The organism is Neptuniibacter caesariensis (assembly GCF_000153345.1).
Classification (GTDB): Bacteria; Pseudomonadota; Gammaproteobacteria; order Pseudomonadales; family Balneatricaceae; genus Neptuniibacter; species Neptuniibacter caesariensis.
Genome location: NZ_CH724128.1, coordinates 88,516 through 132,420, shown reverse-complemented (window position 1 = coordinate 132,420; position 43,905 = coordinate 88,516). Strand labels below are relative to the sequence as shown.

The following is a 43,905-nucleotide window of genomic DNA, read 5'->3' as shown; positions in this document are numbered from 1 at the left end:
CGCAAGAGTAGAAGGGTGCTTGACTGCGAGACAGACACGTCGAGCAGGTACGAAAGTAGGTTCTAGTGATCCGGTGGTTCTGTATGGAAGGGCCATCGCTCAACGGATAAAAGGTACTCCGGGGATAACAGGCTGATACCGCCCAAGAGTTCACATCGACGGCGGTGTTTGGCACCTCGATGTCGGCTCATCACATCCTGGGGCTGAAGCCGGTCCCAAGGGTATGGCTGTTCGCCATTTAAAGTGGTACGCGAGCTGGGTTTAGAACGTCGTGAGACAGTTCGGTCCCTATCTGCCGTGGGCGTTTGAGATTTGAGAAGAGTTGCTCCTAGTACGAGAGGACCGGAGTGAACGAACCTCTGGTGTACCGGTTGTGATGCCAATTGCATTGCCGGGTAGCTACGTTCGGACGGGATAACCGCTGAAAGCATCTAAGCGGGAAGCCTCCTTCAAGATGAGATCTCACTGGGAACTTGATTCCCCTAAAGGGCCGTTTAAGACTAAGACGTTGATAGGCTGGGTGTGGAAGCGTTGTGAGGCGTTGAGCTAACCAGTACTAATTGCCCGTGAGGCTTGACCATATAACGCCAAAGGTGTTTGGAAGATAATTTGTGGTTTAGTTAGTAAGAACGATAGAGAGTAACGAATTAGCGCAGTACGAAAAGCTACAGTCATAGAGCTCTAAATCAAAGATAAGAAGAATCAGATCCGAGTTGTAACAGTTTTGCTTGGCGACCATAGAGTTGTGGAACCACCTGATCCCATACCGAACTCAGACGTGAAACGCAGCATCGCCGATGGTAGTGTGGGGCTTCCCCATGTGAGAGTAGGTCATCGCCAAGCATTTAATTACGAGAAACCCCTATCGCTGACGCGGTAGGGGTTTTTTCGTTATTGAAGCGATGATTTATTGTTACTACAAAGGCTCCATGTGTACCCAAGGGGCATACAAACAACCGATGCACCGAAGGTGCCAGGTTGAAGCGCCGAAGGCGTCGCGTAGCGAGTGGAAGCGTAGCTTTCAACTTATTGTAGGTCATCGCTCATACCCCAATGGGCCCCTAGAGCATTTAATCTGGAAAGCAGACAGGATCAGCTAAAAGCTGCGAATATTAGCTAAGAGCTGCCAGGTTCAGCATAAGGCGTTACGCTGATCCCGCCTTTATCCGCCTTTATCCGCCTTTATCCGCCTTTATCCGCCTTTATCCGCCTTTATCCGCTCTTACTGCTGCAAGCTGAGTGTATTAACGATATCTTCTTTAAGGTCAGCATAATCAAAGTCGCTGATGCCTAGAAAGTTAAGTACAGGCATGATTCTAATCAGGTCTTCTTTAGGATCAGGTATGCGCCAGAAATGACGGTAGGCATCGCTAATATCGCGGGCGAGCAGAAGCATGCAGAGTTTTAATCGCATCTCTTCTTTTTCATCGGCAGGTTCAGAAAAGGTTGCTTCATAGGAAGGTTGGCGACTGATTGCTTCAGCAGTTGATTCGCCAATGTGCCACTTTCTTGCAAGTTCAGCACTGAGCTGAAAATGGCTGACACCATAGAGGGCTAACTCTTTTTCATGTATCTCTATCAAGCTGGCGCCGTTCAGCTCCCGCAATTTATCCTTGAATTCAGGCTTTGCTTGCATGAGGAGTGGAATACCACTGTCATGGAGCATGCCCAGTGTGTATGTCTCGTCAGGATCAAGGTTAGTAAACTGGTTGGCGAGAGCGGCAGTAATGCGTGCAACTTCCGTTGCGGTATCCCAGAAACGCTCCATCGGCCCTACAGCGGATAGGCTATTCTTTAGTGCGGCTAATTGAACGATGTTAAAAACACGTTTGATACCCAGCAGTGATACAGCGCGCTCCACAGAAGTTACTTCTGCCCTGATTCCAAAGTAAGCAGAATTAACGGTAGCGATGACCGAGCTATATAGGGCAACATCTTGTTTGATTAGATTGCAGATCCCCTTGATGTCCGGATCCTGTAGCCGGAGTGCTTCGGTAATGCTTATCAGTACCTCAGGGCGTGCTGGTATGACATAACTTGTTGATTGTTCTGATACAGGAGGCATACAGTCAATTCCAAATAGCTGTTAATATACAAGTTACTTTATTCAATAATAGCTGGCAATTTGTAATTCTATTCAATAGCTTAGCTTAGACTAATTGCTTGATATCAATTTTCCTTTCATTATTAGGCTACAATTTTTTGTTTTAGGCTTGAGTGCTGTCGATGTTAAATATTGGTGCTTTTACTTTTAACTACGATCATCTTGAGGATCGGATACTCTTGGTTGGTAATTTAAGTAATGGCCAGCAGCGAGTAGATTTTTGGTTAACACGAAAATTGGTACTTCGCTTATTAGCTGCTTCCCAGGGGCTCCTTGAGAAGACCTCAGAACAATTGGCTGAAGCACCGCAACAGCATAGGGCTCAGCTTGCTCAATTCCATCATGACAATGCCCAACAAGACCTTGAAGTAGAAAAAGAGGTTGAGATTGTTAAGGCAGAAGGCAATAAATTGCTTAGTCGGCTGGATATTAGTCATCAGGATGGACGATATCGCATGCTGTTCTTCTCCGGTGGTGATCAGCCTTCGGCTGTAAGCATTGTTAATTATGCTGAGCTTCATCAGATTCTTCATCTCTTGCATCGTGGGGCGTTGGCTTTGGATTGGGGAGTCACCGCCAATCTTTTTGAAGCTGATTCTGCATCGCCCACACTTCAGTAATTATGAGTAAACCATTTGTTGCCCGTGGATCACGGGTTGAGCGTTGTGATGGATGCCTTTTGCCAAAACGTGTTTGTATCTGTAGTTATAAGCTCACTTATCAGGCTAAGGCGCGTTTCTATTTGTTAATGCATCACGATGAAGGATTTAAGCCTACGAATACGGGGCGTTTGATTGAGGACTGTATCGCTGGGACTGAGCGTTTTAAATGGTCCAGGACAGAACCTTCTGCCGAGTTGCTTAGTGCTTTGTCAGCCCCATCCATCGATCCGTATATTGTTTTTCCTGAAGGAGGGTCCTATAAGGACCGAATGGTTACGTTTGAGCCTAAAGAAGGCAAAGAGCCTGTGTTTATAGTTCTTGATGGAACCTGGCGGCAAGCGGGGAGAATGTTTCGTTTGAGTCGCTATCTGGATCATCTGCCTGTCATACAGCCTGAAGTCACTTCGACATCCCAGTATAAGCTTCGCAAGGCTCCCGTTGACGGTCAGCTATGTACAGCTGAGGTTGCTGCTGAGATGTTAAAGCTTACTGGGGATGAGGCAGGTTTTGATATTCTTTCAAGCTATTTTAGTGTGTTCAATGATCACTATAAGGCATCCAGAATGTCGCGTGCAATTGTTGAGGACACGGATGCTAAAGCGCTAATCCGTGCCTATCAGCAAGCGTTCTAATCTTTAGCTCTCTAGCCAGAAGGTGACAGGACCATCGTTGCACAGACTAACCTTCATATCTGCTCCGAACTTGCCATTGGCAATGGTTAGTCCGGACTTTAAGGCTTGCTCTGTAAAGTAGTCGTATAACTGTTCACCCAGTTCGGGGGATGCGCCTGATGAAAAGCTTGGGCGCAGGCCTTTTTGTGTATCCGCTACAAGGGTAAATTGAGATACGATTAGTAACTCGCCATTAACTTGCTGTACGTTCAGATTCATTTTCCCTTCCTGATCGGGGAAAATTCGATAGCCAAGAATTTTCTTCAGTAATTTATCGGCGCGTTGTTCGTTATCTTCTTTCTCTACACCCAGTAAGATCAGAATCCCTCGATCAATTTCTCCAACCGTTTCGGAATCAACTACAACGTTAGCGGAAGAAACCCGCTGTATCAGTGCTTTCATTGGCAGCCTCTTTGAAAAGTCAGCGCAGATTATGCCAGGGAAAGTGCAAAATTGTCTGTAGCGCGAATAAGATTGTCAGTGATTCCTTTTTCGAAAGCAGAGTGACCTGCATCTCTGACAATATGCAGTTCTGATTCGGGAAGCGCCTCATAAAGGGCCAGTGCCTGTTCTACAGGGCAAACCATGTCGTAGCGCCCATGCACTATTGTGGTTTTAATATGTGAAATTTTATCGCAGTTTTGTAGGATCTGGTCAGGTTCCAAGAATGCTTTATTGATAAAGAAGTGGGCTTCTATACGTGCCATCGCCAGGGCAAAGTGAGGATCCGCGAAATGGTCAACAATGTCGTTATTTGGATCAAGGGTGGAACATCGCCCTTCCCATATGGACCAGGCTTTAGCAGCAGACATCCTTGCAATCTCATTATCAGATGTCAGGCGCTTATAGTATGCCGACAGCATATCAGCCCTTTCTGTTTCAGGAATTACCTGCTCATATTCCTTCCAGTAATCAGGGAAGATTGCACTGGCACCACGCTGATAGAACCATTGAATATCCTGATCGCGGCAGAGGAAGATGCCTCTCAGTATCAAGCCTGATACATTATCAGGATAGGCTTGTGCGTAGAGTAGGCTCAGTGTTGAACCCCATGAGCCGCCGAAAAGTAGCCACTTGTCAATTCCGAGGTGTGTTCGGATTTTTTCTATATCCTCTATCAGATCCTGACTGGTATTTTCTGTTAGAGAAGAGTGCGGTGTTGATTTGCCGCAACCTCTTTGGTCAAAGAGAATAATCCGATATTTCTCTGGATCGAAGAAGCTCCGATGGGAGGGGGCACAGCCGCCACCCGGTCCGCCATGGATGAATAAAACGGGGATTCCTTGAGCATTCCCGCTCTCTTCTACATATAAGCTATGCTGTTCTGAAACAGGGAGGTGGAATTGCAGATATGGGTGGATCTCAGGGTATGGGGCGCGCATAGTTTCTCCGCTAGCCAGGCTGTGTATATCCATTATTCTCCCTAGTATAGAGAGCTGCCTTGGCGAGGGCTATGCCTGTTATCAATAAAAAAGGCAGCCTTTTGGCTGCCTTTTGTAAAGAGCTTTACTTGTTCTTAGCGCGCTTACGCTCATTCTCTTTAAGAAGCTTCTTACGCAAGCGAATGAAGTTAGGTGTTACTTCTACCAGTTCATCGTCTTCGATGAAGTCCAGTGCCTGTTCCAGTGTGAAGCGAACAGGTGGCGTTAGCTGAATGTTTTCATCTGAGCCAGACGCACGGACGTTAGTCAGTTGCTTACCTTTGGTTGGGTTAACCGCAAGGTCATTGTTACGGCTGTGAATACCCAGAATCATACCTTCATAGACTTCTACGTTAGGGTCGATAGCCAGACGGCCGCGATCCTGAAGGTTCCAAAGTGCATAACCTAGTGCTTTACCTGTTACCATCGATACCAATACACCATTGATACGGCTTACAACATCACCTTCCTTCACCGGACCGTAATGGTCGAAGATGGAGGTCATGATACCAGTGCCAGAGGTCATGGTCAGGAAGAGTGAACGGAAGCCGATCAGACCGCGAGAAGGGATCATGAACGTCAGGCGTACACGGCCTTTCCCATCTACTTCCATGTTTGTCATGTCGCCTTTACGTTTACCCAGCTCTTCAATAACTGAGCCCTGGTGTTCGTCTTCAACGTCGATCATTACCAGTTCGTAAGGCTCCTGGATTTCGCCATCAATCTCTTTCTGAATTACTTCAGGACGAGATACACCCAGCTCGAAGCCTTCACGACGCATTGTTTCGATCAGTACAGACAGGTGAAGTTCACCACGGCCTGATACTTTGAATTTCTCAGGGGTTTCGCCTTCTTCAACGCGCAGTGCAACGTTGTGGATAAGTTCGCGATCTAGGCGCTCTTTAATGTTGCGGCTGGTAACGAATTTTCCATCCTGGCCTGCGAAAGGAGAGTCATTCACCTGGAATGTCATGGATACAGTTGGTTCATCAACACTCAGTGCAGGCAGTGCCTCAACATTATCCGGATCACACAGGGTATCGGAGATGTTTAGGGCATCAATACCTGTTACACAGATAATATCGCCTGCTGTTGCGCTTTCTACATCAACTCGCTCAAGACCGTGGTAGCCCATGATCTTCAGCACTCGGCCACTACGAACAGCGCCTTCACGGTCGATAACTTTAACCTGAGTATTGGTGTTGATTGTGCCGCGTGTTACACGGCCTACACCGATAACGCCCAGGTAGCTGTTATAATCCAGTGCAGAAACCTGCATCTGAAGTGGGCCGTCTACGTCAACTTTTGGTGGCTCTACGTGCTCAACCACTGCTTCAAACAGCGGTGTCATGTCTTCAGCCATCTCTTCTGGGTCAAGACCCGCAATACCGTTTAGTGCAGATGCGTAAACGATAGGGAAATCCAGTTGCTCATCTGTTGCACCCAGGCTGTCGAACAGATCGAATACCTGATCGATAACCCAATCCGGGCGTGCGCCTGGACGGTCAATTTTGTTGATTACAACGATCGGGCGAAGGCCCTGATCAAAAGCTTTCTGAGTTACAAAGCGTGTTTGCGGCATCGGGCCGTCTACAGCGTCAACCAGCAAGCATACACAATCAACCATGGATAGAACGCGTTCTACTTCACCGCCAAAGTCAGCGTGTCCAGGAGTGTCAACGATATTGATACGGTAGTCATTCCATTTGATGGCAGTGTTCTTTGCCAGAATGGTAATGCCTCGTTCTTTCTCCTGGTCGTTGGAGTCCATGATGCGCTCTGTGCCTTCATCACGGCGGCCTAATGTGCCGGATTGCTGCAGAAGCTTATCAACCAGGGTTGTTTTACCATGGTCAACGTGCGCGATAATGGCGATGTTTCTTAGGTTTTCGATCACGTGTGTATACCTGCGAGATATTTTTGCGAATGCGGAATTATACGTGTTTGTAGAGAAAATACTGCATATTTTTTAACCAAATAGATGCTTTTATTTATTGCACGGTTTTGCCTGGTAAAAAGGGTGTTGATCTGAGTGGCTATATAGACGAATTAGGGCTATTTTTGAGAGGTTTTTGCAACAGCGTTGGAGTATGATTGTAGCGCTGTAGTGCACAAGACCGCGTGATTTACAGTCTTTTGCTCTATTTTGGTGCATTAATGAGTTGTTTTGCTCTATTTTGGTGCATCTGGTGCAGGTACAAATGCAGCAAGGCCTTATAAATACAGGGCGTTACCCATGAAAATGTCTTGGCACGCTAGTTGCTTATCTGTATCACCGATTATAAATTCTGATTTCTCAAGGCTGAATCAATTCAGCCTGAACAATTACAAAGTGGAGAAAGTCACATGTCAGAGAAGACTCTGAATCTGATCAAAGAAAGCAACGCTAAGTGGATCGACCTGCGTTTCACCGATTCTCACGGTAAAGAGCAGCACGTAACTATCCCTGTTTCCGACATGGGCGATGACTTCTTTGAAGAAGGTAAAATGTTTGATGGTTCATCCATCTCTGGTTGGAAAGGTATTAATGACTCCGACATGATTCTTATGCCGGACGACAGTGCATCTCTGCTGGATCCATTCTCTGAAGCAACAACTGTAATCGTTCGTTGTAACATCGTTGAGCCAGCAACAGGCCAGGGTTACGAGCGTGATCCACGTTCTGTAGCTAAGCGTGCTGAAGAGTACCTGAAATCTACAGGTATTGCTGACACTGCTATGTTTGGTCCTGAGCCAGAGTTCTTCGTATTTGACGAAGTTAAATGGCACGCAGACATCTCTGGTTGCGGTTACACAATCGCTTCTGAAGAAGCATCTTGGGCTTCTAGCCACAAGATCGAAGGTGGTAACACGGGTCACCGTCCACGCGTTAAAGGCGGTTACTTCCCAGTACCACCAATTGATTCTTTGCATGACCTGCGTGGCGCTATGTGTGACGCGATGGAAGCAATGGATCTTGAGATTGAAGTACACCACCACGAAGTAGCAACTGCTGGTCAGTGTGAAATTGGTGTTGGTGCTAACACTCTGACTGCTAAAGCGGACGAAGTTCAGGTTCTTAAGTACTGTGTACACAACGTTGCACACGCTTACGGCAAAACAGCTACATTCATGCCTAAGCCACTAGTTGGTGACAACGGTTCTGGTATGCACGTTCACATGTCTCTGTCTAAAGACGGTGTTAACCTGTTTGCTGGTGATGCATACGCAGGCATGTCTGAAACTGCTCTGTACTACATCGGCGGTATCATCAAGCACGCTAAAGCGCTTAACGCTCTGACTAACTCTTCTACTAACGCTTACAAGCGTCTGGTACCAGGTTTCGAAGCGCCAGTTATGCTTGCTTACTCAGCACGTAACCGTTCTGCTTCAATCCGTATCCCATACGTGACTAGCCCTAAAGCACGTCGTGTAGAAGCTCGTTTCCCTGATCCATCTGCTAACCCATACCTGTGCTTCTCTGCACTGATGATGGCTGGCCTTGACGGTATCAAGAACAAGATCCACCCTGGCGATGCTGCTGATAAAGACTTGTATGATCTGCCAGCTGAAGAAGCTGCTGAGATCCCACAGGTTGCTTCATCTCTGGAAGAAGCTCTGAACGCGCTGGAAGAAGATCGTGAGTTCCTGACTCAGGGTGGCGTATTCACTGACGACATGCTGGATGCATTCATCGAGCTGAAGCGTGAAGAAGTTGAGAAAGTTAACATGACTACTCACCCAGTTGAATTTGACCTGTACTACTCTGTATAAGTCCTGATTCCTCTGATGAAAAAGCCTCCCTTGTGGAGGCTTTTTTGTTTCTGTTAGAAAAGACCCGTGCACTAACTTTGGTGCTTCTTCCTAAGTAAATTTTTCCTAATGCACTGTTTTGGTGCGCAATTGTTCTTTACCCGCTACACTCAATGCTAGGTAGCCCAGTTATTGTGCTGTCTATGCGCATTTTAGGGCAGGGGGAAAACTTGGTTTGCTTCTTGCAGAAGTAAAGGCAAGTAACAGAGTGTAGGCCAATGCCAATAAAAGACTTTCATAAACAGATTCTTGAGAATCTATCTACAGCAGTCGTGCTACTGGATAGTAGCTTAACTGTCGAGTATGCAAACCCCGCAGCAGAAATGTTGCTGCAGGCAAGTCTGCGTCGCCTTTCTCAAGTGTCGGTATCAGAGTGGTTTTCACCCGAACAGAATGGAATTGATGACCTGCAATCCTGTTTTGAAACCGGCCATCCCTACACACGTCGAGAAGCACGCTTGGTGACTCAGGCGGGTAGTGCGTTAACGGTCGATTACTCGATTAATCCTGTTTTTTGGTCAACAGGAAGGCAGCTGCTTATTGAGATCGAAGCGCGTGATCGTTTGATGCGGATTGAGCGTGAGGAAGATCTTCTGACTCAGCATGATACAGCGCGGTCTTTGGTTAGGGGGATGGCGCATGAAATTAAGAATCCGTTAGGTGGTATTCGTGGCGCAGCGCAATTGCTGGAGCGAGAGCTACCTGATCTTGCTTTGCATGATTATACCCGTGTGATTATTGAGGAAGCGGACCGTCTCCGAAATTTAGTTGATCGTCTGCTGGGCCCTCGAACACTACCGAAGCTGGAGGATGTAAATATCCATGCCATTCTGGAAAGGGTTTGTCAGCTTATTGAAGCTGAAACCAAAGGTTCAGTGGTATTAGAAAGGGATTATGATCCGAGTATTCCAGAATTTACCGGTGATGCGGAGCAGTTGATTCAGGCCGTGCTGAATATTCTTCGCAACAGTATGCAGGCAATGCAGAGTGCAGGTACTGCTGAGCCAACGATAAAAATTAAAACCCGCGCCTTTCGTCAGATAACGCTTGGTGCTGAGAAACATCGCTTGGTTTGTAGTGTAGAGATCGTCGATAACGGACCGGGGATTCCTGATGAAATTCTTAGCAAAATTTTCTATCCGATGGTCAGCGGCCGCGCTGAAGGGACGGGGCTTGGCTTGTCCATTGCGCAGTCGATTATTAATCAGCATCAGGGGTTAATTGAATGCGATACCCGACCAGGGGAAACCAAATTTCAACTATTCATACCTTTGGAGATAAGTCATGAATCTGTCAGGTAAAATCTGGGTCGTCGACGATGATCGCTCTATCCGTTGGGTCCTGGAAAAAGCCTTATCCGCGGAGGGTTTGAATACAGAGGTGTTCGATAGCGCAGATGCGTTGTTGCTGAGGTTGGAGTGTGATGCGCCTGATGCAATTATCAGTGATATCCGTATGCCGGGTACCGATGGCCTTGAAATGCTAGAAAGCATTCAGGAGTCCCATCCAGGTTTGCCGATTATTATTATGACAGCCCACTCAGATCTTGATTCTGCGGTCGCTTCATACCAGGGTGGTGCCTTCGAATACCTGCCAAAACCTTTTGATGTAGATGAGGCCGTTGCCTTGGCTAAGCGGGCTTTGGCACATGCGATAGAGCAACGTGAACAGGTCGCAGAGCAGGTGATGGAGGAAAGCACCGAAATTATTGGTGAGGCGCCTGCCATGCAGGAAGTTTTTCGTGCAATAGGGCGTTTATCGCAATCCAATATTACGGTGCTCATTAATGGGGAGTCAGGTACGGGTAAAGAATTGGTTGCCCATGCACTGCATAAACACAGTCCACGAAGAGAAAAGCCTTTCATCCCTTTGAATATGGCGGCTATTCCTCATGATTTGATTGAATCTGAGTTGTTTGGTCATGAGAAAGGGGCTTTTACTGGCGCAGCGGCTGCGCGCAGAGGGCGTTTTGAGCAAGCTGATGGTGGTACGCTTTTTCTGGATGAGATCGGAGACATGCCCGCGGATGCGCAGACCCGACTGTTGCGAGTATTGGCGGATAGTGAGTTTTACCGTGTCGGCGGTCATACCGCTGTTAAAGTGGATGTACGAATTATTGCGGCAACCCATCAGGATCTTGAAAAGTTGGTTGCTGAAGGGCGTTTTCGTGAGGATTTGTTCCATCGTTTGAATGTTATTCGTGTGCATCTGCCTAAATTGGCAGAGCGGCGTGAAGATATTCCAAGATTGGCGCGACATTTCCTAAGTAAGTCTGCAGAAGAACTGGATGTAGAGCCTAAGATTCTGGGTACAGAGACCGAGCATTACATGTGTAATCTAGCCTGGCCGGGTAACGTGCGACAGCTAGAGAATACCTGTCGTTGGTTGACGGTGATGGCGACCAGTAGAGAGGTGCTGGTTGATGATCTTCCGCCTGAGCTGATGGATGATTCCGTAGGGGAGATTGAAGCTGGTAGTAACTGGGAGCAGGCTTTGCGTAACTGGGCGGATCAGCAGCTTTCGATCGGTCAGCGGTCACTCCTGGACCTTGCGGTGCCCGCTTTTGAAAAGATTATGATCGAAACGGCGCTCAAGCATACCGCGGGCAGACGTCGTGATGCAGCCGAACTCTTAGGCTGGGGGCGAAATACCCTGACTAGGAAGATTAAAGAGTTAGGTATGGATGATGATAAAAGTGATGAGGCCGATGTTGCCTGACTGAAACTTCACTAACCTGATCCTGTTTCCTATATAATTCCTGCAACATCTGTTGTGGGAATTTTTTTATGTTACATGTAGTGCTTTTTGAGCCTGAAATTCCACCGAATACCGGTAATATTATTCGTCTCTGCGCAAACACTGGTTTTCATCTGCACCTGGTTGAGCCGCTGGGATTTGAGCTTGATGATAAACGTTTACGCCGTGCGGGGCTGGATTATCATGAGTTTGCTGCGGTAAAGATTCATCCGGATCTCGAAACCTGTTTGAGTCAAATTGAGCCGCGCAAAGTTTGGGCGCTAACGACTAAGGGTCGGACCTCCCATGTTGAAGCGGATTTTCAAGCGGGGGACGTTTTGCTGTTAGGGCCCGAAACCAGAGGATTGCCTGAAGAGGTAAGAATGACCATACCCCAGGGTGAGTGGCTACGGATGCCGATGAAAGCGGATAGTCGAAGTTTGAATCTCTCCAATGCGTGCGCAATTGTTGTTTATGAGGCGTGGCGCCAACTGGATTTTGCTGGTGCAGCTGAGGTCTGAGCAGCTATAGTTAAGATAAAGCTTAAACGGTAATTTTATAATGCAGTATGCTTTGATTATTACTCAGGTGGATTCCTATTTGTCTGAACAAAATGGAGCCTTGTTCAGGTTGAATCTGGAAGACCATCTGGGTCGGAAGGTGTCTTTATTAGGTGCTGCTGATCAGCAGGTTAATATCCAGACTATCCGTAATCAATTGCTTCCCATCGTCATGTTGGCTGATCATATAGACCAGTTGAATGAAGAATCTTACTCTATCCCTCACTCTGCTTTAGTCAGCGTTGTGCCTTTGCCCTCGGGTTCGATCTCGTCGATTATTGAGGCGGGAAGGGCAGATGAAATTCTGCAGAGCCTTTCACTAAAAACATGTTAGAATCGTCTCCCTTTGATTAATTAATGAACAGTCTTGCAGGGATGTAATGGCGGTTTGGGTATGTGGTGTCGTTTGATTAAGCAGTTTTTCCTCTTTATTTTCCTCTTAAGTGCAAGTCAGGTTTACGCGCTGGAGCCTCATCCTGATGTTACGAAAATATGCCAGCAGGTAGGGAAAAAGCTGGCGAGTGTATCGGTCAAAGAGTGCTTGAGTAACACTTACTTTGCCCCTCGTTTCTATTCGGTCAATGGTAAGGCTATTCTGGAAGCGCATTTTCCCGCGAGCCCTGAAAATAAGGATGCCCCTCGAGTGCTATTCATCGGAGGGATTCATGGTGATGAATACTCCAGCGTTAGCGTTACATTTAAATGGCTTAATACCTTACGTAAGTACCACAGCGGAGCATTTGACTGGCATTTTCTACCTGTGCTGAATCCAGATGGCCTGCTTCAGAAGCGTTCAACGCGGGTTAATGCAAATAAAGTGGATTTGAATCGTAACTTCATTCCTGCTCCAGAATTCCCGGAGCCCTTGAAGCATTGGGAAACGCGTGCCAAAAAACGATTAAGATATTACCCGGGTCATGCTCCTTTGAGTGAGCCTGAGAGTCGGGTGATTTATGAATTGATTGAGCAATATAAACCAAGTGTGATTGTATCGGTTCATGCGCCCCATGGAATTCTGGATTTTGATGGGGGTATTCAACCTCCACGTAAACTTGGTCCGCTTCATCTACGCCAGTTAGGTACTTATCCGGGGTCGTTGGGTAACTATGGTTGGTTTGTTAAGAATATTCCGGTTGTGACGATCGAATTGCCCTACGCAGGGATTATGCCGAAAAAGAGAGATATCGATAAAATGTGGACGGATCTTGTGCGATGGCTTAAATATAAGTCTAAGCGAGGCAGTAGTAAGGTTGCTTCTGCGGAGCAAGATCAGTAATTCAGCTTATAAAAAAACGGAGCCTTGGCTCCGTTTTTTTTGCCTTCTAAGCGATTGCTTAGTGCTGAGCTTCTTCGCCAGCTTGCTGCTGGGCCATCTGCTGAGCGTAAAGCGCATCAAAGTTTACTGGTGCTAGCATCAGTGCTGGGAAGCTAGCTTTGGTAACCATGCTGTCAATTGCTTCACGAGCGTATGGGAACAGGATGCTTGGGCAGAATGCACCCAGAGTGTGGTGCATTTCAGCTTCACCAAGGCCCGCGATCGCGAAGATACCTGCTTGCTGCAGCTCTACCAGGAAAGCCGTTTTATCTTCGTTTTTAACGGTTACGGTTAGCGTCAGAACAACTTCAAAAGCGTTGTCGCCCAGCTGATTAGTCTGAGTATTCATCTCCAGGCCAACTTCTGGCTGCCAAGGGCTCATGAAAATCTCAGGTGCGTTTGGTGATTCAAAAGAAGAATCTTTGATATAAACGCGCTGTACAGAAAATTGTGGGCCCTGTTGTTCCTGGGATGCTGCGTTCTGTTCGTTCTCAGACATGATTTATCCTTATAAAAATTGTTTTAACTGGCGTTAAGCATTTCATCAAGTTTGCCCTGTCGTTCAAGTGCAAACATATCATCACAGCCGCCAATCGGTGTTTCGCCAATAAAAATCTGTGGCACGGTATGACCGCCACTTAACTTGGTCATCTCCTGCCTTTTGGCTGGATCGCCATCTACTTTGATCTCAGAGTAAGGTATTTGTTTGTGATCAAGTAGCATCTTGGCACGAATGCAAAATGGGCACCAGGCAGTGGTATAGATTGTAACGTCCTGCATCGTTGACCTTACTTAATAATTGGTAGGCTTTGGCCTTTCCATTCTGTCATGCCACCTGATAGGCGTACCGCATTTTCAAAGCCTGCAGCTTTGAGTTTACGAGTAGCGGAACCGGCTGCTTGTCCTAAATTGCAGACAACAATGATAGGGCGTTGCTTATACTTGGAAAGCTCATCCATACGACGGTCAAGATCAGACAAAGGAATATGCTTGGCGTTAGTGATGTGACCTGTTGCCCATTCTTTCTTCGGGCGAATGTCGATGATCACTGCGTTCTCTTTGTTGATCAAGCTGGTTGCTTGTGCAGGCGTAACGGCTTTACCCGCCTTGCTGCGTTCAAACATAAGAAACATCATCAGGGTGAGTACCCATGCAGCAACCATGAATGGGTGGTTGCTGATAAACTCGATATATTGATCCATTGTTAATCCAAATCTGGCCTTAGTTGAGGCTTATTCAATACAAACCGTCTGCAATAAGCGGCTTAGTATACCTTGCGTTTTTTTAAGGTATAAGGGGATAAATTAACGAAAATGTTGATTTACCCTGATTTCTTTCATAGTTGGGGTTCAATCGTAGCTATATCAAGGTATTCAAAGTAAAATTGTCGGCCATTTTAAATTGATTACGACTGAAATCCTGCAGATATGACACAAAAGCGCGCAACCAAAGCCCTGATCATCCTGGATGGTTACGGTGTTGAAAGTTCTGAGTCCTCAGCTATCCAGGCAGCAAACACGCCAGTATGGGATAAGTTACTAGCCGAGAATCCTAATTCCCGCATCCAGACATCAGGAATGGCAGTGGGCTTGCCTGATGGGCAGATGGGGAACTCTGAAGTTGGCCATATGAATATTGGCGCTGGGCGTGTCGTTTATCAAAACTTTACTCGCATCTCTAAGGCGATTGAGGACGGTGAGTTTTTTGACAACGCTGTTCTTGTCGATGCGATGGATAAAGCGATTTCCGTGGGTAAAGCGGTTCATATCGTAGGCCTGCTTTCTCCTGGTGGGGTTCACAGTCATGAAGAACATATCTTTGCACTCTTAGAGATGGCGGTTAAGCGCGGTGCAGAAAAACTGTACGTGCATGCCATTCTTGATGGGCGTGATATGCCGCCACGTTCCGCTGAACCCTCTTTGCTGCGAACTGAGGAAAAGTTAGCTGAACTAGGCGTTGGGGCAATCGCGACGGTAGCCGGGCGTTATTTCAGCATGGATCGTGATAACCGTTGGGATCGTGTGCAACAGGGGTATGATGCGATGACTTCGGGTCAGGCACCTTGTACGGCGACTTCGGCTGTTGGCGCGCTGCAAGATGCTTATGGTCGTGATGAAAACGACGAATTTGTCCAGGCGACAGTGATCACTGATACTGAAGGGAATCCTAAAGGCGTGGTAAGTGATGGTGATGCGCTGATTTGTGCAAATTTCCGCCCGGATCGTGCTCGTGAGATTACCCGTGCCTTTACTGAAAAAGCTGACTTTTCAGGCTTTGAGCGTGCTGCCACGCCAGAGTTGGCAAGTTATGTGATGATGACTCAGTATGCTGCTGATATTCAGGCTGACTGTGCATACCCTCCACAGGCGATCAGTAACGACCTGGGTGAATTCTTGTCTGGTATCGGAAAGACTCAACTACGTATTGCTGAAACTGAGAAGTATGCACATGTAACATTCTTCTTTAATGGTGGTCAGGAAGAGGTTTACCCAGGCGAAGATCGCATTCTGGTGCCATCACCCGATGTGGCGACGTATGACTTGCAGCCTGAAATGAGTGCGCCGGAAGTAACGGAAAAGCTGGTCGAAGCGATTCGTAGTGGTAAATATGATCTGATCGTGTGTAACTTCGCTAATGGCGATATGGTTGGCCACACCGGTAAGTTCGATGCTGCTGTGAAGGCTTGTGAAGTAGTTGATGACTGTGTGGAAAAAGTATTGGCTGCACTGAGAGAAGTTGATGGTGAGGCATTGATCACTGCAGATCACGGTAATGTTGAACTGATGGTTAACCCTGAGACAGGACAGCCTCATACATCTCATACTAACTGGCCAGTGGCTTTGATTTATGATGGCCCGCGTAATGGCGAACTAAATCTGGCGGATGGGGCCTTATGCGATCTTGCGCCAACGCTCCTGTCGCTGATGGGGCTTGAGGCACCGGAAGAAATGAGTGGTAAACCACTAGCATCTTTCTGAATCTAAAGGTAAAAAAGGGATAACATGTTATCCCTTTTTCATTTCCGGTTACTTATGCTTCGCACCTTCACCGCTGTTATCCTGACTTTGCTTTGTTGTACTGTCCCTGCTGTTGCTGCAGATAAGCAGGCAATGACTGAAAAGCAGCTTAAACAACTGTCTGCCCGGATTGGGAAACTTCAGAAGGGAATGCGCCAGCAAGAAGGCGAGTCTCGAAGTCTGAGTCAAACGCTCCGCAATAGCGAAGTTAAAATTGGCAAGCTTGCCCGGCAGATTCAGTCGTTGGATAAACAATTGAGCGGCCTGGGTAGTCATGCTGATAATCTTGAAGAAAAGCGTGATCAACTGAAAGCTGAATTGAAAAAGCGCGCAGATATCATAGAGAAGCAGATTGCTCAGCAATATCAGATGGGGAATCAGGCTCGGCTCCAACTTCTGTTAACTCAGCGGGATCCTGAAAATCTGGATCGAACCATCCGTTATTATGATTTTGTGAATGATGCGTTAAAGAAAGATATGGCGCAGTTCCGTGCAAAACTCAATGAATTAAGTGGCACAGAGCGAGAGCTTAGTGAAACTGAAAAGAAAATGGTGGTTAAGCGTGACGAGCTTAAACTAGAAGTTGCCTCTTTGCAGAGAACCCAAACTGAGCGGAAATTTACCCTAGCCCAACTAAAAAAAACGCTTTCATCGGATGAAAAGAAGTTAAAACAGCTTCAGTTGGACCAAAAACGATTGCGGGCCGTATTAGAAGAAATAGAAAAAAGTCTGAACTTTGCGACCCTGGTTAAGGACAATAAATCATTCAGGCAGCTAAAAGGTAAGCTTCCTTGGCCGTTAAAAGGAAGGATAAAGCAGAATTTTGGTACGGTGCGGAATAATATCCGTTATGATGGAATTTGGATTCAAGCTAAGGAAGCTGCGCCGGTAAAAGCTATTCACCATGGAAGAGTGGTGTTTTCCGACTGGCTGAGAGGTTATGGTTTAGTCTTAATCGTAGATCATGGCTCCGGTTATATGAGTCTCTATGGCTATAACCAGAGCCTACTACTGGAAACAGGAGACTGGGTTGCTGCGGGTGATGTTATCGCCACTGCTGGAAGCAGCGGCGGTAAAGAGCAGAACGGCCTTTATTTTGCTGTCAGATACAAAGGGAAGCCAAGCAATCCTAAGGGCTGGTTACGACGTTAATAGAAATAGGGAATAGGATATGAAGTCAGTTTTTCAGTCTGGCATGTGGAAAAACATAGCACTGGGTGTAGCGTTAAGTAGTGCGCTTTCTGTTCCGGTTATGGCTGAAGAGTCGCAGACAGAAGAGGCGACCCCTTCCGTTAAATCTCTACCTCTTGATGAGTTACGTCTTTTTACCGAAGTTTTTCAGCGTATCAAGTCAGCTTATGTAGAACCTGTTGACGATGCAGTCCTGCTTGAGGATGCGCTGCGTGGCATGATCGCGGGTCTAGACCCTCATTCTGCTTATTTGGAACCGAGTGAATTCGAAAACCTTCAGGCGCATACCAGTGGTGAATTTGGTGGCCTGGGTATCGAAGTTGGGCTTGAGGATGGCTTTGTTAGGGTCATCACTCCTATTGATGATACTCCGGCTCAACGGGCGGGAGTGAAGGCTGGGGACCTGATCACGAAGTTAGATGAGCATCCTGTACAGGGTATGGGCCTGAATGAAGCTGTCGAGCTTATGCGTGGCAAACCAGGCAGTAAAATAATCCTGACTATTGTTCGTGAAGGTGAAGAAAAGCCGCTTGAAATTGAAGTGGTCAGGGATGTCATTCAGGTGGCGAGTGTTAAGAGCCGTATGCTGGATGAAAACTATGGCTACCTAAGGGTCTCTCAGTTTCAGGTTGATTCAGGTAAGGAAGTGAATAAGCACCTGAAACGTTTGCTGGAAAATGATCTCCGTGGTGTTGTGCTTGATCTGCGCAATAACCCGGGAGGGGTTTTACAAGCCGCGGTGGATATCAGTGACGCCTTTATCAATGAAGGACTGATTGTGTACACGAAAGGTCGTTTGCAAGAATCTGAGCAGCGTTTTAGTGCGACGAATACAACGCTGGTGCCTGATTTGCCCATGGTTGTTCTGATCAATGGCGGTTCTGCTTCCGCTTCAGAAATTGTTGCCGGCGCATTACAGGACCAAAAACGCGCTATCATCATGGGTCAGGAAAGCTTTGGTAAAGGGTCTGTGCAGACAGTCTTACCGCTGACCAAAGAACGCGCCCTTAAACTGACGACTGCTCGATACTATACGCCGAATGGTCGTTCGATCCAGGCGCAGGGTATTAAGCCTGATATCGAGGTTCGGGATGCCGAAATTACTTTGCGTGATGATGGCCAGGAGTTTCTAAAGGAGAAAGACCTTTCCGGGCATCTGGATAATGGAGCAGGTAAGACTAAATCGAGTTCAGACAGGAAGTCTAATCTGGCAGAACGTGATTATCAGCTTTATGAGGCGCTCAACCTCCTTAAGGCGCTGGTTATAGTGAAAAAAGGCTAATGTCTATGAAAGGGTTCGGAATTGCAGCGTTGGTTTTCCTGTTTGCCTCCTTTGCTGTAAATGCTGCCCCAGTTGTCAGTCATCAGCCGGTTATGGCAATCGTGATCGATGATATTGGTGATAACCGCAAGAAAGGTTTAGCGGCTATTGAGCTGCCTGGAGCGATCACTTATGCTTTTTTGCCACACACGCCACACTCCTTCGAATTAGCAAAAACAGCGCACTTTCTAGGTAAAGAGGTGATTTTGCATGCGCCTATGGAGAATAAAGCCGGTTTGAGGCTTGGTCCAGGGGCATTAACACATCGACATAACACGGCTGAACTACAGCATATTCTGGGTGATGGTCTGGATTCGATTCCTTATGCGGTTGGGATGAATAACCATATGGGGAGCTTATTGACCGAAGACCGGGAAAAAATGCGCGATATCATGCGGGTTGTGAAGCAGCGCAATATGTTCTTTCTGGATAGCATGACGACTTCAAAAACAGTCGCCTGGAAAGTGGCCCATGAATACGGTATTCCCTATTTGGTGAGAGATGTTTTTCTCGATAATCGCCAGGAGTGGGGTTACATCCACAATCAATTTAAACAGGCGGTGAGCCTGGCTGTGACTCAAGGTCATGCGGTTGTGATAGGTCACCCCTATCCGGAAACTGTTGAGTATCTTTCCGAAGCATTGCCTATTCTAGAGCAGCTAGGTATCCGTTTAGTAACGGCTTCTGAGCTTCTGGCAATTCGTTCGCGCTCGCAACTGCTGATGGCTCAGCCGCAGGTCAGTGATTGCGATAAGGTCGAAGGGCACTGTCAGGCCTTACCTGTTGCGGCTAAACACTAGATAGAATTGATAGTCCATCGCCGATCAGTTTGATCCCTACCATGACGGTGAGCGTTTCAAAGGCGCGTTTTACCAGTTTGTTTCCTTGTGTAATTGCAAGGTGTGCCCCCAGATAAGAGCCAATTGTAGCTCCCACAAGTAATGCGGGCAGCCAGTCCCAGCGTGGAACTTGCTGTAATGCCACGGTTATAGCGCCGGTAGAATTCCAAAACAACCCAACCAGAATAAGTACATAGGTGACGGCAGTTTTATAATCCAGCCCAAACCAGCGGACCAGCCACAACGTAACAAAAAGCCCGGTGCCAGATGTCAGAGAGCCATTCAGTGCGCCAATAATAAAGAGGGCTAATCCCCCGATGATAAAACCTTGTCTGTCCCGGTTTCGGGGTTGATGCTCCATCCCTAACGACTTTTTGCGAAATGAGTATAAGCCCAGCCCTGAAGTCAGAACCCCCAGGCTGAAAATAGTCCAGCCCTCCGGAATTTTTAGAATGATGTCAGCGCCAACTACAACACCAGGTAATCCGCAGCAGAGGATGAAAGTACAAAAGCGAAGATCTAACTTACCTTCACGAAGGTGGCGAATGGTTGCGCCGACCCCTAAGGCTACGCTAGCGATTTTATGGGTAGCGAGCGCAGTGCTGAAGCTTAACCCTAAAAAAAGAAGCACAGGCAACTGTAGTAAGCCTGCACCACCACCGGCCATAGCCGAAAGGCCATTGGCAAAAAGTGATAAAAGGAAGAGTCCGGCTTGTTCGAGGATGAGATCCATAGTCTGCTGGTGGTTTAGATAGGGAAACTAGGGGAGCGGTTTAGCTCCCCGGGATGTTGCTAGTCGCGGAAAACGCCATTGGCGATTCTAGGCCATTGGTCGGTCCATTGCTCAGTGGGTTTCTTGCGAAACTCAGTACGAACGAATTGACGGATTCTGCCTTCGGCTGCGGCAAGCATTAGATTTGCGGAAGCGCCTGCTGTTGTTTCTGTCCGTAATCCCTCTTTCGCTTCGGCTTCACGGAGAATCTGTTTAAGCTGAGTTTCAAGGCGCTCAAAGAACTGATTGATACGTTGGCGTAGGCGATCAGTTTCGCCTGCTAGTGCATCCCCAGTTAGTATCCGTGCCATGCCAGGGTTACGCTCAACAAAGGCCAGAAGTAAAGTAAGTACTTGCTCGCATTGTTTGATGCCGTCAGATTCAACCTGAGTGATTGCGGTTACCCGGCTGAATATGGTTTCCTCAATAAACCCGATCAGCCCTTCAAACATGCGTGCTTTACTTGGGAAGTGACGGTAAAGCGCAGCTTCAGAAACACCGACCTGCTTTGCCAGGGCTGCAGTTGTTATACGTTGGCCCGGATTTACTTCAAGCATCTGCGCCAGGGCTTGCAAAATCTGCTCCCGGCGAGAAAGTTTTTCGTTTTCGCTCATGCAACTGTCCTTAAGCGCGATTGGTAATCAGAGTACCTACACCTTCATCGGTGAAGATTTCCAGTAGGCAGGAGTGTTCGACACGACCATCAATAATGTGGGCGCTTGTCACACCGCCTTTCACCGCGCTCAATGCACAATCGATTTTAGGGAGCATGCCACCATAGATGGTGCCATCTTCAATCAGATCGTCTACCTGTTTAGTCGTCAGGCCGGTTAGAATGTTGCCATCCTTATCCATCAGGCCTTCGATGTTTGTTAGCAGAATGAGTTTTTCTGCCTGGAGTACTTCAGCGACTTTACCGGCTACAAGGTCTGCGTTGATGTTATACGATGCACCATCTTCGCCAACACCGATCGGGGCAATAACTGGGATAATGTCGGAGTTAACCAGCATATCCAGTACTTTTACATTGACACTTGCGACCTCACCTACATGGCCGATATCGATGATTTCAGGTGCTTCCATCTCGGGTGTTTTGTGCTTAACACGTAGCTTTTTCGCGCGAAGCAGCTGGCCATCTTTACCGGTTAAACCAATTGCCTGACCGCCATTATTATTAATCAGACCTACAATTTGTTTATTGACCGCGCCACCAAGAACCATCTCTACCACGTCCATGGTTTTGGAGTCGGTTACACGCATGCCATTGATAAAGTGAGATTCGATTTTCAAATCGTTCAGTAGCTGACCAATCTGAGGGCCTCCGCCATGGACGACTATTGGGTTAATGCCGATCAGTTTCATCATCACAATATCGCGTGCAAAACTGTTTTGCAGCTTTTCATCGATCATGGCGTTACCGCCGTATTTGATGATAATGGTTTTACCAACAAAGCGCTGAATGTATGGCATTGCTTCACTCAATACATGCGCTGTTGTCATCGCTTCTTTACGTGTCAGAGGCATAGTCTTTCCTTAATCTTATTCTTACGGCAGCGCTGAGGCTGTCGTTTTAGGTATTACTCGTGAGGGATAACCAGGGTGTTATCAACCTCATGTAGCTTTTGCTCAAAATCATTACGAATACGTTCGAGTGCTTCGCTAGTTTCAGCTTCAAAGCGCAAAACCAATACAGGGGTAGTGTTCGAGGCGCGAACTAAGCCCCAGCCGTCTGGGTAATCAACACGAACACCGTCGATATGGTTGGCTTCGCCACCTGCAAATGTTTTGGCCTGAAGGGCTTCAACGATATCGAATTTGTTTTCGTCAGTAACAGTAATGTTTAACTCTGGTGTGCTGACGTCTTCAGGGTATTTAGCAAAGATCTCGTCTGAGGTTTGCTCCGTATTGGAAAGAATCTCCAATAAGCGAGCTGCGCTGTAGAGTGCATCATCAAAGCCGTACCAGCGTTCTTTGAAGAAAATGTGTCCGCTCATTTCGCCGCCTAGCAGTGCGCCGCTTTCTTTGATCTTCTGTTTGATTAAAGAGTGCCCTGTACGCCACATGGTTGCCTTGCCCCCAGCTTCGCGAATGACATTAGCCAGTAAGCGAGAGCATTTAACATCAAAGATAATTTCAGCTCCTGGGTTGCGGGACAGAATGTCTTCAGAGAAAAGCATCATTACCCGGTCAGGGTAGATAAGGTGGCCAGAGTTTGTGATAACGCCTACACGGTCGCCATCGCCATCAAAGGCCAGGCCCAAATCTGCGTCGGTCTCTTTCACCTTCGCGATCGCATCGATGAGGTTTTTCGGTTTGCCCGGGTCAGGGTGGTGATTTGGGAATGTGCCATCTACATCACAGTACAGCGGGATGATTTCACAGCCCAGTTGCTCGATTAACTTAGGTGCAAGCTCGCCGGGGATGCCGTTGCCACAGTCAACAACCACTTTTAGAGGTTTAGCAAGCTTTACATCTTCAAGGATGCGATTCAGGTATTGAGCTTTAATGTCCAGATCATTTTGTTGCCCAGTGCCATCGGAATAGTTCTGGGTAAGGATCCGTTCTTTCAGTGCCTGAATATCATCGCCAGACAGTGTGTGGCCTGCGATCATCATTTTGAAGCCATTGTAATCAGAAGGATTGTGGCTGCCGGTAATCATTACCCCGGTGCACTGTTCATTCTGGTGGGCAGAGAAATATAAAGTTGGTGTGGGTACATAACCCACATCAGTAACATCACAGCCTCCATCTGTCAGGCCTTCGCTGAAAATCTGCTTAAGCTTAGGGCTGGATAAACGACCGTCGGCGGCAACGTTAACCTGATTGACCCCTTGTGAGCGTGCTTCAGCTGCAAAAGCTCTTCCTAAGTGGTAAACCGTATCGTCTGTCAGGGCAGTGTCTACAATGCCGCGAACATCGTAAGCGCGGAAGATGGTGTGGTCCAGAGTGTTCAGTGGGTAACGCATGTTAATCCTTTAAAACAGCAAAAATTTGATATCGTTTTCTCAGACAATGGCGTATGGCTAGCGGGCCGTGCTTTTGTACTGAGCGGAAATTCTTTCAATCAAGCGATTTGCAAGCTGACGTTTTGATGCCTGGGGTAAGCTCTCGGTAGAGGAGGCAGAGATCAACGTTACTGCATTTTCATCGCTGTTAAAGCCGATGTCGCTCCGTGAAACATCATTGGCAATGATAAGATCAAGGTTTTTACGCTCAAGTTTGCTTCGGGCGTATTCAAGAACATCTTTTGTTTCAGCCGCAAAGCCTACCGTAAAGGGTTTAGGTGAACTGTTTGCTACAGTAGCGACAATATCAGGGTTTTTAACCAGGTGGAGTTCCATTATCTCCTCGGAACCTTTTTTTATTTTATGCTCGGCTATCGCGGTTGGGCGATAATCGGCAACGGCTGCTGCCGCGATAAAAATATCGCAAAGTCCAAGATCTAGCATAGATGCTTCAAGCATCTCTTCTGCGCTTTCTACTGATACACGTTCAACCCGTTCTGGAACGGGGATGTTAACAGGTCCACTTATCAGTTTAACCTTTGCCCCAGCTTCAACTGCGGCTTCAGCCAAGGCGTAGCCCATCTTTCCTGAGCTGTGGTTAGAGATATAACGGACAGGATCCATCGCTTCACGGGTAGGGCCTGCTGTAATAAACACCGTTTTGCCAGTCAGTGAGCCGCTTTGGAACTGCTCGGCAGTCAGGTTAGCGATCTCTTCAGGCTCAAGCATGCGCCCAGGGCCAGTATCACCACAAGCTTGCTCTCCAATACCAGGGCCAAACAGCTTAACGTCACGTTCTGTTATGGTTTTCACATTTGCCTGTGTGCCATCATCACGCCACATGGCTTGATTCATTGCTGGCGCCAGGCAGATTGGCGCATCAGTTGCCAGACATAGTGTGGTTAACAGATCATCGCCCTGTCCTGACGCGAGGCGGGAGATAAAATTTGCGCTTGCAGGTGCGACGAGAACCAGGTCGGCCCATTTTGCGAGCTCAATATGACCCATACCCGCTTCGGCCTCAGCATCCAGTAGATGAAGATGTACTGGGTTTCCAGATAATGCCTGAAGGGTTAAAGGGGTGATGAATTCAGTCGCTGAGGGGGTCATCACTACTCGGACATCGGCGCCTGCGCCTTTAAGGATGCGGGTGAGCTCTGCACTTTTATAAGCGGCAATGCCACCGGTAATGCCAAGAATGATCTGTTTGTTTGTAAGTCTTTGCATACTGGCTGGATACGGCCTTGTTTGTGGTTGCTTACCTGACAGATGAAATACGCCGGTAAATTATGGATCGCTACCATACCATTTTCCGGAAAAGTTGCGTAGATTGGAGTGGTAATTTCTTAAAGATCATCAAGGAAGATGATCTCAATTTGCTAAAGGAATAGTTATGCCTATCACTGAATGGCCAGCGGCCGAGCGTCCAAGGGAAAAGTTGCTCCTACAAGGGGCCGCTACTTTGTCGGATGCGGAGCTTTTGGCTATCTTTTTAAGAACCGGGGTCAAAGGGAAAAGTGCTGTTGATCTTGCCCGGGATCTGCTGCTTGAGTTTGGTTCGCTTAGTGCACTACTACAAAGTGATCAGAAATGCTTTTGTTCAGCCAATGGGTTGGGGGTGGCTAAGTATGCACAGCTTCAGGCCGTGTTGGAAATGGGGCGAAGATATTTAACTTCTGTTTTGGAAAAAGGCAGCGCGCTAGAGAGCCCCCAGCAGGTTAAAGCACTGCTAGCCTCACAGTTGCGTCATTATAATCGTGAGGTGTTTGCTTGCCTTTTTCTCGATAACAAACATCGGGTTATTCAGTATGAAAACCTTTTTTGGGGGACTATTAATGCCGCAGCGGTCTATCCCCGTGAAATCGTTTCGCGAGCTTTGCATCATAACGCTGGGGCGGTGGTACTTGCCCATAATCACCCCTCGGGTGTAGCAGAACCAAGTGACGCGGATGAACAGATTACCTTGAAGCTACAGAAAGCTTTAGCGCTGGTGGATGTCAGGGTAATTGACCACATGGTGGTGGGCGATGGAGAGGTTTTCTCTTTTGCTGAGCAGGGGGTACTTTAATCGGTTTTTATATAAGGGAAAGCGCTGGTTATTTGTAAAACTGTTATGTATAATGCGCGACCTTCTATCCACACTCCGGTACGGGTTCTTGTCTAGTTACGGGACGCTCCGCCTGAGAAACGGTTGGAAATCTGATGAGTGCAGAGCCAATTCCTTTATACCGTTTCAATAAATAAAGAAAGGATAGATTCGTAACCTGTAATTTTATAAGGCTTTAAAAAATGTCTAAAGTTTGTATGGTAACTGGTAAGCGTCCAGTTACAGGGAACAATGTATCCCACTCACAGCGTAAAACTCGCCGTCGTTTTCTGCCAAACCTGCACTGGCACCGTTTCTGGGTAGAGAGCGAAAATAAATTCGTTCGCCTGCGTGTATCTGCTAAAGGCATGCGCATCATCGATAAAAAAGGCATCGACGCAGTTCTGACTGAAGTTCGTGCTAACGGCAACAAAGTTTAAGGAGCTGAATCATGGCTAAAGGCGCACGCGAAAAGATTAAACTGGTTTCTTCTGCTGGTACTGGTCATTTCTACACGACTGACAAGAACAAGCGTAATACACCAGAAAAAATGGTATTCAAGAAATACGATCCTGTTGTTCGTAAGCACGTTGAATACAAAGAATCTAAGATCAAATAAGATCTAGCTTCTACAAAAAAAAACCGGCATTTAGCCGGTTTTTTTGTGCCTGCTGAACAGCGGGCCAATGACCCGCTTTAATCCCTTATGAACTCGCTTCTTTCTTATAATCGATGAGCTGCAAACTTTCTTCTGCAAAGCCGAAACCTGCTTCAGTGTAAAAGTTAAATACCTTATCGATACCGCCCTCCACGAGAAGATCATGTTCATCTGGGAAGCGTGCGATGGCTGCAATCTCACCCTGATAATTGGCGCTGTGTAGCTGTTCAGCAATATTGAGCATGTCATCAATCGCTGGTAAGGCAAGAAGAATCAGCTTGATGTTATGGGTATCCATGTTGCTCCATAGATCGGCGTCTTCACCATCACCATAAAAAACATGTAGCCCTTTGGACTGGAATTTTTTGATGCGATTTCGGTCTGCATCCATGCCCCAGACTTTATCTCCTACCATTGAGTGAAGGGCTTTAAAGGCGCCTTTACCTACACGGCCTAAGCCTATTACCAGAATTTCTGAATCCTTGGGTTGGATGAAAATATCGCTCGCCAGAGGTTTCAGGCTTTCATAGCTTTTGATCTTCTCTTTATGGCGGAGATAGAAGCTGTGAGCCGAACGATAAATAATACTGGTGAGAATAAATGATATCGAAACAGACAGTGCCAAGATGACAAGCCACTGCTCGCTTAGCCAGCCGCTATCGACGCAAAGGTAGGCAACAATTAACCCAAATTCACTAAAGTTACTTAAGGCAAGCGCACTTAGATATGAGGTACGTCCTCTAAGATGTAGACGGGTGAATATGCCAAAGAACATCAGATATTTAAGTGGAATGAGAATGGCCAATATGGTGGCCATGCCCAGCATTGACCAATCTGGCAATGCAGTGAAACCTATAGATAAGAAAAAGCCGATCAGGAACAGATCTTTGAAACTCAGAAGCGATTTGGTTAGCTCGCTTGCTTTAGGGTGTGTACTCAACAGCATGCCGAATACCAAAGCCCCTAGATCGCCTTTTACGCCTACAAGGTTAAATAGCTCGTAGCCGCCTAATGCCAGAAAGAAGCCGGCTAATGGTAATAGCTCCCCGTGGCCGGCTCGCATCAGCATATGATTAAGCAGGGGTTTTATTAGGAATATACCCAGTAGACCTATCGCCCATATGGAGGGGATTTTTCCAGTGGCAGCAACCAGGAAAAGTACAGCGACAATATCCTGCATGACCAAAACGCCGATGGCTAATTGCCCATGCCGGGTTTTCATTTCGCCGCTTTCTTCAAGCAGCTTTACGATGCAGACTGTGCTGCTGAAGCTAAGGGCGAAAGCGATAAGAGCGGCTGATTTTAGGTCCAGATCCGTAAAGTAAGGCACAGCTAAGGTTGCCAGCAGCAGGAAAAGAGAGCCTGTTATCAGAATCCATATACCCATATGAGATAGGGTGCTGGCCCATACTTCTGTTTTTAAAAGATCTTTTACATTGAGCTTCAGGCCGATAGTGAAGAGCATCAGGGTAATACCAAGATCGGCAAGCGTATCCAGGCTGGAAACGGGTTCTATCCCTATAAAGTGAAGAAAGAAGCCGGCGAATAGGTACCCGATCAGCGGTGGCATCTCAACCAGGCGCATCAGGTAGCCGCAAACAAAGGCGAATAGAATCCAGATGAAATCCATAAGTTAGTCGTTTTCCAAAAAAATGTGCTGAGAATGTAACATAGCTAGCTTTAAGCTGGCATGAGCATAACCACTTAATTTTTCTATTTTATGTTAGTCTTAAACTCCTTAGGCGATTTTTTTGAAGCGATAGGCCCACGTTGTAATGCCTGAATTACCAGAAGTAGAAACCACGTGCCGTGGTATTAGCCCGCATACTGTAAAAAAAACGGTTACGGAATTAGTGATTCGAAATCCTAATCTTCGCTGGCCTGTCCCAGACTTTCTGGAGAGTAGGGTTCAGGGAAAGCAAATTAATTCAGTGGGCCGCAGAGGTAAATATATTCTCCTTCAAATGGATGAAGGGGATGTCATGATTCATTTGGGGATGTCTGGTAGTTTGCGAATGGTTCGGTCAGATACCCCGCCGCTTAAACATGATCATGTTGATTTCTGCCTGAGTGACGGAAATGCGCTGCGTCTGACTGATCCCCGTCGTTTTGGATCCGTGTTGTGGCAGCCTAAAGGCGAGCATCATGAGCTTTTATATAAACTAGGCCCTGAACCTCTGAGTGAAGGGTTTAATGCTGAATATCTTAAGTCATGCTGTGATGGACGTAAGGTCGCTATTAAGCAGTTGATCATGGATAGTCAGGTAGTTGTCGGTGTTGGGAATATTTACGCTACAGAAGCTTTGTTTGCGGCGGCTATAGACCCGCGCAGAGCCGCGGGAAATATCTCTAGAGCAAGGTTAGAAAATCTGGTGGTAGAGATTAAAAAGGTGTTGTCTGCCGCGATTGAACAAGGAGGGACGACTTTAAAGGACTTTGTTGGTGGCGATGGAAAGCCAGGGTACTTTAAACAAGAACTCAGTGTTTACGGTAGAAAAGGCGAGCCTTGTGTTAAGTGTATGGCGCCGCTAACAGAAGTGCGCTTGGGGCAGCGTGCGACCGTATTCTGTAAACACTGCCAGCGTTGAAGAGAAATTATGTCTGTACAGATCCGTCCACCTATTTTGTCTCAAGAGAACTGCTCATTCCGCTTAAAATTGAGAGAGAAGCTTGCGCTTGAAAAGTTTCTCAAGCACCGGACTGCTTTCACTGTCGGAAATAAGGCCGTGCATTGTGAACTCTACGAATACGCGACCGATGCGCCAACTATCCTTTTTATTCCAGGGATTGGTACTTATTGTGAGTTATATTCGGAATTGCTTTGGAAGCTATCAAGAAAGGGGTACAACGTTGTTGGTATAGATCCTCTTGGGCATGGCTATTCTTCAGGGGCGCGTGGGCACTACACTGTTGTGGAGATGTGCGAAGCAATTGGTGATGTGTTGACGGTATTGCAGCAGCGTTTCTCAGGACCCTTTGGTGTTTATGGATACTCTATTGGTGCTTTGTTGGCGATGGCGGCGGCTGAAAAGGATGACCGTCTTTGTGCAGTCTTATGTGGCACTTTGCTTGTACCGGATGTGGCGCCGGATCTTTCTTATCGATTAGGCTGGAACTGGACCTGGGCTTCTGCTCTTTTTATGCCGGATATTAAAGTTCCTCTTAAGTCATTTGTCGATTTTGAGCAGCTTTTAAAAGGGCATCCTGCCGGTACGGAGATTAACCAAGATCCATTGATTGTTTTTGATTACCCCTTAAAAACCCTTTCTAGCTTGTTTAATTATCGTTGTGAGATCGTAAATCATGAATATGATTTTGCTGCGGCGATTATTCACGGAGAGAACGATGAAGTGCTCCCTCTAAGTTATTCTCAGCGGGTTATGCAGTATTGCGCTCAGCCGATGGAATTGTTGGTTATGGAGCAACAAGGTCATATGACGCCTTTTCTTAAGCCAGACCTGATTGTGGAAATGGCAGCGCAGTGGTTCGAGAATAAGTTTTCCCGTGAAATGATGGATGCTCTCCTTTAAAGACTGACCAGGTGTTTTAACAGAACTGTCAATCAGCATTCACTGTTATGTAACCTGAATATCCGATGCTTGCGTAAGACCACTACCTGGAGGCTTACCAAGATGAGTGCCATTAAAATCTTAACGACTTTTGATCTGTTTGCATTTAACTGGTGCTTGGGACTTCCTCGTGCTCCGCAGATGGCAAAAATAAGCAGGCAGGTTTCGCGCCTAGGTGATGGCGGGCTGTATTTCCTGCTTGGGTTAATACTTGCGCTTTACGAGCCGGTTTATGGCATGACCTTTCTACTGACTGGGTTGTTTGCCTATGTTCTAGAGTTACCTTTGTATCTCGTCCTTAAGAATACAATTAAACGTGATCGTCCTTGTGATGCGCTGCCTTTCGAAGCTTATATCGTTCCTTCTGATAAATTTAGCTTCCCTTCAGGCCATGCCGCTGCTGCGTTTGTATTTGCTACATTGATTGCTCATTTTTATCCTGCGTTCACCGAAATTTCTTATTTTGTTGCGATGCTGGTGGGTATCTCTCGTATTTTATTGGGCGTTCATTATCCGAGTGATATTTTGGCCGGCGCTGCCCTTGGTACCAGTAGCGCTCTGATTGCTTTGGCTTTGGCTCCAGCGCTAGGGGTATAAGTCATGAAAGTGTTATATGGCGTGCAGGCAACAGGTAATGGTCATATTACGCGTGCTCGTGTCATGGCGCCTGCGCTAAGAGCGGCGGGAATCGATGTGGATTTTGTCTTCAGTGGTCGCGAGCCTGAAAAACTTTTCAATATGGAGCCTTTTGGTGATTATCGCTGTTATCAGGGGATGACGCTTCATATGGAAGGTAGTCAGGTAAACAAATGGAAAACCTTAACAGGTAATAATCCGGTAAGACTGCTGCGGGATATCTTTAAACTGGATCTAAGTGAGTATGATCTGGTGATTACTGATTTTGAGCCAGTGACCGCCTGGGCTGCAAAAGTAAAAGGGGTCCCCAGTGTCGGTATTGCTCATCAGTACGCTTTTCTGCATCGCCTTCCTGATAGTAAAACGGGTTTTTTTCTTAAAAACCAGATCCGGCTATTTGCCCCAGCGAAATTAGCTGTGGGTCTTCATTGGGATCATTTTGAACAGCCTATTTGTCCTCCGCTTATTCAGCCTCCCTTGTATTCTCCATCAACAGTCGAGCGTAAAATCGTTGTTTATCTTCCGCACGATGCTCCTGAAGAGCTAGCGCAAACTCTGGGTGCTTATAGCGATTTCGAATTCCATATCTATGCAGCGGTTGATGAGCCACATGTACAAAATAATATTTTTATTAAACCTTTTTCCAGGGAAGGGTTTCATAAGGATTTGGCTAGCTGTGCAGGCGTGATTTGTAACTCGGGTTTTGGCTTGTTAAGCGAGGCTGTCCAGTATGGGAAGAAAGTGCTTACATTACCGCAAAAGGGCCAGGTAGAGCAGGAGTCAAATGCAGAAGTGCTTGAAAGTCTGGGGCTTGGCGTTGTTATCTATGATCTGGCATCGGATAAAGTAGCGACCTGGTTGGAACTGCCTTCCCCGCTGCCGAAACGCTATCCGGATTTAGCGGCAATGCTGGCTGCCTGGATTGCTGATGGATGTAAGGAGTCTGTGAGCGATCTTGCTGATACCGTTTGGCAAAGTGAAGAATTCGTAAACACTCAAACCGCATAGTTGATTATTAGTTGAGCCCGAAGTTTAAGGCGCTGATTGCTTGAATTGGGGGTGGTTAGCAGGTGCTTTAAGAGGTTGAGGGAGTGCGTCATCCTTGATGCACTCCCATCGCTGGCTTCCATAATCCTTGCGGGCTTGTCCTAGGGCTTCAATGCCATCCTTTCCGCTTATCGAGGCCATCCATGATATTCATTCCATGAACAGGAGATCCACGCCTTAAATTATCGGTCTTTCTACAGGGATTGATATAAGAAAAATTCCTATTTTTACAGAAAATAAGAATTATTAGCATTGTTGAGTGGTGAGTAGGTACAAAAAAGGCCCCTCATCCGTGAGGGGCCTTTTTCATTGGCATCCTTGTTCCTTGCGGTCTTTGTCCCAGGGCATCTTGCCATCCATTTCCGCTACCGAGCCTTCCTTTGAATTCATTCCGTGAACAGGAGATCCATATGAACCATTATGGGTATTTTTTCGTAGAAAAATATAAGAAAAATTCCTAATTTTCTGTGAATGGGTGAATTAGTAGTGGCGCAATCAGAAACAAAAAAGGCCCCTCATCCGTGAGGGGCCTTCTTCATTGGCATCCATAATCCTTGCGGTCTTTGTCCTAGGGCATCTTGCCATCCGTTTCCGCTACCGAGCCTTCCTTCGTATTCTTTCCATGAACAGGAGATCCATGAAATTAATTATGGCTATTTTTTCTTAAAAAAATATAAGAAAAATTCCTAATTTTGCCTCTCTTCTAGTTTTTTATAGGTATTTTTAGATAGCGGTGATCAATTCTGGACGAACCGCTGTTGAGAAATTAAACTACTAGCTCATCTTGGTCGGGGTGCCTCGATTAGTGAGGCTGAGAGTATACCCGTTGAACCTGATCCGGTTTGTTCCGGCGTAGGAAATCGAGATCATCGAATGACATATCATACAAAAGAGGTTCTGTTCACTCCGCGATCAGGAGGACAGAATGACTGATAGCTACAAGCAGATCGCTAATGCTTTGACCATCGCGGGATCAGATTCCGGTGGTGGTGCAGGTATTCAAGCTGACCTAAAAACATTTTCTGCATTAGGCGTATATGGCGCCTCAGTTATTACGGCTTTGACTGCTCAAAATACTCATGCGGTTACAGGCGTTTTTCCGGTTACTCCCGAGTTTGTTCTCCAGCAGTTGGAGACTGTTTTTGATGATATACACATTGATGCAGTTAAGACTGGCATGCTAGGCGGCCCGGAAATGGTAAGAACTGTTGCTGAGTTCGTCAGGCCCAGGCAGTTAGCACTTGTCGTTGATCCGGTCATGATTTCCAAAAGTGGTAATGCGCTTCTTAGCCCGGATGCTATCTCTGTGCTGGTGGATGAATTGTTACCCCTTGCTTCGCTGATTACACCAAACCTTCCTGAAGCAGCGGCTATTTTGGGTTGTGATGAACCGCAAACTCTAACTGAGATGAAGGCTATTGCTGAGCAGTTGCTGAAACTAGGCCCACAGCAAGTGTTACTGAAAGGTGGCCACCTGATAGGGGAGGAGTCTCCGGATATATTTTATGATGGCAGCGACTTTATAATTTTCGAAGCAAATAGAATTGATACAAAAAATACCCATGGAACGGGGTGTACGTTGGCTTCGGCCATTACTGCATTTTTAGCTAAGGGTGAAAGCGCGCAAAACGCGGTAGCTAAATCTAAGCAATATATCTCTGCTGCTATTAAGCATGCGGATAATTTGAATGTGGGCTCCGGTCATGGACCGGTTAACCATTTTCATGCGCTCTGGTGAAAATTGAGTGTGTGGGCGAATACATAACTATAGGTTGAATGATGGTAGATAATACAGAGCAGAATAATCAGATGCTGAGCCAGACGGCAACGGTAGATAAAGATTCAGTACAGCCGTTTCCAAAGTCTAGAAAGGTCTATGTTGAAGGGTCTCGCCCTGACATTCAGGTACCAATGCGTGAAATCACTCTGGATGATACTCCGACGGGGTTTGGCGGTGAGAAAAATGATCCTCTGTATGTTTACGATACATCAGGTTTATATACGGACCCTGAAGCAGATATTGATGTGCGGAAAGGTCTGCCTGGACTTCGTGAAAACTGGATTCTGGAACGTGAAGATACAGAACAACTGGATGGACTGACGTCTGAGTATGGTCGTGTTCGTGAAGCCGATCTTCGCCTTGATCATCTGCGCTTTGATCTGCAGCGCAAGCCTCGCCGTGCGAAAGCGGGTCAAAATGTTACCCAGCTTCACTATGCTCGTCAGGGTATTATTACCCCGGAGATGGAGTATATCGCCATTCGCGAGAACATGAAGCTGGCGAAAGCTAAAGCTGAAGGTAATGTCGTTGCCCAGCAACATCCGGGTCATAGTTTTGGTGCTCAGCTTCCAGAAGAGATAACACCAGAATTTGTTCGTAAAGAAGTTGCCGAAGGCCGTGCCATCATTCCTGCTAACATTAACCACCCTGAGCTTGAGCCGATGATTATCGGTCGTAATTTCCTGGTTAAGATTAACGGAAATATTGGTAACTCTGCGGTGACGTCTTCTATTGAAGAAGAAGTTGAAAAAATGACCTGGGGTACCCGTTGGGGTGCAGATACCATCATGGATCTTTCAACAGGTAAAAACATCCATGAAACACGTGAATGGATTCTGCGTAATTCTCCAGTTCCAATTGGTACGGTACCTATCTATCAGGCTCTGGAAAAGGTTAATGGTGTTGCTGAGGATCTTAACTGGGAAGTCTTCCGTGATACGTTGATTGAACAGGCAGAGCAGGGGGTGGATTACTTCACTATCCATGCTGGTGTGTTGCTGCGCTATGTGCCAATGACTGCTAAACGTATGACTGGCATTGTTTCGCGTGGTGGTTCGATTATGGCCAAGTGGTGCCTTGCTCATCATAAAGAAAACTTCCTTTACACGCATTTCAGAGATATCTGTGAAATCTGCCGTGATTACGATGTATCTTTCTCTTTGGGAGATGGTCTGCGTCCTGGTTCGGTATATGATGCTAATGATGAGGCTCAGTTTGCTGAACTGGAAACGCTGGGTGAGCTGACTAAAGTTGCCTGGGAATATGATGTACAGGTGATGATCGAAGGTCCGGGTCATGTTCCAATGCATATGATCAAGGAAAATATGGACAAGCAGTTGAAGGAGTGCCACGAGGCACCTTTCTATACGCTGGGCCCTTTGACTACGGATATTGCACCTGGCTATGACCACATTACGTCGGGTATTGGTGCTGCTATGATTGGTTGGTATGGCTGCGCGATGCTTTGTTACGTAACCCCGAAAGAGCATTTGGGATTACCAAATAAGGATGATGTGAAAGAAGGTATCATCACTTATAAAATTGCAGCGCATGCAGCTGATCTGGCCAAAGGGCACCCAGGAGCGCAGATTCGCGATAACGCGATGTCTAAAGCGCGTTTTGAGTTCCGTTGGGAAGACCAGTTTAACATCGGTCTTGATCCTGATACCGCTCGGGCATACCACGATGAAACCCTGCCTAAGGAATCGGCAAAAGTTGCGCATTTCTGCTCTATGTGCGGACCTAAATTCTGTTCGATGAAAATCTCCCAGGAAGTACGTGAGCTGGATGAGGCTGAAGTGGCTGCGATCAATGCTCAGGCTGAACAGGGAATGCAGGAAAAGTCGGCTGAGTTTAAAGAAACCGGTGCCGAGATTTACCATAAGGTTTAATGTTTAAGTTACAAAAAGCCGCCTAGTGCGGCTTTTTTTATTGGGCAAAGTTATGAGTGAAGAACTTCTTAAGTACCTGGTTGTTGGGCTGTTGATTATTTTTGCGTTTACCCCGGTAACGCTGAATGCGATAAAGCGTCGCAAAGAGAACCCGCCTCCGATGGCTGCAAATGATCGAAAGCTTTACCGTTTGTGGCGTTCTGATCCTGAGGCTTATCAAAGGCAGTATGGTGAGATGGATAAGAAATATTTAGAGGCGCAAAGCCAAAAGGGGCAGGATGGAGAGCCGGATTGAAAGAAGCTGGTGCACGGTGATTGTGCATCTCTTCTCCTCTTATTGATGTAGATCAAGAAAAACCGCTGTGCTTGTCCTATTGGTCTATAGAGAAAAGGTGTTTATCTGTTTAGCATTTGATCTGTAACTTTTTGTACAGATCGAATGTCATGAATCTATTGCGCTCAATTCAACAATTTTCCAGACCGTACCGTCGGTGTGTGTGCTGAATATGAGTGGTGATATCCTCCTTCCCCTGGTAAATAATGTTGCTTTGCTGTTAGCAATGGGGGTTCTTTTTGATGCATTTGCCTTTAATGAAGCTAAGCCATCACTTCCTAAGCGCATCACCAGTGGTTTGATTCTTGGTTGTATCGCAATAGCAATCATGTCTATGCCTCTATCCATTACCAGCGGCGTAATTATTGATACCCGTTCTATACTGCTTTCAGTTTCCGGATTATTTTTTGGGGTGATCCCAACCGTTATTGCGGCTTCCATGGCTGCTGTTTTTAGAATAATGGAAGGGGGGCAAGGGACCATTGCTGGCCTGTTGATTATTATGACTTCTGCAGGTATTGGTATCTATTGCTATCAATGGAAACAGCGTCTGGGTCACGAAGTGATCAAAGGCTATCAGCTCTATCTTATGGGGTTAACCGTCCATGTCTCTATGATGGTGTGTTTGCTCGTGTTGCCCTATTCGACGCTAGGGCTGCTGCTTAGTGAGATTACGCTACCGATAATCGTTATTTTCCCTTTGGCTACTGTGCTGCTTGGTGGGTTGCTATCTCAACAGATCTCCAGAAAAAAAGCGGAAGCGGCACTTCGGGAAAGTGAGCGGACGAGTAACCATGCTCGACACCGGCTGGAGGCGACATTCTCGGCAATACCAGATTTGCTGTTTGAAATGGATATAGAGGGACGCTACCTCGCTTGCCATGCTTCCGATCCTGACGATCTTGTGGCAAAGCCAGAAGAATTAATTGGTAAATCAGTATTTGACTTTATACCGTTGGATGAAGCACAGATCATTGTCGAAGCTATCAGGGAAGCGGACTTAAAGGGTATATCAAAAGGCCGACAGGTGACCCTTCAGGTTGGCAGGGGCTTACGTGAGTTTGAGCTATCGGTCTCCAGAAAACATGATGACGAGTCGAGTGAGCACCATTTCATTGTTTTGTCGCGTGATATCACCGAACGGAAACGGCATGAAAGGGAGTTGCATATTGCTGCTACGGCTTTTGATTCTCAGGAGGGCATGTTAATAACCGATGCTGAGCATAGAATTCTTCGCGTGAATAATGCTTTTACTCGTGTCACAGGTTATGAAGCGGAAGAGGCGATTGGTAATACTCCAGCGTTCCTTCAATCAGGAAAGCATTCTGAAGATTTTTATCAAACGATGATGGAATCCCTGTCTAAGAATAACTACTGGCAGGGAGAGGTTTGGAACCAAAGAAAATCGGGCGAGATATACCCTCAGCATTTAACCATCACTGCCGTGCAAACGAGTGCGGGCGAGATTACTAACTATGTAGGTGCGTTCACTGACATTACTCAGCGTAAGCAGGATGAGGCAGATATTCATCAGTTGGCTTTCTATGATTCATTAACCGGTCTGCCAAACCGACGTTCTTTACAAGAGCGCCTAGATAGCGCATTAAGCTCTTGTCGGCATACCCGGCAGTTGGGCGCTGTCTTTTTTATCGATCTGGATAATTTTAAGAACCTAAATGATACCGCGGGGCATGATCAGGGGGATAAGCTGCTGGTAGAAGTAGCGAACCGTTTAAATAGCTGCGTTCGAAATGCGGATATGGTTGCACGCCTCGGTGGAGATGAGTTTATTGTTATCCTGGAAAACCTGGGTGTGGATGAAAGTAATGTCTTAGCGCAAGTTAAAGATATTGTGGCTAAAGTGATTCTTACCATCCAGGCACCACTGACGATAGGCACGCAGGCATATCATCCTACCTGTAGTATTGGTATCGCTTTGTTTAGTGAGAAAGACTTCTCGGATGAGGTGATGAAACGCTCTGATATGGCGATGTATCAAGCGAAGTCGTCAGGAAAGAACACTTATCGTTTCTTTGATCCGGTTGCCGAAGAAGCGCTATGCAGTCTGGCGCGGATGGATGCGGATCTTCGATTTGCATTATCCAATCAGCAGCTTGAACTTCACTACCAACCACAATATCGCTGTCAAACGCTTATTGGTGCTGAAGCTTTGTTACGTTGGAAACACCCTGATAGAGGAATGGTCTCTCCTGCAGAGTTTATTCCTCTGGCTGAAGATACAGGGTTAATTCTGCCTATAGGCGAGTGGGTCATTCGTCAGGCTTGTAAGCAATTGCAGCAATGGCAGGAGCGTCCTGAAACCGCTGAACTATTTATCGCAGTCAATGTCAGTGCGAGGCAGTTCTGCCAGGATAACTTTGTGGAGTCAGTCAGGCAGCTGTTAAATACTTATGGTGTTAGCGCTGAGAAGCTAAAGCTGGAATTAACTGAATCTTTGGTGCTGATGGATGTTGAAGACACCATTCAGAAAATGCAGGCTCTTCGTAGTTATGGGATAAGATTCGCTTTGGATGACTTTGGAACCGGTTATTCGTCGTTATCTCATCTTAAGCGTTTGCCTTTAGATCAGATTAAGATAGATCGTTCTTTTATTCGGGATGTGCCTGAGGATCAGGATGATTCTGAGATAGTGCAGGCTATCATCGCTATGGGGCAGAATCTAGGACTTAATGTGCTGGCCGAAGGCGTGGAAACTGATGAGCAGTTAGCTTTCCTAACAGAACTGGATTGCCTGGATATTCAAGGCTTCTTACTAGGCCGGCCATCTTCGATTGATAAGTTTGAAACAACCTATATCCCTGCAAATATGAGCAGGCTGGGGATGGCGTAAAAAGGGATGAGGTTAGTAGAAACTAATCTGTTGATCCCAGAATGATTCTAACTCTCTAAGTTGGCTTCGAAGTTGAGAAAACTCTTCATTCTGGAGTAACTGTTTTGCGCCAATCTCTTCTAAATGTTGGTCGAATAGTTCGGATACCAAATTATGAATGGCCATTCCTTTTTGGCTAAGGCTAATCCGAACTGAGCGTAAGTCATGCTCTGATCGTTCTTGCTTTATATACCCATTGCTAACCATTTTTTTCAAATTGTATGATACATTGGAGCCGAGATAGTAGCCTCGTGTTCTCAGCTCGCCAGCTGTCATCTCTCTATCACCAATATTATGAAGAAGCAGTGCCTGAACACTGTTGATGTCAGCGTAACCCAACGCTTCCAGACGAAACTTGATAATGTCGAGAATGCGTCGATGAAGTCGCTCAATTAAGCGCAGGCATTCAAGAAAATCAGTGCGGTTTTCAGGGTGACTGTCTTGAGATGAACTCATCAGTACTTAAGCCTTTAATATCATTTGGTTAACTTAAATAGTAAGCCTGATTCAGCTTGAATAGCAAAATAAATTCTTCATTAAGACATGAAAAGCTGCTTCTAATTCCAAAAGCGTATTTAGTAATAATGAATAATGCTGCTATATTACACTCAGGCTTAATCGAGTATGAATCTGGGGTTTGTGTTCCCCAGCCAAAAAGTTAGGCCGTTTCCAGCGAATAGATCCTCTCTCGATAATGGCAAACCAGAAGCGATTCTGGGGCGCAAAGTCACAGGTCCCTTGTGGATGGCTGGGCTACCGAAAGAGAGATTTTCTATTTACCTTTCAAAGGGTGTCCATCCGGAAGTTGTCTTTCTATCCATAGCGCTAATTTATGCCGCATGTTGAGTTCGTTTTCCTGGTCCTTGGCTAACGCTTGAATTAATCCATCTTTGACCAATAAACGGTATACCGCAGTAATTTTGTTTGATGCGCTATCAGTCGCTTCAAATTTCCCTGCTCCCCGCTTTTCAAAATAGATTGCTCCAATTTTCAGGGCTTCTTTGACCAACTCTGCTTCATGCTTATGCTTTTTCATAATTTCGTCCTGAATGGCTATGCTTATCTAGAACATACTTTTACAACTCTGAATTGAAAATGAAGGGAAAACAAGTCCAAAAGCGAGATGATTCAGCACAGGCTGATCTTCTGAAGCTTGAGAAACAGTTGCATAGTTCGGGAGGTGTGCCGGAGGAAAAGCTTATTCATAAACTCCGGGTGATGACTAAGCGTGTCCGTGCTGAGTCTGTGTTTATTGAGGATGAGCAGCTAGCTCGGCGCTGTAGAAAGAAAGCGCGTAAGCTGGCGCACTATCTGGCAAGTGCCAGAGAAAATCAGGTGCTAATAAATACAATTGATGTGCTGTTTTCTGACGATATGCCTTTAGGTATCCAACTGTTTAGGGAGAGGTTGATTGTCAGTGGCAGTGAGCCATCGATAAAAAAAGCAGTCACCCTGAAACTGTTCAGTGATTTGAAATCTCAGGTTGAAGGCTCTGAGCAAAGACATCCCTCTTCAATCGATAAAAATGTGTTTCTCAATCAAAGCTGGTTAGATGTGGAGAAGGGCGCGCGATCACTCTCTAAACAGAATATTGAAAGCTATCATCACTGGCGTAAATTGATGAAAAGGCATCTGTTTTATCTTAAGTACTTATCGGAATCCGATCGGGAGAAAATTGCTAAGGTTAAGGCTTTGGCAGAGCTTCTTGGTGATCTTCATGACCTTCATGAATTGCTGGTGGTGCTACCTCAAAATGCTCGTAAGTCAAAAGATGTTGTTAAAACAGTCAGTAGCTACGAGGAGAGGCTGCATAACGAGATTCAGCAGTGTTGGTCTGGTCTTAATGTCTAAGGGGTAAATCTGTAAATCACCTTATGAGATAGAAATGACGCTGATATAATGGCTCTCTTTGAGAATTAGAGTAGCTGACCATCCTATGAAATATCGCATCATTCCGGTAACTCCGTTCCAGCAAAACTGTTCTTTGATCTGGTGTGAAAAAACCAACAAGGCTGCTGTAGTCGATCCTGGTGGCGACTTGGATAAAGTGCTTGCCGCTGTGGCAGAGGAGGGAGTAGAGCTGGAAAAGATACTCCTGACCCATGCTCATATTGATCATGCAGGAGGCACTGCTGAATTATCTTCGGGTCACTCCCTGCCGATTGAAGGGCCACATAAGGGGGATCAATTCTGGATCGACGGGATTGAGCAGCAGTGTGCGATGTTTAATTTTCCACCTTGTGAAGGCTTTACACCAGATCGTTGGCTCGAAGATGGTGATGAGGTTTTGGTTGGAGAAATATCTCTCAAAGTAATCCATAGCCCCGGGCATACCCCAGGCCATGTGGTGTTCTTCAACCCAGAAGACCAGGTGGCATTGGTGGGAGACGTGCTGTTCAATGGGTCGATTGGCAGAACTGATTTTCCCCAAGGCAATCATCAGGAGCTAATCAGCTCTATAAAAAATAAGCTATTTCCCCTCGGAGAGGATGTTGAATTTATTCCAGGTCATGGCCCGGGTTCAACGTTTGGGCAAGAGATGCAGAGTAATCCATTCGTACGCTGAGCGAATGGATTAGGTGTTTAGCGGTCGTTACTAAATTGAAAAAAGCGCAGGCTTCATTCGTTGAAGATTGCGCTGTTCGTCTCAGCCTTTGTCAGATCTATTTATGAAGTAAGAGCGCGCGCTGGAATAGTGCTTCATCTAACTCTTTGCTTTTCTCAATAACCTGAGCCAGAGGTGTATCAACTATTTTGCCTCGGCGAACACCAATCATAATGTCATTGTAACCTGCGCATAGGTAATCCACTGCAGAGGCGCCAAGGCAGGATGCCAGTATTCTATCGTGCCCGGATGGTATGCCGCCTCTTTGAATATGGCCGAGAATGCAAACCTTAGGCTGCTGGCCATGGTTTTTCAGTTGTTTGGCCAGATCGTAGGTGAGACCCGGCTTTGGTCCTTCAGCAACAACGATGATGCCGCTGGAGCCCTTTCCTTGTTCGCGATTACTAGCGAGTTGGGATGAAATCGCATCGACTTTAACTTCATACTCAGGAATGACAATCATCTCGGCACCACAGGCGATCCCGACGTGGGTGGCGATGAATCCAGAGTTACGCCCCATCACCTCGACTAAAAACAAGCTCTCATGAGATAGGGCTGTGTCTCTAATCTTATCGATAGCTTCAAGGGCGGTGTTTACGGCTGTATCAAAACCGATGGTGTCATCCGTTCCATAAATGTCGTTATCAATAGTGCCTGGAAGGCCAATGACTCTAATGTCATTTTCAAGAGTCAAATAATGAGCACCTGTGAGCGAGCCATCTCCACCAATCACAACCAGAGTATCGATCCCCTTTTCTTTAAGAACTTCCGCTGCTTGATGTCTGACAGCTGGATCTTTAAAAGCTTCGCAACGATCGCTTTTGAGAATAGTGCCACCGCGTTGAACAATATTGGTTACTGAAGCTGAATTCATCTCTTCAAGATCACCAATGATTAAACCGCTATAGCCTTTATTGATTCCAAAAACTTTTATTCCTCGATGTAACGCAGCGCGAACAACCCCGCGGATTGCCGGATTCATTCCAGGTGAATCCCCTCCGCTAGTGAGTACCGCGATAGCGCTGGGAATATGATGTTCATCTGTGAAACCAGGGATTTCGTACATTTTTGCCTCTCAAGAATCACGTCATCGTTATTACTAAGTGTAGACATGAAGTGAATTGAAATATTACAACAGAATATTGGTCATATGCTGATGTCTGTACATGACAGTTGGATTTCATGGAATCATAATGTTTGCAATGATAACTGGATTGTAACGAGAGCTTTTGATGAGACGCCAAACCTATCAGCGAATTGCAGCCCAAGTGATGGTTTTTTTCGCAGAATATCGCTTAAGCTTTCAAGAAATCACTGATTGCGCACAGAGTTATTTTGAGTCGGCAAATTGGCGTGAAATTCAAACGCTGTCTTCGGAAAGAATTGATCTCTATGAAGAGATGGTGGAAGAAGCGGCTGCTGCGCTAGAACAACAACTAGGTGATAGCATTTATCAACCTCTGTTGTGGCATCAGGCAAAATCTTATTATAGCAAGCTGATAAAGCAGCGAACTGATCCGGAATTAGCAGAGACCTTTTATAACTCTGTCTACTGTAGGCTCTTTCAGCATCATCTTATAGATAGCGAAAACATGTTCATTGAATCTACCCGAACTGGCAAAGAGATCAGTTCAGGCGATTCGATCTATAGCACTTATTCAACTGATGATTCGGGGCTAGTCCAGTTGCTAGGGAGAATGCTGGATGAAGTGCCTTTAAATCTAGCTTGGGAACACAAGCGTCGCGATATTCGCAACCTGATTGTCTTCATGCGGGATAATGCTGCTCTTGATGTATTGGGGCAGCTTGAATCTATCGATCTGGTTAACAGGGTGTTCTTTAGAAATAAAGCGGCCTATCTGGTTGGTAGACTAAAATTGGAAAAGGGAAGTCAGCCTTTTGTTCTACCCGTTCTAAATAATGATGATGGCGGATTGTATATAGATACTGCGCTGACTCATGAAGATGATGTCTCCATTGTGTTTAGCTTTACGCGTTCATATTTTCTCGTTGAAGTGGATGTTCCGTCAGAATTTGTAAGCTTTTTGCATTCACTGATCCCTGAAAAATCTAGAGCGGAACTATACAGTTCAATCGGTTTTTACAAGCAGGGAAAAGCTGAGTTCTATCGTTCCTTGCAGGGGCACCTCAAAGCGACAGATGACCAATTTGTTATTGCTCCGGGCATAAGGGGAATGGTGATGTCTGTATTTACGCTCCCCTCGTACCCGGTTGTATTCAAAATTATTAAAGATCGCTTTTCATCTTCCAAAAATGTAACAAGGGAAGTGGTGAAGCAAAAATATCAGTTAGTTAAAAAGCATGACCGGGTTGGCCGTATGGCTGATACCCAGGAATTTACAAACTTCTCTTTTCCTCGGGAGCGGTTCTCTGATCATCTTTTGGAAGAACTGAAGGAGGTAGCGGGTTCTTCTATCTATATTTCAGGTAACGAGGTAGTTATCAGGCACTTGTGGACTGAGCGGTATATGACGCCATTGAATATGTATATAGATAGTCTTGTGATGGAAGAGGATCTGGAAGGCTTGCGGCATGTCATTGATGAGTATGGCAAAGCAATAAAGCAGTTGGCAGCTGCAAACATCTTTGCGGGTGATATGTTATTCAAAAATTTTGGGGTTACACGGCATGGGCGAGTCGTATTTTATGACTACGATGAAATATTGTATCTGACCGATTGTAATTTCAGAGAGGTGCCGAAGCCTATATACCCAGAGCAAGAGCTGGCGAGTGAACCATGGTATTCCGTAGCAGAGAATGATGTTTTTCCAGAAGAGTTTGCGATGTTGACTGCTTGTCATCAAAAAATAAGGGCGATCTTTAATGAGCTCCATGGAGATTTGCTAAGTGTGCCGTTCTGGAAGCAGGCTCAGGATAATGTTCGTTCTGGAGTTATTGTTGATGTATTTCCCTATAGAGGAGAGCAACGGTTCAATCAATTGAAACTCTCATAGATATATTGAGTAGAGAAAAATACAAAC

42 protein-coding genes, 2 rRNA genes and 2 riboswitches are annotated in these 43,905 nt (G+C 46.3%); of the genes, 28 read left to right on the top strand and 16 right to left on the bottom strand.

Annotated elements, in window-relative coordinates; all coding sequences use genetic code 11:
• Positions 1–581: ribosomal RNA gene (locus MED92_RS18075) — 23S ribosomal RNA — on the top strand; the annotation flags it as partial.
• A gap of 146 nt (positions 582–727) precedes the next feature.
• Positions 728–843, top strand: a 5S ribosomal RNA gene (gene rrf / locus MED92_RS18070).
• Positions 844–1,222: 379 nt separating this feature from the next.
• Here the strand turns inward: rrf and MED92_RS18065 are convergent.
• On the bottom strand, positions 1,223–2,065 hold the full coding sequence (locus MED92_RS18065) for an HDOD domain-containing protein (protein ID WP_007022977.1): 843 nt from the start codon (positions 2,063–2,065) through the stop codon (positions 1,223–1,225).
• Positions 2,066–2,226: 161 nt separating this feature from the next.
• On the opposite strand from MED92_RS18065, the gene MED92_RS18060 reads away from it, so the two are divergent.
• Both MED92_RS18060 and MED92_RS18055 read left to right on the top strand, forming a co-directional pair.
• Positions 2,227–2,724 (top strand): hypothetical protein, encoded by a 498-nt coding sequence (locus MED92_RS18060; protein WP_007022978.1) that lies wholly within the window; start codon positions 2,227–2,229, stop codon positions 2,722–2,724.
• A gap of 2 nt (positions 2,725–2,726) precedes the next feature.
• Positions 2,727–3,398: a tRNA-uridine aminocarboxypropyltransferase gene (locus MED92_RS18055; protein ID WP_083774966.1), complete on the top strand. Its 672-nt coding sequence runs from the start codon at positions 2,727–2,729 to the stop codon at positions 3,396–3,398.
• Between the two features lie 3 nt (positions 3,399–3,401).
• Here the strand turns inward: MED92_RS18055 and dtd are convergent, their stop codons facing one another.
• The 3 genes from dtd to typA form a co-directional block, all read right to left on the bottom strand.
• The gene (gene dtd / locus MED92_RS18050; protein ID WP_007022980.1) at positions 3,402–3,839 is read right to left on the bottom strand and encodes a D-aminoacyl-tRNA deacylase; all 438 of its coding nucleotides are present in this window, start codon (positions 3,837–3,839) and stop codon (positions 3,402–3,404) included.
• A 29-nt stretch (positions 3,840–3,868) separates the two neighbouring features.
• Positions 3,869–4,852, bottom strand: coding sequence for a prolyl aminopeptidase (pip, locus tag MED92_RS18045; protein ID WP_007022981.1), 984 nt, complete (start codon positions 4,850–4,852; stop codon positions 3,869–3,871).
• A 91-nt stretch (positions 4,853–4,943) separates the two neighbouring features.
• Positions 4,944–6,755, bottom strand: a complete 1,812-nt coding sequence (gene typA, locus MED92_RS18040; RefSeq protein ID WP_007022982.1) for a translational GTPase TypA — start codon at positions 6,753–6,755, stop codon at positions 4,944–4,946.
• 449 nt (positions 6,756–7,204) lie between these two features.
• Between typA and glnA the strand changes: the two genes are divergently transcribed.
• The 6 genes from glnA (at position 7,205) to MED92_RS18010 (ending at position 13,222) form a co-directional block, all read left to right on the top strand.
• On the top strand, positions 7,205–8,611 hold the full coding sequence (glnA, locus tag MED92_RS18035; RefSeq protein WP_007022983.1) for a glutamate--ammonia ligase: 1,407 nt from the start codon (positions 7,205–7,207) through the stop codon (positions 8,609–8,611).
• Positions 8,612–8,868: 257 nt separating this feature from the next.
• Positions 8,869–9,951 (top strand): nitrogen regulation protein NR(II), encoded by a 1,083-nt coding sequence (glnL, locus tag MED92_RS18030; RefSeq protein ID WP_007022984.1) that lies wholly within the window; start codon positions 8,869–8,871, stop codon positions 9,949–9,951.
• A complete protein-coding gene (gene ntrC, locus MED92_RS18025) occupies positions 9,935–11,368 on the top strand; it encodes a nitrogen regulation protein NR(I) (protein ID WP_007022985.1) in 1,434 nt (477 codons plus the stop codon). The genes glnL and ntrC overlap by 17 nt, the downstream gene beginning before the upstream one ends.
• A gap of 68 nt (positions 11,369–11,436) precedes the next feature.
• Positions 11,437–11,907: a tRNA (uridine(34)/cytosine(34)/5-carboxymethylaminomethyluridine(34)-2'-O)-methyltransferase TrmL gene (gene trmL / locus MED92_RS18020; protein ID WP_007022986.1), complete on the top strand. Its 471-nt coding sequence runs from the start codon at positions 11,437–11,439 to the stop codon at positions 11,905–11,907.
• Between the two features lie 40 nt (positions 11,908–11,947).
• The gene (locus MED92_RS18015; RefSeq protein ID WP_007022987.1) at positions 11,948–12,280 is read left to right on the top strand and encodes a hypothetical protein; all 333 of its coding nucleotides are present in this window, start codon (positions 11,948–11,950) and stop codon (positions 12,278–12,280) included.
• 60 nt (positions 12,281–12,340) lie between these two features.
• Complete coding sequence (locus MED92_RS18010; protein WP_007022988.1) at positions 12,341–13,222, top strand: M14 family zinc carboxypeptidase; 882 nt, start codon at positions 12,341–12,343, stop codon at positions 13,220–13,222.
• A 58-nt stretch (positions 13,223–13,280) separates the two neighbouring features.
• On the opposite strand, the gene secB is transcribed toward MED92_RS18010, so the two are convergent.
• Genes secB through MED92_RS17995 form a run of 3 tightly spaced genes read right to left on the bottom strand, consistent with a single transcriptional unit; the run spans position 13,281 to position 14,463 of the window.
• Entirely contained in the window at positions 13,281–13,760 is a 480-nt protein-coding gene (gene secB / locus MED92_RS18005) for a protein-export chaperone SecB (protein WP_007022989.1), read from the bottom strand.
• Positions 13,761–13,783: 23 nt separating this feature from the next.
• The gene (grxC, locus tag MED92_RS18000; RefSeq protein ID WP_007022990.1) at positions 13,784–14,041 is read right to left on the bottom strand and encodes a glutaredoxin 3; all 258 of its coding nucleotides are present in this window, start codon (positions 14,039–14,041) and stop codon (positions 13,784–13,786) included.
• A gap of 8 nt (positions 14,042–14,049) precedes the next feature.
• Positions 14,050–14,463, bottom strand: coding sequence for a rhodanese-like domain-containing protein (locus tag MED92_RS17995; protein WP_007022991.1), 414 nt, complete (start codon positions 14,461–14,463; stop codon positions 14,050–14,052).
• Between the two features lie 225 nt (positions 14,464–14,688).
• Here MED92_RS17995 and gpmI point away from each other — a divergent pair, with 225 nt between their 5' ends.
• The 4 genes from gpmI to MED92_RS17975 are packed head-to-tail and all read left to right on the top strand — an operon-like array spanning position 14,689 to position 19,590.
• Entirely contained in the window at positions 14,689–16,239 is a 1,551-nt protein-coding gene (gene gpmI, locus MED92_RS17990; protein ID WP_007022992.1) for a 2,3-bisphosphoglycerate-independent phosphoglycerate mutase, read from the top strand.
• A 24-nt stretch (positions 16,240–16,263) separates the two neighbouring features.
• A complete protein-coding gene (locus MED92_RS17985) occupies positions 16,264–17,430 on the top strand; it encodes a murein hydrolase activator EnvC family protein (protein ID WP_154715273.1) in 1,167 nt (388 codons plus the stop codon).
• A 19-nt stretch (positions 17,431–17,449) separates the two neighbouring features.
• Positions 17,450–18,751: a S41 family peptidase gene (locus MED92_RS17980; protein WP_007022994.1), complete on the top strand. Its 1,302-nt coding sequence runs from the start codon at positions 17,450–17,452 to the stop codon at positions 18,749–18,751.
• Between the two features lie 5 nt (positions 18,752–18,756).
• The gene (locus tag MED92_RS17975; protein ID WP_007022995.1) at positions 18,757–19,590 is read left to right on the top strand and encodes a divergent polysaccharide deacetylase family protein; all 834 of its coding nucleotides are present in this window, start codon (positions 18,757–18,759) and stop codon (positions 19,588–19,590) included.
• Here MED92_RS17975 and MED92_RS17970 read toward each other — a convergent pair.
• The 5 genes from MED92_RS17970 to coaBC are packed head-to-tail and all read right to left on the bottom strand — an operon-like array spanning position 19,580 to position 24,633.
• Positions 19,580–20,362: a sulfite exporter TauE/SafE family protein gene (locus MED92_RS17970; RefSeq protein ID WP_007022996.1), complete on the bottom strand. Its 783-nt coding sequence runs from the start codon at positions 20,360–20,362 to the stop codon at positions 19,580–19,582. The two genes, MED92_RS17975 and MED92_RS17970, sit on opposite strands and share 11 nt — an antisense overlap.
• Before the next feature lie 59 nt (positions 20,363–20,421).
• Positions 20,422–21,015: a nucleoid occlusion factor SlmA gene (gene slmA / locus MED92_RS17965; RefSeq protein ID WP_007022997.1), complete on the bottom strand. Its 594-nt coding sequence runs from the start codon at positions 21,013–21,015 to the stop codon at positions 20,422–20,424.
• Positions 21,016–21,025: 10 nt separating this feature from the next.
• Entirely contained in the window at positions 21,026–21,925 is a 900-nt protein-coding gene (argB, locus tag MED92_RS17960; RefSeq protein ID WP_007022998.1) for an acetylglutamate kinase, read from the bottom strand.
• 53 nt (positions 21,926–21,978) lie between these two features.
• On the bottom strand, positions 21,979–23,367 hold the full coding sequence (locus tag MED92_RS17955) for a phosphomannomutase/phosphoglucomutase (protein WP_007022999.1): 1,389 nt from the start codon (positions 23,365–23,367) through the stop codon (positions 21,979–21,981).
• A gap of 57 nt (positions 23,368–23,424) precedes the next feature.
• Entirely contained in the window at positions 23,425–24,633 is a 1,209-nt protein-coding gene (gene coaBC / locus MED92_RS17950) for a bifunctional phosphopantothenoylcysteine decarboxylase/phosphopantothenate--cysteine ligase CoaBC (protein ID WP_007023001.1), read from the bottom strand.
• 166 nt (positions 24,634–24,799) lie between these two features.
• Between coaBC and radC the strand changes: the two genes are divergently transcribed.
• The 3 genes from radC (at position 24,800) to rpmG (ending at position 26,111) form a co-directional block, all read left to right on the top strand.
• Complete coding sequence (radC, locus tag MED92_RS17945; protein ID WP_007023002.1) at positions 24,800–25,474, top strand: RadC family protein; 675 nt, start codon at positions 24,800–24,802, stop codon at positions 25,472–25,474.
• Positions 25,475–25,695: 221 nt separating this feature from the next.
• The gene (gene rpmB / locus MED92_RS17940; RefSeq protein ID WP_007023003.1) at positions 25,696–25,932 is read left to right on the top strand and encodes a 50S ribosomal protein L28; all 237 of its coding nucleotides are present in this window, start codon (positions 25,696–25,698) and stop codon (positions 25,930–25,932) included.
• A gap of 11 nt (positions 25,933–25,943) precedes the next feature.
• Complete coding sequence (rpmG, locus tag MED92_RS17935) at positions 25,944–26,111, top strand: 50S ribosomal protein L33 (RefSeq protein ID WP_007023004.1); 168 nt, start codon at positions 25,944–25,946, stop codon at positions 26,109–26,111.
• Positions 26,112–26,196: 85 nt separating this feature from the next.
• Here rpmG and MED92_RS17930 read toward each other — a convergent pair whose 3' ends face one another.
• Complete coding sequence (locus MED92_RS17930) at positions 26,197–27,780, bottom strand: cation:proton antiporter family protein (protein ID WP_007023005.1); 1,584 nt, start codon at positions 27,778–27,780, stop codon at positions 26,197–26,199.
• A gap of 145 nt (positions 27,781–27,925) precedes the next feature.
• Between MED92_RS17930 and mutM the strand changes: the two genes are divergently transcribed.
• The 8 genes from mutM to MED92_RS17890 all read left to right on the top strand — a co-directional run bounded on the left by mutM (position 27,926) and on the right by MED92_RS17890 (position 38,259).
• Positions 27,926–28,738, top strand: a complete 813-nt coding sequence (gene mutM, locus MED92_RS17925) for a bifunctional DNA-formamidopyrimidine glycosylase/DNA-(apurinic or apyrimidinic site) lyase (RefSeq protein ID WP_007023006.1) — start codon at positions 27,926–27,928, stop codon at positions 28,736–28,738.
• A gap of 9 nt (positions 28,739–28,747) precedes the next feature.
• Positions 28,748–29,680, top strand: coding sequence for an alpha/beta hydrolase (locus MED92_RS17920; protein WP_007023007.1), 933 nt, complete (start codon positions 28,748–28,750; stop codon positions 29,678–29,680).
• Positions 29,681–29,782: 102 nt separating this feature from the next.
• Positions 29,783–30,316: a phosphatase PAP2 family protein gene (locus MED92_RS17915; RefSeq protein WP_007023008.1), complete on the top strand. Its 534-nt coding sequence runs from the start codon at positions 29,783–29,785 to the stop codon at positions 30,314–30,316.
• A 3-nt stretch (positions 30,317–30,319) separates the two neighbouring features.
• Positions 30,320–31,363: an MJ1255/VC2487 family glycosyltransferase gene (locus tag MED92_RS17910; RefSeq protein ID WP_007023009.1), complete on the top strand. Its 1,044-nt coding sequence runs from the start codon at positions 30,320–30,322 to the stop codon at positions 31,361–31,363.
• An 818-nt stretch (positions 31,364–32,181) separates the two neighbouring features.
• A riboswitch (TPP riboswitch) is annotated at positions 32,182–32,278 on the top strand.
• A 49-nt stretch (positions 32,279–32,327) separates the two neighbouring features.
• Positions 32,328–33,140, top strand: a complete 813-nt coding sequence (thiD, locus tag MED92_RS17905; protein WP_007023011.1) for a bifunctional hydroxymethylpyrimidine kinase/phosphomethylpyrimidine kinase — start codon at positions 32,328–32,330, stop codon at positions 33,138–33,140.
• Between the two features lie 38 nt (positions 33,141–33,178).
• Positions 33,179–35,074 (top strand): phosphomethylpyrimidine synthase ThiC, encoded by a 1,896-nt coding sequence (thiC, locus tag MED92_RS17900; protein WP_007023012.1) that lies wholly within the window; start codon positions 33,179–33,181, stop codon positions 35,072–35,074.
• A 52-nt stretch (positions 35,075–35,126) separates the two neighbouring features.
• A complete protein-coding gene (locus MED92_RS17895) occupies positions 35,127–35,369 on the top strand; it encodes a hypothetical protein (RefSeq protein ID WP_040663564.1) in 243 nt (80 codons plus the stop codon).
• A 211-nt stretch (positions 35,370–35,580) separates the two neighbouring features.
• Positions 35,581–38,259 carry an EAL domain-containing protein gene (locus tag MED92_RS17890; RefSeq protein ID WP_007023014.1) on the top strand — a complete coding sequence of 893 codons (2,679 nt, stop codon included), beginning with the start codon at positions 35,581–35,583 and terminating at the stop codon, positions 38,257–38,259.
• 12 nt (positions 38,260–38,271) lie between these two features.
• Here the strand turns inward: MED92_RS17890 and MED92_RS17885 are convergent, their stop codons facing one another.
• Both MED92_RS17885 and MED92_RS17880 read right to left on the bottom strand, forming a co-directional pair.
• Positions 38,272–38,754, bottom strand: coding sequence for a MarR family winged helix-turn-helix transcriptional regulator (locus MED92_RS17885; protein ID WP_007023015.1), 483 nt, complete (start codon positions 38,752–38,754; stop codon positions 38,272–38,274).
• Between the two features lie 230 nt (positions 38,755–38,984).
• A riboswitch (cyclic di-GMP riboswitch) is annotated at positions 38,985–39,059 on the top strand.
• Between the two features lie 11 nt (positions 39,060–39,070).
• Positions 39,071–39,334 (bottom strand): DUF5062 family protein, encoded by a 264-nt coding sequence (locus MED92_RS17880; protein ID WP_007023016.1) that lies wholly within the window; start codon positions 39,332–39,334, stop codon positions 39,071–39,073.
• A gap of 59 nt (positions 39,335–39,393) precedes the next feature.
• Between MED92_RS17880 and MED92_RS17875 the strand changes: the two genes are divergently transcribed.
• Positions 39,394–40,149, top strand: a complete 756-nt coding sequence (locus tag MED92_RS17875; protein ID WP_007023017.1) for a CHAD domain-containing protein — start codon at positions 39,394–39,396, stop codon at positions 40,147–40,149.
• 85 nt (positions 40,150–40,234) lie between these two features.
• Positions 40,235–40,864 carry an MBL fold metallo-hydrolase gene (locus MED92_RS17870; protein WP_007023018.1) on the top strand — a complete coding sequence of 210 codons (630 nt, stop codon included), beginning with the start codon at positions 40,235–40,237 and terminating at the stop codon, positions 40,862–40,864.
• 97 nt (positions 40,865–40,961) lie between these two features.
• On the opposite strand, the gene pfkA is transcribed toward MED92_RS17870, so the two are convergent.
• The gene (gene pfkA, locus MED92_RS17865; protein ID WP_007023019.1) at positions 40,962–41,969 is read right to left on the bottom strand and encodes a 6-phosphofructokinase; all 1,008 of its coding nucleotides are present in this window, start codon (positions 41,967–41,969) and stop codon (positions 40,962–40,964) included.
• Between the two features lie 166 nt (positions 41,970–42,135).
• Between pfkA and aceK the strand changes: the two genes are divergently transcribed.
• The gene (gene aceK, locus MED92_RS17860) at positions 42,136–43,878 is read left to right on the top strand and encodes a bifunctional isocitrate dehydrogenase kinase/phosphatase (RefSeq protein WP_007023020.1); all 1,743 of its coding nucleotides are present in this window, start codon (positions 42,136–42,138) and stop codon (positions 43,876–43,878) included.
• The last annotated feature ends 27 nt before the right edge of the window (positions 43,879–43,905 follow it).

Coding starts and splice junctions, on each gene's coding strand:
- MED92_RS18065 (WP_007022977.1), bottom strand. CDS start 2,065: ATGCCTCCTGTATCAGAACAATCAACAAGTTATGTCATACCAGCACGC.
- MED92_RS18060 (WP_007022978.1), top strand. CDS start 2,227: ATGTTAAATATTGGTGCTTTTACTTTTAACTACGATCATCTTGAGGAT.
- MED92_RS18055 (WP_083774966.1), top strand. CDS start 2,727: ATGAGTAAACCATTTGTTGCCCGTGGATCACGGGTTGAGCGTTGTGAT.
- dtd (WP_007022980.1), bottom strand. CDS start 3,839: ATGAAAGCACTGATACAGCGGGTTTCTTCCGCTAACGTTGTAGTTGAT.
- pip (WP_007022981.1), bottom strand. CDS start 4,852: ATGGATATACACAGCCTGGCTAGCGGAGAAACTATGCGCGCCCCATAC.
- glnA (WP_007022983.1), top strand. CDS start 7,205: ATGTCAGAGAAGACTCTGAATCTGATCAAAGAAAGCAACGCTAAGTGG.
- glnL (WP_007022984.1), top strand. CDS start 8,869: ATGCCAATAAAAGACTTTCATAAACAGATTCTTGAGAATCTATCTACA.
- ntrC (WP_007022985.1), top strand. CDS start 9,935: ATGAATCTGTCAGGTAAAATCTGGGTCGTCGACGATGATCGCTCTATC.
- trmL (WP_007022986.1), top strand. CDS start 11,437: ATGTTACATGTAGTGCTTTTTGAGCCTGAAATTCCACCGAATACCGGT.
- MED92_RS18015 (WP_007022987.1), top strand. CDS start 11,948: ATGCAGTATGCTTTGATTATTACTCAGGTGGATTCCTATTTGTCTGAA.
- MED92_RS18010 (WP_007022988.1), top strand. CDS start 12,341: ATGTGGTGTCGTTTGATTAAGCAGTTTTTCCTCTTTATTTTCCTCTTA.
- secB (WP_007022989.1), bottom strand. CDS start 13,760: ATGTCTGAGAACGAACAGAACGCAGCATCCCAGGAACAACAGGGCCCA.
- grxC (WP_007022990.1), bottom strand. CDS start 14,041: ATGCAGGACGTTACAATCTATACCACTGCCTGGTGCCCATTTTGCATT.
- MED92_RS17995 (WP_007022991.1), bottom strand. CDS start 14,463: ATGGATCAATATATCGAGTTTATCAGCAACCACCCATTCATGGTTGCT.
- gpmI (WP_007022992.1), top strand. CDS start 14,689: ATGACACAAAAGCGCGCAACCAAAGCCCTGATCATCCTGGATGGTTAC.
- MED92_RS17985 (WP_154715273.1), top strand. CDS start 16,264: ATGTTATCCCTTTTTCATTTCCGGTTACTTATGCTTCGCACCTTCACC.
- MED92_RS17980 (WP_007022994.1), top strand. CDS start 17,450: ATGAAGTCAGTTTTTCAGTCTGGCATGTGGAAAAACATAGCACTGGGT.
- MED92_RS17975 (WP_007022995.1), top strand. CDS start 18,757: ATGAAAGGGTTCGGAATTGCAGCGTTGGTTTTCCTGTTTGCCTCCTTT.
- MED92_RS17970 (WP_007022996.1), bottom strand. CDS start 20,362: ATGGATCTCATCCTCGAACAAGCCGGACTCTTCCTTTTATCACTTTTT.
- slmA (WP_007022997.1), bottom strand. CDS start 21,015: ATGAGCGAAAACGAAAAACTTTCTCGCCGGGAGCAGATTTTGCAAGCC.
- argB (WP_007022998.1), bottom strand. CDS start 21,925: ATGCCTCTGACACGTAAAGAAGCGATGACAACAGCGCATGTATTGAGT.
- MED92_RS17955 (WP_007022999.1), bottom strand. CDS start 23,367: ATGCGTTACCCACTGAACACTCTGGACCACACCATCTTCCGCGCTTAC.
- coaBC (WP_007023001.1), bottom strand. CDS start 24,633: ATGCAAAGACTTACAAACAAACAGATCATTCTTGGCATTACCGGTGGC.
- radC (WP_007023002.1), top strand. CDS start 24,800: ATGCCTATCACTGAATGGCCAGCGGCCGAGCGTCCAAGGGAAAAGTTG.
- rpmB (WP_007023003.1), top strand. CDS start 25,696: ATGTCTAAAGTTTGTATGGTAACTGGTAAGCGTCCAGTTACAGGGAAC.
- rpmG (WP_007023004.1), top strand. CDS start 25,944: ATGGCTAAAGGCGCACGCGAAAAGATTAAACTGGTTTCTTCTGCTGGT.
- MED92_RS17930 (WP_007023005.1), bottom strand. CDS start 27,780: ATGGATTTCATCTGGATTCTATTCGCCTTTGTTTGCGGCTACCTGATG.
- mutM (WP_007023006.1), top strand. CDS start 27,926: ATGCCTGAATTACCAGAAGTAGAAACCACGTGCCGTGGTATTAGCCCG.
- MED92_RS17920 (WP_007023007.1), top strand. CDS start 28,748: ATGTCTGTACAGATCCGTCCACCTATTTTGTCTCAAGAGAACTGCTCA.
- MED92_RS17915 (WP_007023008.1), top strand. CDS start 29,783: ATGAGTGCCATTAAAATCTTAACGACTTTTGATCTGTTTGCATTTAAC.
- MED92_RS17910 (WP_007023009.1), top strand. CDS start 30,320: ATGAAAGTGTTATATGGCGTGCAGGCAACAGGTAATGGTCATATTACG.
- thiD (WP_007023011.1), top strand. CDS start 32,328: ATGACTGATAGCTACAAGCAGATCGCTAATGCTTTGACCATCGCGGGA.
- thiC (WP_007023012.1), top strand. CDS start 33,179: ATGATGGTAGATAATACAGAGCAGAATAATCAGATGCTGAGCCAGACG.
- MED92_RS17895 (WP_040663564.1), top strand. CDS start 35,127: ATGAGTGAAGAACTTCTTAAGTACCTGGTTGTTGGGCTGTTGATTATT.
- MED92_RS17890 (WP_007023014.1), top strand. CDS start 35,581: ATGAGTGGTGATATCCTCCTTCCCCTGGTAAATAATGTTGCTTTGCTG.
- MED92_RS17885 (WP_007023015.1), bottom strand. CDS start 38,754: ATGAGTTCATCTCAAGACAGTCACCCTGAAAACCGCACTGATTTTCTT.
- MED92_RS17880 (WP_007023016.1), bottom strand. CDS start 39,334: ATGAAAAAGCATAAGCATGAAGCAGAGTTGGTCAAAGAAGCCCTGAAA.
- MED92_RS17875 (WP_007023017.1), top strand. CDS start 39,394: ATGAAGGGAAAACAAGTCCAAAAGCGAGATGATTCAGCACAGGCTGAT.
- MED92_RS17870 (WP_007023018.1), top strand. CDS start 40,235: ATGAAATATCGCATCATTCCGGTAACTCCGTTCCAGCAAAACTGTTCT.
- pfkA (WP_007023019.1), bottom strand. CDS start 41,969: ATGTACGAAATCCCTGGTTTCACAGATGAACATCATATTCCCAGCGCT.
- aceK (WP_007023020.1), top strand. CDS start 42,136: ATGAGACGCCAAACCTATCAGCGAATTGCAGCCCAAGTGATGGTTTTT.